Below are 57,671 nucleotides of genomic sequence, written 5' to 3'. Positions count from 1 at the left end.
ATTTTTATTTATATTATTTTGATTAAAATAAGATTTTAGAGTTATAGCAAATTGGTATACGCATATATCTGTGCAATCTCCTACCACTATTATATTTTTAGTATTTGGAAAATTTATATCTTTTAATGCGAAAAATGCATTAGTAGAGTTTTTAGGAATAACTTTGATGTTTTCTATAGATTTAAGTTCATCTACTATATCACTTTCTAAACTATCTACCATACAGTGTGTCGGATAACTTAAAAGTTCTATAGAATCAGTAGTATGACAATCTGTAAAAGCAGTTATATTAGACACTTTATTAGATAAATATTTTGTAAAATTATAAATAGGATCTATCAAAGCATTTATCCTAGGTGAATAAAGGGAACCACCTTTTGCAAATCCATTATTCATATCAACTATAAATAATTCGGTTTCATTTAAATTTAAATCATTAATATTTTTAGATTTAAGGTTATCAATATTGTTTTTAATAGATTTTAATTCATTTAATAGACTTTCCATAATACACCCCTTATATATATATACTAATTATAGTTATTTTACATATATATAATACAGGTGTCAAGACATAAAAGAGCTATCTTCAAACTTGAAGATAGCTCTTAAGAGGAATTAGTTATCTGCTAAAAGGTCAAATACATTCCTCTTAGTATATATTATGCACTTTATATATAAATTGATACTAATCTAGAATAATAGGTTAGCTATTAAAGTTATAATTGGCAGTGCTATAGCTGTACGTATTAAGAATATAACAAATAAATCTTTTAAGTTTAATGGTATATCCGACTTTAATATTACAGCTCCAGTTTCAGTTAAGAATATTAACTGACTTATAGATAAAGCTCCTATTATAAATTGAGTTATTTGGCTAACTCCATCTCCAGATACCATAATAGATGGTAAAAACATATCTGTAAATCCGACTAATACAGCAGGAGCTGCTATATGAGCATCAGGTATTTGTAATAAGTTTAATACATAAACTATAGGTAAAGATATTATATTAAATACTGGTGTAAACTCTGCAGTTATAAGTGCTAATGTTCCCCAAGCCATAACTAAAGGAAGTAATCCTAAGTACATATCTATAACAGTTTTTATTCCTTGTATTATAATAGTATTAAAAGAAGGTGCATTTTCTGCTCTATATAAAGCTTTTTCAAAAGCAAATTCAAAAATATTTTTACCACTAGGAACTAATTCTTCTTTTAAATGAGCAACTCCATTATAAGTAGAATCACTAAACTTATTTAATGGATATATACGAGGCATTACAAGTGCACAAACTAGGGATGCGATACAAACTGTTCCATAAAATGGTACAAACATTGACATAAGTCCAAGTTGATCTGCTATAACTGTAGAAAATGGCAGTGACACTAAAGAGAAACAAACAGATATTATAACAGCTTCTTTAGTAGTGTAATAGCCTTGTTTATACTGAGTACTAGTAATCATAACTCCTAAAGTACCATCTCCTAGCCAAGAAGAAACAGCATCTACAGCAGCACGACCAGGAACCTTAAATAATTTATACATAAACTTAGATATTAAAGTTCCAAGTAAATCCATAAGGCCAAAGTCAACTACTAAAGGTAAGAAAAAGCCTGATACTAAAAATATTGCAAGAAGACTTGGTAAAAGTCCTATTATTGTTTGACCAGTAACATCAGATGTTATAACTTTTGGACCTACATCAAATAAAGTCATAGTTATAAATATAGCACCAAGTATTCTACAAGCTAGCCAAAATGGAGACACATTTAAAACACTATTTAAAAATTTATTTTTTATATTTATAAATTTACTTAATATAGATAAAATAGCAGAAGTAATAATAACAACTAATGCTATGTTTAACATATAATCAGCAAAAACTATTTTTATAAGTTCGGCAATAAATCCTATTCCTATATTTATAGAAGATAACCCTTCTAAAGGAATCATGCTACCATAAGGTAGTGGAATAACAAATAATAATAAACCAAATAATGACGGTATTAAAAATTTAAAAAAACTACTTTTCGTTGTAGAGCCTGCTAAATTTCCTTGCATAATTGAAACCTCCCAAATTAAATTTAAATACTAAAAAAGTCCCTTGGTCAAAAGACCAAGAGACGAAAATTCCGCGTTACCACTCTTATTAATAATATATGCGCATATATTACTCACTCAAATCTCGTAAGGTGAGATAACCCGATTATCATACTTAGTTTCAGATAATCTTCTCCAAAGCTCTCTTCGATTAAACTTCAATGCCAAGCTTCCACCATCCTCGGCTCTCTATAAAATTCATTTAATGTACTCTCTTTTTCATTGAATTTATATTATTTATTTTCTATAATCTTAAAATAAATAATTTTAAATGTCAACAATTTTATTTTGTAAAATTAAAATATTTAGAAAATTTTTTATTAATAATTAGTTTTTGCTATTTTCTATTTCCTCGGCTAGATTATTTAAATATTCCCATCTCTCATATTTAAATTCTAGTTCCTTTTCAAGATTAGTTTTTTCATCAAGAACTTCTTGAAGTTTAACAAAGTCAGTTGCATATTTAGCAGAATCATTTTCTAATTGTTCGATTTTTTGTTCTAATTTTTCTATATCAGAATCTATAGTTTCAAACTCTCTTTGTTCGTTATATGAGAACTTAAGTTTTTTAGCTGATTTAGGTTTTTCTTTCTTAGGAGTAGAGTTTTCTTTAATAATTTTTTCTTCTTCAAATTCTATACCTTGTATTTCCTTATAAACCTGATAATCGCTATAGTTACCAGTGTATATATGAATATTTCCCATACCTTCATATGCAAATATTTTATTACAGATTCTATCTAAGAAGTATCTATCATGAGATACTGTTATAACAACACCTTTAAATTCATCTAAATAATCTTCTAATCTATTTAGTGTTTCTATATCTAAATCGTTTGTAGGTTCGTCTAATAATAGTACATTAGGTGCAGTCATTAGAGTCCTAAGTAGATGAAGTCTACGTCTTTCTCCACCAGATAATTTATTTATTAAACTATACTGAAGTGTTGAATTAAATAAAAATCTTTCACACATTTGAGACGCTGATATTTTACTTCCATCAGAAGTTTCTATATAATCACTTCCTTCTTTAACATAATCTATAGCTCTCATATCAGGATGCATGTGAGAATCATCTTGTGAGAAACATCCAATTTTAACGGTTTCACCAATTTCTATATGACCACTATCGGGGTTTAATTTACCATTTAATATATTAATTAACGTTGATTTACCCATACCATTTTTACCAACAATACCTATTCTATCAGTACGAGCTAGAGTATAGTCTAAGTTATTTATAAGACATTTTCCATCAAAAGACTTAGATATATTGTGTATTTCTATTATTTTATTACCAAGTCTAGTAGAACCAACAGATATATCCATTTGCTCATCTGGTTTTATAATGTCTTGATTAACTAAGTCATCAAAACGTTGAAGTCTAGCTTTTTGCTTAGTAGTACGAGCTTTAGCACCACGTCTAACCCATGCAAGTTCTTTTCTCATTAAATTTTGACGTTTTTCTTCCATACTAGCTTCAAGGGTAAGTCTTTCCATCTTTTTTTCTAAAAATAAAGAGTAGTTACCATCATAACTAAATAGTCTACCTTTATCTAATTCAATTATTCTATTAGAAACTCTATCTAAGAAATATCTATCATGAGTTATCATTACTAGTGAACCACGTCTAGAATTTAGATATTCTTCTAAATAATCGATAGTTTCATTATCTAAGTGGTTAGTAGGCTCATCAAGTATTAATAAGTCACAAGGGGTTATAAGTGCTGAAGCTAGTGATATTCTTTTTCTCTGACCACCAGATAGCTCTTTTACCTTTTGGCTAAAATTAGTTATGCCAAGTTTTGTTAAAATCATCTTAGCTTCACTTTCTAAATCCCAAAGACCAAGTGTATCTATTTTTTCTTGTAGAGATATTAGCTTATTGTTTATATCTTCATTGTAATTTTTATTAAGTTTATCAAGAGTTTCTTGATATTCTAATAAGAGTTTCATTTCACTAGATGTACCTTTAAATACTTGCTGTAATACAGTAAAGTCTTCATTATAGTCAGGACTTTGAGGTAGATACTCAACTCTAACTCTATTAGCTTTATTAACAGTACCACTATCTGGAACTTCGACTCCTGCTATTATTTTAAGTAATGTAGATTTACCAGTACCATTAACACCTATAATACCTATTTTTTCTCCTTCGTTAATACCAAAGGATATATTTTCTAACAATGTTTTTTCTGAATAACTTTTACATATATTTTCTAAAGTCATTAAATTCATAAAATCACCTAAATTCATATTAATTTTGATAATAGATTTTTTATTTAAATAAATCTATATAAGAGATTATATTTATGCATATCTAATAAACTATTAAATACAGACATTAAAATCAAAAATGATCTATATAAATTACATGATGAGGTAAATAGTACTTAACTAAATAAATTTTACATGTAAAGATAATAGAGTATAATTTATATAAAGAAGTAAAACTTAAAATGCATATAATATAATCTGAGAAAAACACAATTATATTATATCTTATAAGTGCTAAATATACTAAGGTATTTTAAATAGAAAATGGGGGATAGTCGATGGATATTTATATATCACAGTTGGATGAAACAAAAAAGATACTTCCAATTATTAAAAAATACAATGTAGGGTTAGAAGTTGTTCAATTTGCAAGTCCCTATATACTTGATGATAAAGAAAGATATTTGCAAACATATAAAGATGAAATAAAAGACATATATGGAAAAATTAATATATCAATACATGGACCTTATGCAGATCTATCTGTAGGAAGCAGAGATAAAGATATAGTAAAAGTAACTAAAAAAAGATTAAATGAAGGATATAATATAGCTAAAGAGTTAGGTGCTAAAAAAATAGTATATCATAATGGATATACACCAAATACATACACTAAAAAAGAATGGATTAATAATGCAACAATCTTTTGGAATGATTTTTTAGCAGATAAAGATGACAATATAGATATACATATAGAAAACACTGTGGAAAAAGATTACCTTTTTATAAAAGAATTAGTTGATAATGTAAATCATAAAAACTTTTCAGTATGTTTAGATATAGGACATGTAAATGTATTTTCTAATATAAGTGTTAATGAATGGTTAGAAGGTTTGGGAGATAGAATTAAACACTTTCATATACATAACAATTATGGGTCAAAAGATAGTCACAGTAGCATAGAAAGTGGTAATATAAATATAATAGAATTTATAAGATACATAAATAAAAATTTAAAAAATTCAAGTATATCTTTAGAAATAGTTGATACAAATGAATTAATAAATTCTTTAGAAATACTTAAAAAAAATGATTTATTGTAGTATTAATAAAACAAAACTAGTCAAGGTGATGAATATGAAAGCTGAAATAATAACAGTAGGAACAGAAATACTTCTTGGTGATATAGTAAACACTAATTCTCAATATTTAGCAAAGGAATTAGCAAGCATAGGAGTAGATGTATATCATCAAAGTAGTGTAGGAGACAATGAAGAAAGACTTTTAAAATCATTTGAAGAAAGTTTAAGTAGAAGTGATATTGTTATAACTACAGGAGGACTAGGTCCAACTAGTGACGATATAACTAAAGAAGTGGCTTGTAAATATTTTAATCAAACACCAATACTTCATAAGCAATCACTTCAAAATATAGAAAAATATTTTAAAAAGATGAATAAAGAAATAAGTGATAGTAATAAAAAACAAGCTTATTTCCCAGAAAATGCTATAGTACTAGAAAATAAAAATGGTACAGCACCAGGTGCAATACTTAAAAATAATAATAAAACTATAATAATACTTCCAGGACCACCAAAGGAAATGAAACCTATGTTTGAGGAGTTTGTTAAGCCTTATTTACAAGATAAAACTAAGAGTGTATTAATATCAAAAAAATTAAAAATACTTGGTATGGGAGAATCTTTTGTAGAAAAAAAACTAATAGATATTATAAAAGAACAAAATAATCCAACCATAGCTCCATATGTAAAAGAGGGAGAAGTTAGTCTTAGAATAACAGCAAAAGCTAAAACTAAAAATGAAGCAATTAGCTTAATAGAACCCATTGTAGACAAAATAAAAGAAAGGCTTGGAAATTGTATATATGCAGTAGGAGATATAAATTTAGAAGATGTTATAGCTAATATGTTAATAGATAAAAATATGACCATATCAGTAGCAGAATCTTGTACTGGTGGTATGGTAAGTTCAACTCTTATAAATTATCCAGGAATATCTAAAGTTTTCGTTGAAGGATGTGTTACATATTCAAATGAAGCTAAGATAGAAAGATTAGGTGTTAAAAAAGAAACTTTAGATAAATATGGAGCAGTAAGTGAAGAGACAGCAAAAGAGATGGCTTATGGCATAGCAAGTAAATTTAATACTAATATCGGAATATCAACAACAGGTATTGCAGGTCCTGATGGAGGAAGTGAAAAAAAACCGGTAGGACTTGTATATATGGGTATATATATAAATGGTAAAACATATGCTATAGGTCAAATTTTTAATGGTGATAGACAAATGATAAGGTTAAGGACTACTAAAACTATACTCAATGAATTAAGACTAAAATTATTAGAGTTATCTTAGGAGGACATATGATAAAGTATATATTTTGTGATTTAGATGGAACTTTATATAATGGACATATAGATGATAGAGATATTTATGAAATAAATAAAGTTCAAGAAGAAGGGATAGTATTTAACATAGCAACAGGTAGAATATTTCCACATGCATTAAATATTATAGATAATCAGATTGAAATAAAAGGTTACTATATATGCGAAAATGGATCTTATATTTATAATAAAGATAAAGAATTAGTATTTAAAGGTACCATAGATGATGAGATAGTTAGAAAAGTTATATCTAGATTTGAGTCAAATGATGCAAAATTATATTTTAAATATAATCAAACCGTAATATTATGCGAAGAATGTAATGTATTTAGCAAATATACTAATAATTATATCCTTGATAAAGAATTTATCCATAGGAAAAGTTTTGATAATTTAATCGGAAATATAGGTGTAGTATCAGACAATATAGAGGAACTAAGCAAAATAGAAATAGACTTAAAAGCAGAGTTTAATGAGATATTAGATATATATTTTTCATCAGAAAACACATTAAATATTACTCCTAAAAATGTATCTAAGAGAAAGGGCATAGAGTATATATGTAAATCTTTAGGAATAAAAGAAGATGAAATAGCTACTATAGGTGATTCTCCTAATGATATAAATATGTTAAGTGGAGTAAAATATAGCTTTGCAATGAAAAATGCTAGAGATAGTGTAAAAGAACATGCAAACTATATTGTAGATAGTGTAGCTGAAGCTATAAAAATAGTAAATGACATAAATTGTAAATAAAAAGGAGGACTACATAATGAAAAAAGTATTAGTTATGTTAGCAGATGGATTTGAAGAAATCGAGGCAATATCAGTGGTAGATGTATTAAGAAGAGCAAATGTTGTATGTGATATGTGTTCAATAAAAAAAGAATACGTAAAAGGAACTCATAATATAGTTTTAAAATCAGATTGTAGTATAGATGATATAAATGTTAGTGAATATGATGCTATAGTGCTTCCAGGAGGTCTACCAGGTGCTACAAACTTAAAGGACGAAAGAGTTAAAAACTTTGTAAAAGAATTAAATGAATCAGGTAAAATAGTAGCAGCAATATGTGCAGCACCAGAAACATTGGAAGAATTTGAAGTCTTAAAAAACAGAAAATGTACATCTTATCCAGGATTTATAAAGGATAAATCTAGTGTATCTTATGTAGAAGAAATAGTAGTAAGAGACGAAAATATAATAACTAGTAGAGGACCAGCAACAGCTATTGAATTTTCTTTAGAATTACTTAAAGCATTAGGATATGAAGAAAAAGCGAAAGAAATAAGAGAGGAAATGTTAGTTAACTTTTATAATAAAAAAGCTTAATAAAAATATTTTAAAAGGGATAGGTAAACTTGCGTAAAGTAAGTTTACCTATCCCTTTTTTAGTAAATAAATATCTACAATTTTATTTATTATTAAACTTAATACCTTGATAAGAGTCACGTCTTTTAAGTTCTGCATCTATATCATTTAGCACTTCCCATTTTTTCAAACTCCATAAAGGACCGACAAGTTCATCTCTTTTACCGTCACCTGTTAATCTATGAACTATCATAGTATCAGGAAGTATTTCTAGTTGGTCACATACAAGTTTTATATATTCATCTTTATCCATTAGATTAAGCATGCCATTTTGAAGCATTTTTTCCATAGGCGTATCTTTTATTACATGAAGAAGGTGTATTTTTATACCATCAACACCCATATTTGCAACTGCTTTAGCAGTTTCCATCATCATATCATAATCTTCTCCAGGAAGTCCATTTATTATATGAACGACAACTTTTATATTTCTAGCTTTTAACTTTTCAACACCTTTTATAAATTCTTCATAATCATGACCTCTATTTATAAGTTTAGATGTTTTATCATGAATAGTTTGAAGCCCTAACTCAACCCAAAGGTTAGTCCTTTGATTTAATTCATCTAAATAATCAACAACATCATCAGGAAGACAATCAGGTCTTGTAGATATAGAAAGACCTATGACATCATCAAGTTCTAATATTGTTTCATATTTTTCCTTTAAAACTTCCAAAGGAGCATAAGTATTAGTATATGCTTGGAAGTATCCTATATATTTAGCTGATGGCCATTTTTTATGCATCATTTCTTTTATATCATTAAATTGCTTTATAAGATTATCCTTTGGATTTCCAGCGAAATCTCCAGAACCTTCTTTACTACAATAAGTACACCCACCATAAGAAACTTTACCATCTATATTAGGACAAGTAAAACCTGCATTTATTGAAACTTTGAAAACTTTCTCACCAAATGTATTTCTAAGATAATAATTCCATGTATGGTATCTTTTGTTATCAAAAGCATATTTAAACTTCGTCAAATTTATCACCTTTTTCAATCAATATAATTTATATCTATTTATATTACCATAAATAAAGTATATGTACAAACTATAATAACTAGTCTAAAAATAAGAATTACAATACTGTTACATAAAATTTAGAATACAAATAACATCTCTTTAATAATATTTATTAACAAAGTATTAAGGGGGCAAAAATGAGTAGTGATAAAGAAGAAAAATCATATAAAGAAATAATAAAAGAATACTTAAACACTATAAAAAGCAAAATAAATGGTATAACTAAAAAACAATGTATAATAACCATAGTTTTTTTTGTTATATCATTATGTGTGTGGATAAATATAGTTGTAGCTAAGTATGACAAAAGAGTTTACCCAGGAGTTAGTATATACCAAGAAGACATATCTGGCATGACTAATAATGAACTAAGAGAAAAGTTAGAGGTATTAAAAAAAGAAATAAATGAAAAAGAGGTGAAAATAAAAATAAAAAAAAATACATATGTACTTAGTATGAATGACATTATATTAAATTATAATATAGATAAATTATATGAAGATATAGTTAATGAAAATAAAGATAAAAATATATTAGAAAAATTCATAACTATAATAAAAAATAAAGAAAAAAATTATAAATTTAACATAGATATAAATGAAGATAAGATAGTAAGGTGTGGATATATTATAGATAAAGAAAATTCTATAAAGCCATTAGAACCTAAAGTAATTATAGATAATGAAGTTGTAAAATTAAAAGAAGGTAAAACTGGCAAAAGGTTAGATTTAAGTAGACTTATTAAAAATATTTTATATAGCGTTAATAACAAAAACATATACAGAGAGGATATTGTTATAAATTGTAAAGAAATAAATGAACAACCTACAATAAAAATAGATAGTTTAAAAAATATTAATCATAAGATATCATCATACTCAACTTCATATGCATCAGGTGGAGGAAGAGGAGATAATATAGAAGTTGCAGCAAAAAAAATAGATGATTTATTATTAATGCCAGGAGAAGAGTTTTCATATGAAAAAGCTTTAGGACCAATAGATAGAGAACATGGATATAAAAATGCACCTGTAATAATAAATGGAGATTTGAAAGATGGAATTGGTGGTGGTGTATGTCAAGTTTCATCAACGTTATATAATACTCAATTAAAGTCTGGAATACTACCTACAGAGAGAAGAAATCATTCAAAGCCAGTTAATTATGTACCAAGAGGATTAGATGCTACATTAGCTACAGGGAGCATAGATTATAAGTTTAAAAATACTTTAGAATATCCAATAGTTATAAATACTAAAACAAGTAATAACTTATTAACTATAGAATTTTGGTCAAATGAAAAATCTTTAGATGGAATAGAATATGAAGCTGTAGGATATTCTAGTGGAAAAGTAGCTAATACGTATTTGTATGGGTATAATGAGAAAGGAAAAAAAGTATATGAAAAACATATAGATACTAGTGTATATAGATAAAAAGAGGAGAAATTCTCCTCTTTTTAATTATAAAATTTAATCAACTTTACTTATAATAACAGTAAATTTTTATATTATGTCAATATTTTTTAATTTATTACCTACTGATAATATACTAAAACCTATAAGTACCAATATTAATGATAATATAGAAACTATAAATCTAGATAAGAAAAATGGTGAAAATATTAAAACAAATCCAAATATAACTTTAATTAAGTTAAAAGCACCAAATCTATAGTATGGGTTATTTTTATTTCTAATTAAGTTTATTATTTGTGAATATATTATATATATTCCAAATATTGAGGATATAAAAATTTGAATTTTAGTAGGAAATACTATTAGTAATATGGCAGAAATTAAAAGTATATATTGTATACCAATAAAAGGTGCTATTTCCTCTTTAGGCGCATATCTTCTAAGTTCATTTATATTTTTTAAATTTAAGTATGCAAAAAATAAAAGTAATAAAGAAAAAGCAAAAGAAAGTAGTTTAATTCCGATTCCTTTATTTATAAAAGATAAAACACCAAAGCTTATAAGTAGTACTCCTATAATCATAAACTTAGTCGAGTTTTCTTTTTTATACATGTTACTAAAGTTTATATTAAACATTTGAAACATAGCTTGTCACCTCTAATATTATTTTATATAAATTTAAAGTAATTATAACAAAAAATAGATATTTATTAAATAGTGAAAAATAAATTGTAAGTAAGCATTAATAGACAAGCTATATCATAGATTAAATAGAGAACATTTAAAGGAGGGATATAGTGAGCAATTTAGGGGCAATTTTATTTGCTATATTAGCAGGAGTTTCTACAGCAATAGAAGCATTTGTAAATGGAGAACTTGGGAAAAATACAACTGCATTAATAGCTACATTTATAAGCTTAGTAGTAGGAGCACTATTTTTTTTGATAAGTATATTATTGGCTGGAGATTTTAAGGATTTGGCTAATATAAATAGTATAAATCCTAAATTATTAATTGGTGGTATACTTGGTGGGTTAATTATATATTTTACAGTAAAATCAGTTCCAAGTTTGGGTGTATCTAATACATTAACACTTATAGTAATATCTCAGATGCTAATAGGTTTTTTTATAGATGCTACTCTTTTAAAAGAGAGTATACATCTTTATAAATATATAGGAGCGATACTTCTTGTTATTGGTACTTTTTTTATATTAAGTTAATTTAAATATAAATTTTAAAATGAAAACTTAATTAAGACTAATAAAACTATAAGTATATAAAATTATATACTTATAGTTTTATTAGTTTATAGATAAAATTATTATTTAAAAAAATAATTTAGTATATATCTATTATTCTTTTTCCCAAGCTATAATAATAAAATCTTTTTTAGTTATATTTCTTAATTCTTCTTCTATCTTTTTTATTGCTTTTTCTTCATCCTTAGATACATTTGCTATTTTATAATTTGTATTGAGAGATTGATTATTCATAAATACCTCCATAGAAATTTATTCAATTATAGTATCTGCAAATAAAAAGGATATATTTTAATGACTTATTTACATCTTTGGATAAATTTTATATATGTTATTTACTTAATCCAAATAGGTGATGTTACAGATGTTTTTTTATTGTCTTGTATAATTTTTACATAATAAAAACTATTTTTATTAGACTTCATTGAAAATTCTAATCTAGCTATATTAGAATCAAAATTTTTACTTTTTACTATTTTACCTTTATTACTTATAACTTGTATCTCTTTTATCTTATCATTTTTATCATTATCAATAGCGCTTATATAAAAGTTTAGTCTTGAACATTTAGTTATTTTACTTCCCATAGGAAGATTATTTATTGTGTAATCTATTTTTAAATTTTTATCTTCAGATGCATATACTCTCATATTTTTTAAAGCGTCGTATAAAGAATCCTTAGTAAGTTCGCTACATAATACTACTGTTCTAAATTCATTTGCTATACCAAAATTAACTCTATGGTTATCTTGGTTGCATGTAGGAGCGACATGCCAGCCTTTATCTAATGCTAACTGATACATATCATAAGACTCTATATTTTTACTGATATCAGAATTATATCCATTTCTTACTTCTAGTAATGAGATAATAGCATCTCCTTTAGGTGAATACTCAAAATTATTGAAATCTCCAAATTTCTTACCAGGATGGTTAAATTGACCTATTAAATTTTCTTGGTTATATATAAAATTATAAAAATTATCTAAATTCATCATATCACCATGTTTTTCAGTTATAAATCCTTTAGAATTAAATATGTTAATATGTCCTATAGGATTATCTATATTATAAGGGTAGGTCATTTCAAAGCCATATAGACCTAAAAATTTTTTTTCACATGTAAATTTATCACTAACTTTTACAAGTTCAGACCATTCACTGCTTTTAGAAGCATTGTTTATATCGCACTTTGAGTTATTATCTAGCATATTAGAATGCTCCGTTATGAAGAAAAAATCTAAATTAGATTTGTCGCGAGCTAAATAATAAGCATCACTATAACTACCATGACCATCACTTGCGCTAGTATGAGAATGTAAAAGTCCTCTATAATGCTTATAAACAGGTGTACCAACTGTAAAATACCACTCAATATTAGAAGTATTTTTATTTGGGGATAAATCTTTTATTTCAAGACTTACTACTTGGTTTCCTCTTTTAAATTTTTTATCTGGTATATAAGTTATACTAGAATCTGAAATAGTGGCTTTATTAGTTACATCTTCATAATTAACGAGTAATTTAATTGAAGATTTATCTATTTTACTTTCATCAAAGTATTTAATTTTTATAGTAGGCTTTGACACTATATATTCAGAACACTTACCAGGAGATATAGATTTTATAGTAGGAGGAGTATTATCAAAAGAACTAACATGTATAGAATCATTATTTGAATAATTAACATGTAATATATTACTATTAAAGCCAAAAACAGAAAATGTAAAAGATATAAATAAAATTAAAATTGTTAATAGAAGGTTTAATCTCATAAATAATCAGTTCCTTTACCTTATATTGTGTTATTTATCATATGTATTTTTTATATATACATACATGAAAATATAGGTAGTATTAATATAATTTATTAATATCAAATACTATAGGAGGATAGTATGAGAATAGAGGCAATGGAAGTTAATACAAATAAAAAAGATATACTAAAATATATATTAAAAAAGATGCCTTTAATGAGCAGAGTTTTACAATTTAATATATTAATAAAAGATATACATTTAGAATATGTAGAAATTAAAGTTCTTAACTATGAAATAATAAGTAAAGAAAGAAGTATTGGCATATTTAGAAACAAAATAAGTACATATAAAATAACTATGTTAGTTAATACCTATAATGGATACTCAGAGTCTGTTAATATTATACCAAGTACAATAAGTAAGTATGTAGATAAGAGTTATATAAAAAGATCAAAAATATCGGAAGAGTATATGGTTGAAAATGTTAAATGTGAGATAATGGGATTTTTAAAAAACAAAAAAAGTAAACTTGAAATAGGAAAAGTTAATCTTCAAGACATTAATATAAAAGAAGTTAAGAGTATTTATAAACCTTATTGGGTAGCAAATTTTAGGGGTAAAAATATATTAATAGATGCTTAAGATAAAGGATACAGAGATATCTGTATCCTTATAAACTATTTATTTTTAACTAGAGTATCAAGTGTTTCTAACTTATAGCCTTCTTCTTTCCAGTGAGTTATAACCTCATCTAATATTTGAGTATTAGTAGTAGAGTTTGGATGAAGTAAGACTATAGCACCAGGATGAGTTCTTGAGTAGATTTTTTCCTTTGCATATTCAGGAGTAGGTTGATTATCATTATACCAATCTACATAAGCAAAGCTCCAAAATATAGAACTATACCCTAAGTCTTGTGTATATTTTAATGATTGTTCACTAAATTTTCCCATAGGTGGTCTGAAAAACTTAGGCATATCTTTACCAGTAACATCTTTATAAGCATCCTCTACACTTGCTATTTCATATTTGAATTTTTCAAAATCTGTTATTTTAGCCATTGAAGGATGATTTTTAGAATGATTACAAACTAAATGACCTTCCTTTTCCATTCTTTTTATAAGCTCTGGGTTATTTCTTATATAGCTTTCTACAACGAAAAAGTGGGCTTTTACATTATGCTTTTTCAACGTGTTTAGTATACTTTCAGTTGTTCCGTTTTCATACCCTGCATCAAATGTTAAGTATATTACTTTCTTATCTTTATCACCTACATAATAAGAATTATACTTTTTAAAGAAATTAGCTTCTTTAATAGGTTCAGGTTGCTTTCCATCATTTCTTGGATTGAAGTACCAGTTATACTCTGTATTTATAGGATTTAATATTTGAGTTTTAGATTTATTTACTATATTAAAATTCGTAGTAAATATTAATGTAAATATAAGTAAGAAAAATCCTATTAGTAGATAGTTTGTTGTATTTTTTTTATTCATAAAGTCACCTCTAGTAGTGTAGTAAATTTATATATAGTTTTAATAATTAAGTTAAAAATATACTAATAAAAGTAAATGTAAATTATATTTTTACTTTTTGGATAAACTTATCATATAATTATGTATACAAGACAATGAAATAAATATGTTTAATTAAAGGCATATTTGATGGAAGGTAAATGAAATGGAGAAATTTATACATAAATTAACGAGTAAGTTATATAGTGTTTTAGATAATATAACTTATTTAAATGTAGAGGTTAGCAAAAATTCAAATAAAATAAAGCTAACAGGAGTGAAGTTTTTTAATAATAAAGTATACACTTTTGAAGAAACAATAAATTATGATAATAAAGATTATAAGGTAAATAATTTAAATGATTTTATAGGAGACAGCTATATAGCAATGTTTGATTTATCATCTAAAAAAAAGTTTATAGAAGGGTATATAAACGAAAAGATATTAGATGTAAAAGAGTTAGTGCATGTAATTAAACCTTATTATAGTGATTATAATATTAAGGATTTAAACGATATATTAACAAATGATAAATATATAAGTGATTTAATAAGTATCGTAAATATTGTAAACAATATAATAATAAGTATAAAAAAAGAAGACAAATTAACATTAGAGCCTTTAACATTTAAAATAAATTCTTACCTAAATAAATTTTCACTACCTAATTGGGAGTGGAGTGAATTAATAGATAGTGTAGATGATATTAAAGAATTAGAAAGTTTAGAAAAAAAAGCAGAAGAAAAATTAAAAGATAATAAAAAAGAAAAACTAGTAATAAGAAAACTAAATGAAAATGAAAGACATTATGAAGAATTATTAAAAGACGAAAGTATATGGGCTAAAAAAGAAGGGTTTATATATGAATACAGGCAAGGTCAGTATGAATTAACTAAAACTATAAGAGAAACTATAAGTAGTGCTACCACTTATAAAATAGCATGTATAGAGGCTCCAACAGGAATAGGTAAAAGTGTAGGATATTTAATCCCAGCTATATTAGAAGCAAGGTTAAACAAAAAGAGAATGATAATATCTACAGACACTAAAGAGCTTCAAATACAATTGATAAATAAAGATATACCTAACGTATTAAACTCATTAGGTCTTATGGGAAAGATAAAGTATGGATACATAAAAGGAAAAAACAACTATATATGTGTAGAAAAGTTAGAACAGTATAAACATGAATATACATCTAAAAAACCAACTAAAAAAGAAATATTAGGGATATTACTACTAGAACAAATAGTTAAGGAAGGAAAGCATGGTGATATAGAGGAGATAAGTCCTTCTATATTAAATGAATTTAAGGAAATAAGTGATCATATAAGGTATGTTAGTTGTGATCCAAATTTATGTAGACCTAAAAAGTGTAATAAAGAATGTCTATATAAAAATAGGGTAGAAGAATTAAAAGAAGAAGATATAACTGTCATAAATCACTCTTTATTAGCAAAGTGGCCTTATAAAGAAGAGAAACCACTAGAAAATATTATAGTTGATGAGGGTCACAATTTAGCTGAAAAGGGATATGATTTTTTCTCAAGTACTATAGAATACAAAGCACTAAAATATTTTTTAAGAGAAATATATCCATATGAATATATAGGAAATAGCCCTTTTATATATGAAAAATATAAAACATCTAGAAAGATAAAGTATTTTGATAAGTTTTATCATCATGTTCACTTTGGAAGAGATATAAAAGAAAAAATAAGTAGGAATATAAATTTAATTTTAGAAGAACTTAATTCTGTTCTAAGATTTGGTATAGAATCAGATTATAATTGTTTAAGTAAATATAACTTGAGGTGGGAATTTAATCTACAGCAAAGTGAAGTATTAGGAAAGATAAAAAAAGAAGATGGATATATAGAATTAACATATTTAAATTATAGTAATAAGATTAGAGACAGTTTTGACAAAATACTAAGAAATTTAATATCTATATTAGTTATAATTGATAGAAATATAGATGACGATAGTATAGATAAGGAATCTGATATATATAAATTTGGTAAAGTAAGAATAAAAGAACTAGAAGATATAAAAACTACATTTGAACTATTTATGGAATTTACTGAAGAAGATGATTTTGCAAGAATTATTGAAATAGATAAAAATTATACTAACTTTGAAGCTAAAGTTGTTCCTTTAAAGTTAGCCAAATTGTTTGAAGAAAACATATTAAATCAAGTAGAAAGTGGTATATTTATATCTGCTACTTTGAGTGTAGAAAACAATATGAATTATTTTAAAAATACCCTAGGAATAAATAGAGTTGAAAATATCGAAAAAGTGATAGAACCTTTATATAATTATAAAAACAAAGTATTGACATTAGGGTTAAGCGATTTATCAAATTATAATAATAAAAACTTTACAACAGACATATCAAATACTATATACAAAATATGTGAGGTAACACATGGACACTTATTATCATTATTTAACAGCACAGATAGATTGGATAAAACATACGAAGGTCTAATTCACATATTAAATGGAAAAAACATAAACATATACAAAAACAAAAAAGGAATTAGAAATTTAAAGAATATGAATCAAAATTGTGTGGTATTAGGATCGAAAGGATGCTTTGAAGGTGTAGATGTTCCAGGGGATGGACTTGTGTGTGTAACATTAGATAAAATTCCAAATCTAAATCCAAAGGATCCTTTATACTCAACTATTATGAAAAAATATAGCTTGACCTATCAATCTATAAACTACCCTCAGATGGCTATAAAGGTAAAACAAGCTATGGGTAGAATCTTAAGAAGTAAATATGATTACGGATGTTTTATAATATTTGACATAGGAACTAATGAGCATACTTTAAAAAAATTAGAGAGAGATCTTCATGGTTGTAAAATAAATATAGTTAGTAAAAATAATATACAAAACTATACTAATAATCATTTAAACATATGTAGAAAGCAGGTTATGAGAGAGGTATTAGTAGATGTTAGGAACTTATTAACAATTACAGATATAGACGATATAAAAGATATAGAACAATTTGTAGTTGATCAAATGAACCAAAGGTATATAAAGTGCAGAGTTACTTCAAATGGGTATGATAAATTAAACATAAGATACTTTAATCATAGATACACTATACCAAAAGAAAAAATTAAATTAAAATCTAAAGCATAAGATTATAAAAAGACTTTATCTATATTTTAATTACTGAATAAGATTAGATATTTAAGAAAAAATAAATCTTATAAATGTAATTAAAAGAAAGGATGTAAATATGAGTTATATATTACTTATAATAGGTTTTTTAATTCTTATAAAAGGAGCTGACATATTTGTAGCTGGCTCATCATCAATAGCAAAAACATTAAAAGTCCCAACGCTTATAATTGGGCTTACAATAGTTGCTTTTGGTACTAGTGCACCAGAGGCTGCAGTAAGTATAACAGCAGCATTTAAAGGAAATAATGATATGGCTATAGCCAATGTAGTAGGTTCTAATATATTCAATTTTTTAGGAGTTTTAGGTGTAGTAGCAATAATAAATCCTATAAAAGTACAAAAGAGTACTATAATTAAAGAATTTCCATTTGCAGTACTAGCAACTATAGTACTGTCTATATTATCTCATGATATAAAGTTTCAAGGGTATACTCAAAATGCTTTAACAAGAGCAGATGGACTAATGCTACTAACTTTATTTGGCATATTTATGTATTATTTAGTAGAGATGGCCATAACATCTAAAGAAGAAATGGAAATAGATCAAGCTGATGAAAATATACCAATGAGTAAAAGTATATTAATGAGTATACTTGGTATAATTGGGATAATAGTGGGTGGTCAGTTTGTTGTAGATAGCGCAAGTAATATAGCTTTAACTTGGGGTATGAGTGAAAATCTAGTAGGTCTAACTATAGTATCTATAGGAACATCGCTTCCAGAGTTTGTAACAAGTATAGTTGCAGCTAGAAAAGGAGAAAGCGATATAGCTATAGGAAATGTAGTAGGTTCAAATTTGTTTAATATATTATTTGTTTTAGGTATCTCCTCATTTATAAGCAACATACAAGTTCATAGTATAGTGTTTGTTGATATGATGATTATGATAATAATAACAATATTAACTTATATATTTGCAGCAACTAAGCAACGAATAAATAAGAAAGAAGGTACATTATTAGTTGTAATGTATATATTATATATGACATTTGTAATAATAAGAAAATAAAAAGAGTCTTTAAAGACTCTTTTTTTAAGCTATTCCATTTTCAAATTCTTCTATTAAATCTTCATCAGAAAGTTTTTCTATTGTTAATCCTGTTAATCCATAGAATAATGATATTAAAGGACAAATTAAGTTAAAGAATGCAAATGGTAAAAATACGAAAGATCCAATTCCAAGTGTTGCTGACATATATGCTCCACAAGTATTCCAAGGAATAAGTGGAGAAGTTATAGTAGCACTATCTTCTAATGCACGAGAAAGATTCTTAGGAGATAAACCTTGTCTTATAAATGCATCTTTATACATACTTCCTGGTATAACTATAGCTAAATATTGGTCAGCAACTGCTAAGTTAGTACCGATACAAGTAAATATTGTAGCAGCTATAAGTCCAAAAGTACCTTTTGCAAATTTTAGTATAGACTCTGCTATAACTTGTAACATACCAGTTTTTTCTAATACCCCACCTACAGTTAAAGCACAAAGTATTAATGATACTGTCCCTAACATACTGTCAAGTCCACCTCTAGTAAGAAGATCATCAACAAACTTCATTCCAGTAGATGAAACATAGCCAGACTTAGCAACTACAAGTATATCAGCGACAGAGGCACCTTGAAATACTACAGCACAAACGCCACCTAATATAACACCACCTATAAGTGCTGGTATTGTAGGAACTTTAAATATAACCATTGCTATAACTGCAACAGGAACTAAAAGTAAAAATGGAGATAATGTATTGTAATTACTCAATAAAGCACTTTGTATTTGGTTTATTTGAGATATATCCATTTGTGAACCAGAATATTTCATTCCTATTATACCGTATAATACAAGTGATATTAAAAGAGCAGGACCAGCTGTATATACCATATGTTTTATGTGATCAAATAAAGTAGAACCAGCCATAGCAGGAGCTAAGTTTGTTGTATCAGATAAAGGAGACATCTTATCCCCAAAATAAGCTCCAGATATTATGGCACCTGCAACTATTTTACCAGGTATACCTAAGGCACTACCAATTCCCAAAAGAGCTATACCTACAGTACCAGCTGTTGTCCAAGATGAACCAGTAGAAATAGATACTATAGCACAGATTAAAGTAGTTGCCACTAAGAATATTCCAGGTGATAATATTTTAAGACCCCAATATATCATAGCAGGAACTATACCACCAGCTATCCAAGTACCTATTATCATACCAACTACTAAAAGTATAAGTATTGATTGCATTGTCGTATTTATAGTAGATAGTATACCTTCTTCTAATTCTTTCCAAGTAAAACCTAATCTAAAAACTGCAATACCACTTGCAAAAGTAGCTCCTATTATAAGTGGTATATGAGCAGATATTTCATATTTTCTTAAAAATACTAAACATGTCACCAAAACTGCAACTAAAACAGAAACACATAGAAGTGCATCAAACAAAGTTGCTTGTTTTTTAATTCTTTTTGTCATAAAAGTCCTCCTAAAATTTATACCGAATATAACATTAAGGAGAAAAGAGATAATAAAAAAAGCCTAGGTGTAAAGATATTATCCTAGACTTAAGCATTTAACCGTATAATTAAAAATACGCCTAATCTAAAGATAGCACTCCACATATAAATGTGACAGTGTTATACATATTTTGCATAACCCCAATATATAAGTTTAAAGCTTCCCTTATATATTTCGGCATAGTTACCTTTTATTTTGCTTCTTCGTGCTTACCTCCACAAAACTACTATTTAACAATGCGACCTCTACCAATAGTTATATTCGATTTATTTGATAATAAAGATTATACCATAAATTCAAAAAAAATAAAGTATGAAATATTTAGGAATGCAAAAATTAAGGAAATTTTCATAAGAATATGTAAAATAATAAATCTTTTAAAAGTATTAATTTTAATATAGAATAGTTATTAAATGTATAATTTAAGAAGAAAATAAATTTTATATAAATAGTTATATTAAAGGAAGTGATGAATTTGGCTAAAGTTAAGTTTTATGCAGTAAGAAAAGGAAGAAACAATGGAATATACAATACATGGAATGATTGTAAGGAACAAATAAATGGTTTTTCAGGTGCTGAGTATAAAAGCTTTACTACAATAGAGGAAGCAAAAGTATATATAGATGGTGAAAGTGGTGTAAAAATACAAGAGGGAAAAGAAATTGTAAAAGCTTATGTTGATGGTAGTTATGAACATTCAATAAGAGAATATGGTTCAGGGGTAGTTATAATAAAAAATGAAGAAGTTGTAAAAACTTATAGTAAAAAAGGAAATGATAAAGATTTAGTTGGAATGAGAAATGTTGCAGGGGAAATCGAGGCTGCAAAAATTGCAATGAATTATTGCATAGACAATAACATAAATAATTTAATTTTATATTTTGATTATGAGGGAATAGAAAAATGGTGTATAGGCTCATGGAAAACTAATAAAGAAGGAACTATTAAATATAAGAAATTTTATGATGATATAAAAGATAAGTTAAATGTTGAGTTTGTAAAAGTAAAAGCACATAGTGGTAATAAATATAACGATGAAGCTGATAAATTAGCAAAAAAAGCTATAGGAATATAAAAGTCTTGCAAAATATTTTGCAAGACTTTATTTTTAACTTAATCCAAACTCCTCTAATTCATCTAAAACAAAAGAAGGTCTATTTATACCGTCGTACATAGCTTTTGCCAAAATATTTGCCTGGTCGTATGTCGATGTCCAAGAAAAAATGCCGCCAAGACAATTATCTAGTACGTATAGAGCTTTTATATAAATAGAAAGAGTATCCTCATAAGACATTGAGAACTCTCCATCTTTTACTAGATAAGGTACCTTAGCATCTCTATCAAACATTACTGTATTCCCATTTTTATTTATATAATCTCTTCTAAGTTGATCATATGATCTTGTAATTGTAGCTCCAAGCCTACCATAAAAAGGAACACCGAGTAGTATTTTTTCACGAGGCATACCGGCATTTATTAAATTTTGTACCATAGAATCTACACTATATCCTCTTAAAGATAAATCAGAAGGATATAAATTAGCATGATGTTTCTTAGCATTTTCACCTGTTTCTCCAGCTGTAAAATCATAACTCATTAGATTAAAATAGTTTATTAAAGGAGCTATTTTAGATATTTCAGCACTTCTATTTATATAACCAATATCTCCAGTACCAGCAACACTTAACCACTTATTATCTCCTATAACATCCCTTAGAGCAGTTAGTAAAAGTGTAAAGTTTTCTTTATCTTCAGGTCTAGATTTTATACCCGCACCACTACTTCCTGGATATTCCCAGTCAATATCAATACCATCTAAATTATATTGTTTTATGAGCTTATTTGCTTCTCTAGCAAAGGCATATCTAGATGCAGGCGTTAAAGCAGCATCAGAAAAACCTTCAACTCCCCATCCGCCAATGGCAGCAATAACTTTTAAGGTAGGCTTAACATTTTTAAGACGTAGAAGTTGATTTAAATAATTAGGAGTAGGAACTCGTAGTGTTCCATTTTCATTTATTTCTACGAATGCATAGATTACAGCATCAAGTAAATTAGGATCTACGTTTCCAGGATTACCAAATACATACGACATAACTATTGGACTAACATCAGGACAACTTATAGCAGGCTGTTTATCTGGGTCTGTTATTTCGGGTCTTTGGCACTTTTTAGTATTTTTAGGTTTTATAAATAAATCTTTATTATGTTTTGCATTAATAGTTGGTCTATCTTTATCTGGCATAAAGCAGAGGTACCAATCCATGTATGCATATTCTTTTTCACAGTTTTTTATTTTGCTTTTTAACTCTTTATAAGTTTTAGGAGATGGTGCTATGACTGGCATACCAGGAAACCAGTTAGCAGGAGTTACTACTTTATCTTTATCACTAGTTTGAAGTGCTTCTATAATTCTTAAAATCTCAGGAATATTTCTACCAGTTGTGAGAGGATAGTAAAGTATAGTTCTAAGTACTTGTTTATCATCTATTATAAAAACAGATCTCACTGTAGAAGTATTACTCATTTGTTCTGAAATCATACCATATAGCTTAGCTACATATTTATCATTATCATCTATAACGGGAAACGGAATATCAATACCTGTCATAGTAAATATATTATACATCCAAGCTAGATGAGACGCATTACTATCAACGCTTAGACCTATTAATTCTGTGTTTCTTTTTTTAAATTCATTATGGTATTTAGCAAAGCATAGAAATTCTGTAGTACATACTGGAGTAAAATCTCCAGGATGGGAAAATAAAACTACCCATTTACCATTATAATCAGATAATTTTATAGGCCCAAATGTTGTATTAGCCTTAAAATCAGGAGCTTTTGATCCTAAACTTGGAAGGCATGGCATACATATCACCCCTTAATTAATAAAATATAACCTAATTATATTTTATTAATTAAGGGGTGATATTGTTACGAAGAAAATATAGTTGTAAATACTTTTAGAAAAATAACTAATAATAATTGATATTTATGTATATATTTGATATATTTAAAGATAGATAAATGTAAAGATTTGTTATTATACGGGGTGAGAATGTTGAAATCTATCCTAAGAAAGATAGAAAGTATATTTAAAGTTTTAGTTCTATCATCTATTGTATCTTTTGTTATAACATTTGGACTTATAATACTAAATGCTATCATGGGAGTGTTTATAGGATTAGAATATTACTTTATGTTATTTGTAGGATTAACTTTATGTTTAACAGTTATGTTAGTAGTTGTAGACTACAATAGAATATTTAAAAATAAAAAACATATACAAAAGACTAAAGTTATAAAGAATAAAAATATTAAAAGAGGAAATACAAGAGAAGTTGTTAAAGCAAAAAGAAAAATATCTTAATATTAAAATGATTTAAAAAGGCACAATAAAATAAACTATGGTGTCTTTTTTGCTTATTAATTATTATATCTATTTATAAATTATGCATAATATATTGAAGTAATAGCGACATATTAAAAAATAATGATTCCCCTTTATAAAGTAGCCAAAAAAGAACTTTTGAGTAACGGATGAAGTTGCTTAAATGAAGTGAATTTTTTATTTAAGAAAATAAAATTTTAGTTATAAATATATAAAACCTATAATAAAAGATAATTAAGAACAATTATAGGAGAGGTTGCTTATGGAATACAACATATTTTCAGAAATGGTAACTGGTTATAAAAATATATTAAAAAAATCGAAATCTCAAGATTATTTAGATTTCGATTTTTTTGATAAAGGAATAGTTTTTGCTGTGTCTGATGGTCATAGTAGTGATTTTTTCAAATATAGTGATAGAGGGGCTAAAATAGCTTGTAATATTGCAATAGCTATGCTTAAAGATTTGGCATATTTAGACTTAAAAGAGTTAATTAATATGCTAGAAGAAAAAAAGATACAAATGGAAATTCAATCAAAATGGATGGATTTAGTTAAGGCAGATTTTGAAAAATTTCATCCATTAGTTTTTAAAACAGAATATATAAAATATTCTACAACATTAATAGCTGTGTTGGTAACTAATAGATTTAGACTATATCTAAAAATAGGAGATGGAAATATTATAATAAAAGATAATACTGGGTTTAAAGAAATACTAGAAACTAGAAAAGGCGATACAGTTGATTCTTTAGGAAGAGTAGATTCATATAAAAACATTATGTATTATGTAGATGATGAAAATAATAAATTCAAAGAAAATATTATTATATTTACAGATGGATATGAACAATCTTTTGTAAATAAAAATGAATTATATAAAAGCCTTGAAGATACAATATATATGTACAATAAGAGTGTATTTTCTAGAGAAATTCTAAAAAGAACTTACAAACAGCAACTAAGTAAGTTAAGCAAGCAAAAAAGTCAGGATGATATAAGTATTGTGTTTTTAATATAAATAAATAAAAATAAGTCAATATTGTGTATTTAAAAAATTTTATAGACATTATATTGACTTATTTTTTTATAAACAATTAAAATACATATATTTACTAATAATATAAAATATGGTTAAAGATATACATATATGATATAATAAATAGTGATATTTGCATAAAAACTAAATAGGAAAGGGAACGATAATGAATTTTAAAGAATTATTTTATAAATGTGTAGATTTTATAGATATATATAAAAAAAATATAATCACAGTTTCATTATCAGTATTAGGTGTAATAGTATTAGCTATAGTATTTTTCATAAGTAGTGATGAATTAAGTGTACAAAAGGAAGTTAATACGTTATTGGAAAATATAGAAAACCGTAGATATAATATAGCTATTGACAATTACTCTAACTACGAAAAGAAATTTTCTGACTCTAAAATGAAAAGAATTGATAAATCATTATCTAAAAAGATAAATAAATTACTTCTTGAAAGTGGAGATAAATACATAAATAAAGAAATTACAAAGGAACAATATGTAGGTATGATAAATACCATAAATGCGATAGAAAATATTGAAGTAGATGTAGGTCGTATAATAGAACAATCTCAAAGAGTCTCAGATATGTATAAGGAAGAAAATACAGATTATGATACAGCATTATCTTATATAAGTATGGCATCTACACTAAATGGAATTTCAAATGAATTAGATGTATATAAAAGTAATATAGAGCAAATACATGAATCTAGATTGGTGTATGAAAAAGCAAATGAAAACAAAGAAAATCATATGTATTATGAAGCAATACAAGATTATGATAAAGTATTAGAAAAAGATGAAAAATACTACAATAAAGCACAAAAAGAAAAAGATGAATGTATAGAGCTTATATATGATGATTATATAGAAAAAGCTGATGAAAGTAACAAAGATGGAGATTATGAAAGTGCATTAAGATACATAGAGTATGTAAAAAAATATTATCCAGATGATGAAAGTATACTAAATTTAGAAAAAAAGTATAAGGAAAAATTATCAATATACACATTATCAGCTGATGATATTATTAATTTAATATCTAAAAAAGGAAACATATCTAAAAATAGCCTATCTATAAATTCTTACTACCAAATGATAGATGGTGAAAAATATTATTGTGTTGAAGTTTTAGAGTATGGAATGTTAACAGATGAAATACTAGTAAATGCCAAAACAAAGGAAATATATTCATATAGAGATAGTAATAAAGATTACAAAAATACTTACTGTAATGGGTATTTTAGATATGATAATTCAGGAAAAGTACAATTTGCAATAAGTGAAGAAAAAGCTAAATTTATACTTCAAAAAAAATTAGAAAAAAATGACGAAAAGTACAAAGAAATATATGAAGTATCTAAAAATAAAGCGGATAGATATGTAGAAGATGAAAAAGGATTAGAAAATATATTAAAGGGAAATGAAGACTTATACTACTATGAAATTGTAAATAAAGGATTCTTTAGACCTAAAGAAGCTTTTATGATAAATATGTATAGTGAAAAAGTTTATATAATTTCTCAAAAAGAGATTAAAGAATATTAAAAGTGTGTTTTTTAACACACTTTTTTTAAAATATTGAAATATAAAAGAGGATATATGAATCTTATAGCCAAGTAATAATATGTGAGAAAAATGGGAGATTGAGGAGAGTAAGACATGAAAGATGTAAAAAAATATGTATATCCTATAACAGGTGTAATATTATTGGGAATAATTGTTTTTATAGGTTTTATAAGTTTCCAAATAAACGGAAATAAAATACTTAAAAACACATATGTTAACAACATATCAATAGGAAATATGACAAGAGAAGAAGCTAAAGATGTACTAAATAAAAAATACGACATAAAACAAATAGATATTTCATATTCAGATAAGTTATGGAAAATAAATAGCAAAGATATAGACTTAAAATATAGTCTAGATAAAACTATTAATGAAGCACTATCTATAAATAGAGAAGGTTCTATGATAGATAATATTAAAAAAACTATAAAATCAAATTTTGGAGTAAAAAATAACCTTGAGCTTAAAGTAGATTATAATAAAGAGAAATTAATAAAATGTGTCCAAGATATATCTAAGGATATAAATATTGATATGGAAGATGCAAAAATAGATATAAATAATTCTGAAGTAGAGGTATTACCAGGACATAAAGGGCAAGAAGTTGATGTAAATAAGAGTGTAGAAAATATAATCAGTCAACTTAAAAAAGGAAATAAAAAAGAAGAGTTAGTAGTAAAAGTTACTAATCAGAATGTAAAAAAAGATGATATACAACATATAGATACATTACTAGCTAGTTATTCTACAAAATTTGATTCATCAGTAGCTGGTAGAACAACTAATATAAGATTAGCAGCAAGTAGAACTAGTGATAAACTGCTAATGCCTGGTGAGACATTTTCATATAATGAAAATACTTTAATGAGAACTGTATCAAATGGTTATAAAAATGCTCCAGTTATAGTACAAGGAGTAGTACAAGAAGGTGTAGGAGGTGGAGTTTGTCAGGTATCATCTACACTATATAATACGGTGTTATATTCAGGGTTAGAAATCGTAGAACTTAAAAATCATTCTATACCATCTACATATGTAGCAAAAGGGAGAGATGCAACTGTAACCGATGGAGGGATAGATTTTGTATTTAAAAATAATTTAAAGCAGCCTATATATTTAAAAAATTATGTATCAGGAAATAGAGTTATATGTCAAATATATGGTAGTAAATCAGATAAGCAAAATGTAGATATAGTAACTAATATAGATGGAGTATCACAAGCTCCTATAAAAAGAGTGGATGATCCAACTCTTCCAAAAGGGAAAGAAAAACAATTAGAAAAAGCAAGAAATGCATATACAGTATCAACTTACAGAGTATATAAGGATAGTAATGGAAAAGTGCTAAAAAAAGAAAAAGTATACACATCATATTATCCTAAAAAGCAAGGAGTTATAGCTGTAGGAACTATGGAGGTTAAAACACCAGAACAAAAACCTGTACAACCAGTAAAACCAAATCAACCAGAACAAAAACCTGTACAACCAGAGGCACCAACGCCACAACCAGAACAAAATCCTAATCCAGACACACCAAGTGTATCTTAAGAAGGGGTATAATATTAGTTATAAAAAGATAGCCTATGATGTAGGTTATCTTTTTTTATAACAATTTGCCTAAAAATATGAAAATATGTATATCTTTGACTTGGAGTGTTAAATGTGTTATCTTAGAATATATATTTAAATTAGGAGGAGAATATGATTTTAGGTAAAATTATCAAAAAAGATATAAAGCAAATGCCTAGAAAAATTTTAGATATATCTTTAGTTGAAGATAACAAAAGTGATTTGACATTTTTTAATATAGATGAAGAAGAAACTAACGAAACATTAAAGGCATTAAAGCAAAGTTATGTAACTAATAACTATAAAGAAGAAACAATATTAAATTTACAAAATACACTTAAGAGTAACTCAGAAGATACTTCAAAAGAACTGAAGTTAGAATCATATAAAAGGTACAATAATGCGCTGGATTTATCTATAAAGGGATATTTAACTAGTGCATATGAATTAATAGAAAAAGCTATAGAGATAAACCCAAAAGATGTAGACATACTTAATTTAAAGGGGTTACTTACTCTATTAAAATGTGATTTTGCTAAGGCTTTTGAAAGTTTTTACACTGCTATGTGTTATGGTAACAATGAACTATCTAGAAAGTATGTAGATATGCTATCATCTGATGAATTTAAAGTATTCTTAGGTAGATATAATCACTCTATAAGATTTATTAATGAGGAGATGAACCAAGAATCAATACACATACTTGAAAATATGATAGATGATGATCCAGATTTAATAGAACCATATATAATACTTTCTTTAATATATGATAAGATAGGTAATGTTAAAAAAAGAGAACATTATCTAAGTAGATTAAGAGAAGTAGATAAGGATAATCCTTTGCTTGAAAAAAAGAAGGAAGAAAAAGAAGAAAAAAAAGAAGATGTTAAGCCTAAGAAAAAATCTAAAAATAGTAAGCCATTTTTAATATTTGGAGTATGTTTACTTTTAGCATTAGGTGCATATCATATGTATAGTAAAAATAAAATTGATAAATTAAATGAGCAATTAAGTAACCATGAACAAGAATTAAACAAAGCGGGTAAAGAACTAAATGAAAAAGATAAAGAAATAAAAGAGAAAGAAAAAGAATTAAATAATGCAAAAAATGAAGGTAAAAAAGAAGATACACAAGTTATAGTTTCTGATGAAGAGACTTTATACCATAAGGCTGTTGATGAATCTAAAGATAAAAATTATAAAGAGGCTATAAAAAACTTTGAATATATTGTATCTCAAGGAAAAAGTAAGAAATATATATCAGAGGCTGTATACCAGCTAGCACTATTAAATGAAAAGACAGGTAATGATGAAGAAGCTATAAAATATTATAAAAGATACATAAATACTTATACGAAGAATGATCAATATTATGATGATGCATTTTATCAACTAGGAATGCTTTATTATGATAAAGGTGACTTAGAAGATGCAAAAAATACATTTTATGGATTAAGAAGTGAAGTACCAGATAGTATGTACAATAATTCAAAAGTTAATGATATATTAAAAGAAAAATAAAACTACCAATAGGTAGTTTTATTTTTTGTTATCTTACAAATCACAATCATATATAATACTACATTTAAATAAACTTATAGAAGGATGTATTAAGTTTTAGCGAGGAGGATAAGTATGAATAATAAGGAACTTTTTCTTCCGATACTTAGGGATGGAAAATATGGGTTTGTAGATAAAGAAGGAAACATCGTTGTAAGACCTAAATTTAAGTATGTATCAGAGCGATTAAAAGATGGCTATAGTGTCATTACATATATAAAAAAAATAAGAGGAATTAACAGGTGGATATTTGGTTATATAGATAAATTAGGAAATACTAAAGTCTATTTACACCTAGATAGTATATCTGATTTTAATGAAGGACTATCTAGAGCTAAAGCCTACAATAAATATGGATATTTAGATAAAAATTTAAATTTAGCTATAGATTTTAAGTATGAATGTGCGGGAGATTTTAGTGAAGGTTTAGCTAATATAAAAATAAATAAGAGGTGGGGGTATATAAATTCTAATGGAGAATTAGTAATACCTCCAAAATATACTTATGCAAATCAATTTAAAGAAAGCACTTCATTAGTAGAATATAAAAATAAGTATGGATATATAAATAGGAAAGGTGAATTTATAATAAAACCTACATATGAAATAGCAACAGATTTTAGTGAAGGATTAGCAGCTGTTAGAAATAATAACAAATGGGGATATATAGATAGAAATGGTAAATTAAAGATTGATTTTAAGTTTGATAAAGCAAAGCCATTTAGCGAAGGATTAGCAGCTGTATGTATAAATGAAAAATGGGGATATATAAACAATAATGGTGATGTAGTTATAGATGTTATATTTGATTATGCTTGCAGCTTTAAAGAAGGATTAGGTAGGTTTAATATAAATACTAATTCACTTATAAGAGGAATTAATAATAGTAAATGTGGAAAATGGGGATTTATAAACAAAAGTGGTAATGTAGAAGTACTTCCAATATATGAATCTCTATCTGATTTTAAAGATGGATATTCTGAAATAATAAATGGAAAAAATAACAATTATATAGATAAGTATGGAAAATTACTACTATAAATTTGAAAATATCTAAAAATATGATAAAGTATTATACGGGGGAGTGTTATAACTCCCTTTACAATTTCATTAAAGATTTAGTCAGAATTAAAGGAGGCAAAAATGAAATTATTTAATCAATTAGTATTAATACTAGGTGTATGGGCTTTAGGTGAATACATAAGCTCATTCATACAAAATATAGTAATTGTACCGGGTAGTATAGTTGGTATGATATTACTATTTATACTTTTAAAGGCAAACATAGTAAAGGTGGACAAGCTTGAAGATATAGGTAATTTATTGTTAGATAATATGGCTATATTTTTCATACCAGCAGGAGTTTCACTTATAAGATCATTAGGTCTTATTGAAAAAAATGTATTTGTATTGTTAATAACTATATTTTTTAGTACTATTTTAGTTATGTACATAACTGGAATAGTAGTAGAAAAGATGATTAAAAATAAAGTTAAGGAGAACTAGTCATGTATAATGTTTTAAACACACCTATATTTGGGATAGTAGTAACTATAATATTTTTTAACATAGGACTTTATATACAAAAGAAAACTAAAAGTGCTTTAATGAACCCACTTTTAATTGCAATAGTTGGAATTATATTATTTTTAAATATAACTAAGATACCATATGAAAGTTATAAAAAAGGTGCAGATAGTATAAACTTCTTTTTAGGTCCTGTAACGGTTATATTAGCATTACCATTATATAAGCAATTTGATTTATTTAAAAAGCATATATTAGAAATATTAGTAGGTATAACTACAGGTGTAGTAGTATCATTTATTTCTATAAAGATAATAGCTGGATTTACAGATGCAGATGTTAGTATAATAAATTCATTAATACCTAAATCTATAACAACTCCTATGGGGTTATCTCTTACTAATACTATAAATGGTATAGAGTCTATAACTGTAGTGGCAATAATATTTACAGGTATATTGGGCGCTATAATGGCAGAGCTTGTATTTAAGCTTGGAAGAATAAAACATCCTGTAGCAAAAGGAATAGCACTTGGAACATCGGCACATGCACTTGGAACATCAAAGGCTTTAGAATTAGGAGAAATTGAAGGGGCCATGAGTGGATTATCTATAGGTATATCTGGTATAATTACAGTCATATTAATACCTATAATAATTAATATGATATAAAAAGTTTTTTCTTATAAATGAAAATATATATAATAAAATATCAAAAAATGAAGGTTTAAATAAAATATTTTCAAATTTAAAAGTATATATTACACAATAAAAGGTAAGGAACAAAATATATTTCTTGCCTTTTATTGTGAATTAAATTATTCAGTATTTATATATTATGCAAGAAATTATTCGTTTAAATCTTTTACTGCTAAATAATTTAATAATTATTCAAAAGTTAAAAAAAAGTAAAATAGGTAAAAAAAAATTAACTAGACATATTAAAAAAAAATAATATAATATATCATGTGTAATGAATAAGAAAAAGCATAATTTAAATTACCTATTAATTTATTAGGTGATTTGTTTAGGTTGAATTGAAGGGAGAACAAAATGAGCAAAGTTAACACCACTTTAGAAGATAATGCTTTTTTAAGATATTTAGTGGTAATAGGTGGAATGATTATAGCATGTATAGGTGTCAATGGTTTTTTAAGACCAGCACATCTATTAAGTGGGGGAGTACCAGGTGCCTCTACAGCTATAAATTACTTAACAGGAATAAATATAGGTCTTTTAACATTTTTAATAAATATACCTATATTTATATTAGGGTTTATATACTTAGAAAAAGAATTTTGTATATCTAGTTTAATAAACATGATGATATTTTCTTTTTTACTAGGTATAACTCAAGATATAGCTCAATATATACCTATAAATGATATATTACTTCAAAGTGTTTATGGAGGGATATTATCAGGAATTGGAAGTGGTATTGTATTTAGAACAAAATCATCACAAGGTGGTACAGATATATTAGCTGCAATATTAAAATTTAAGAAAAATATTCCTATGAAAGATACAACATTATCTATAAATATACTAATTGTATCTATAGGCGGAGTATTATTTGGTATGGATTTAGCATTATACACATTAATAGGTATGTTTATAAGTGCATACTGTATGAACTTTGTGAAAGATGCTATGAATTATCAAAAGTCAGTTATGGTTGTATCTAGAGAAAGTGATAGTATAGCAAGAGAGATAATGAGTGAACTTCATAGAGGTGTAACCTTCTTAGAAGCTGAAGGTGCATATACTCATGAGAAGAAAAAGCTTATATACTGTATAGTATCATCAAATGAGATACCTAAGATAAAGGAAATTGCTTTAAAATATGATAAAAAATCATTTATATCTGTAAATGATGTAAGTGAGGTTAAGGGTAGAGGATTTAAAGAAAAGTACTTATAAAGTTAAAAATAAATATGAGTAAAAAAATATATATGGGAATGATTAAATATATTTAACTCTATAGTTAAATATATAAAAGTATTTGGATTTGTCAAATTATAGGTAGATTAAAAGGGTTTTGATCACTAGGATTATACAAATTGGTTATAAAAAGGGTATATCAAATAGATATACCCTTTTTTAGCAATATAAATTTATTAACATATCTTATTTTATGTAAATCTATTATATTTAAAAATATATAGAAAAGTATATAATTTATAATATATAATAAGTTTAGACTATAATAAATTTAGATTTGATAGGAGAAGCATAATATGAGTTTATCTAATGAATATTTTGATATATATAATCAGTATGTAAAGTTTATAAATAATATAAAAAGAGAAGTAAAATTTATACAAAAGCTAAAAACAAAGAAAAAAGAAGTTGCTACTGAAGAAGAAGTTAAAGCGATAGAAGAAGAGAATACAATTGAAAGTGATATAAAACCAAGAAGACCAGTTAGTAAAGTATACAATTTTTCAAATGGAGATGTATATATAGGAACAGTTATAGATGGAAAGATGAACGGAAAAGGAATATATACATTTTTAGAAGGAATAGAATATAGTGGTGAGTTTAAAGATAATATGAAAGATGGAAATGGAGAATGTATATTTACAAATGGCAATGTATATATAGGCGAGTTTAAAGAAGATTTAATGAACGGAATAGGGAAAATGGTATATAGTAATGGTAATGAATATATAGGTGAGTGGTGTAGTGGAAAAAGACATGGTGTAGGAGTATATACATGGAGTGATGGATGTATATACTTTGGAGAATTTAAATATAATAAAATGGAGGGTATTGGAGAGTGCTATGATCATGAAAAAGAGCTTATATATAAAGGAGAATGGAAAAATAATTTAGCTCATGGTAAAGGAACCTATATATGGCCAAATGGAAAAAGATATGAAGGTGAATTTGCACATGGGAAAAAGCATGGTGTTGGAATATTTTATATAAATGATGAATTGGTATATGAAGGTACTTGGAAGTTTGATAAACCATCAATATGTAATAGAACACTGGATGAAATATTTTCTTACATAAAATAACCTGCGTTATTTAACGTTAGGTTATTTTTTTATTAAGATTATCACATATAGTATATATATTATGTATGATAATTTTAAAGATGTCTATCATCATAATATAAACTGTATGGGAGAGTGATAAATTGAAAAGTATATTATTAATAGGAGGAGTAATAACAGGCTTATTACTTTTTAATATAAATATAGATAATAGCAAAAAAGAGATAGATATAAATAATAATGTTAATAATACGTCTATAAATGTTAGTAATACAAAAGACATTTATAATATAAAAATCGGAGAACATAAAGAAAAATTACTATCATTGTTTGGACAACCAGATAGAATAGATGAAAGTGAATATGGATTTGATTGGTATATATATAATAATGATTATAATAATTTTTTTATGGTAGGCATTGAAGATGAAGTTGTCAAAGGAATATATAGCAATTCATTAAATTCATGTGAAACAGAAAATATAAATATAGGTGATAAAAGAGATGATGTGAGGAAGTTGTATACACCTATAGAATATAAGAAAAAAGGAAATACTAAATATATTATTAGTTCAGAAGGGCAATATGACATAGTAGAGATAAATAATAAATATATAACATTCTTTTATGATATACATGATGGATATAAAATATGTTCATATCAGGTTATAGATTCTAAAAATGAAAGTGATATGAGATCTATATATGCAAGCCCAAGTGAAAATTTAAAAAAGAGTTTTGAAATGCAAGTTATAGATTTAACTAATAGCGTGAGAGTAAAAAATGGATTAAATAAGTTAAAATATAGCGAAAAGGCTACTATAAGTTCAAAAAAGCATAGCTTAGATATGGTAGATAAAAATTACTTTGATCATATTAATAAAGAAAATGAAACTCCTTTTGATAGGATGAATGAAGAAGGTATTAAATATATAAGTGCAGGAGAAAATATTGCAGCAGGTCAAACTAGTGCAATATATGCTCATGAAGCATTAATGAATTCTAAAGGACATAGAAAAAATATTTTAGGTAACTATAATAATATAGGAGTTGGAGTTGAATTTGGAGGAGATTATAATATTTATTACACTCAAAACTTTTATAGATAATCTAATCTGAAAGGAAGACATAATATGAAGCATAGTATAGTAAAGATTATGACAATAGCAATGGGTATAATACTAATAGTTAGCTTAAAAAATTCAGTAAGTTGTAATGATAAAATATTTATAAAAAATGGGTCAAGAGATAAAAAATTAATAGCTCTTACTTTTGATGATGGTCCACATCCAAAAGAAACAGATGAAGTATTAGATATATTAAAAAAACATGATGTTAAAGCAACTTTTTTTGTAGCAGGAAAGCATGTAAATTGGTATCCAAAACCTATTATTAGAGCTAAAGAAGAAGGACATGAAATAGGAAATCATACATTTAATCATCCAGATATAAGTAATTTAAGTCAACAACAACTAGAAGAGGAAATTGAAAAATGTGAAAAAATAATTAAAGAGGTTACAGGAGTAAAGCCAACTTTATTTAGACCACCATATGGAAGCTATAATCAAAAAACTTTAGGTGAAATAGCAAGTAAATATAAATATAAAATAGTACTTTGGACAACTGTTGACGCGAGAGATTGGCAAAATCCTAAAGCTAATAAAATAGCAGATACAATAGTAAATAATGTAAAGAATGGAGATATAGTATTACTACATGATTATGCAACAAATAACACTGTAGAAGCATTAGATATATTAATTCCTAAGATGATAGAAAAAGGATATAAATTTGTAACCGTATCAGAAATGATAGAAAATAGCTAATATATAACAATAATTTATAATATATGCACGTTACCATTAAAATATATCTAAAAAATAATTTAAAAATAATGTAAAAATAATAAAAAAATGAAACAATTGACTAAAGAGATAATATACATATATTAAAGACTATCTTGAAAAGGATTGATTTAATATATGTATAATAAAATATATGAAAAAAAAGGTTTTATAATATTTCAAGTAAAAGAAGGATATGTTGTATATAACACCAAAAAGGATTTTCAAGAAGGTCACACGCATTTAAAACATTTTGAAGCAGCAAAAACTGCAATAGATTTAGTTATAAATAAAAAAATACCTAAAAGTACAGATGTATATTATTTATCTAGCCTTGTTAGAATTTCAGATGACAATGATTATATAAATCATATTGAAGAATTAATAGAGGCAAGAAAACAAAAAGGTAAAAAAGAAAAATATTATAATAGTGGATATAAGATAGTAAAGAGAAGTTTATAGCTTCTCTTTTTTATATAAATAAATATAAAAAATTAGACCCAAAGATGACTATATTGACATAGATTTCTATAAAAATATATAATTAATATTGTATATAGGAGATACTTAAAGAGAAAAAACATAATAAAAAAGTAGTATTTAGGGGAGGGCAATAGATATGATTCTTATGATTGATAATTATGATTCTTTTGTATATAACTTAGTTCAATATATAGGCGAACTAGGTGAAGAAATCATAATAAAAAGAAATGATGAAGTAACGATAGAAGAGATAGAAAAAATAAATCCAGAGATTATAGTTTTATCACCAGGACCATGCTCACCAAATGAAGCAGGAGTATGTATTGATGTTGTAAATTATTTTAAAGGTAAAAAACCAATATTAGGTATTTGTTTAGGTCATCAAACTATAGGACATGCATTTGGTGCCAATGTTGTAAAAGCTATAAAGCCAGTGCATGGGAAAGTACATAGCATAAATCATATAAATAAAGGAGTATTTAAAGGTCTTAATAATCCTTTAAATGTAACTAGATATCATTCTTTAGTAGTTGATACAGAAAATCTTCCAGAAGAACTAGAAATAACTGCAATTACAAATGAAAATGAGATAATGGGGATTAGACATAAAAAATACTTAATAGAGGGTGTACAGTTTCATCCAGAAGCTATTTTATCAGAACAAGGGCATGACATACTTAAGAACTTTATAAATGTAGCTAGATTAGGGGGACAAGCATAATGATAAAATTAATAGATACTAATTTAAATTCATTTGAAATATTTACTATATTTAAAGATGATAGTAATAGTTTTATATTAGATAGTGCAATGGATCCTAAAAAGCTAGGTAGGTATTCATTTATAAGTAGTAACCCATTTAAGGTTATTAAATACAAAAATACAGTGAATAATCCATTAGATAATCTAGAAGAAGAACTAAATAAATATAAAGTTAAAAATAATACACATCTTCCATTTATAGGTGGTGCAGTTGGGTATTTATCTTATGATTTAGGAAATTATATGGAAAAATTACCTAGAACTGCAAAAGATGATACAAATGTTTATGATTTATATTTTGGCTTATACAATTGGGTTATAGTCATAGATCACTTAGAAGAAAAGACATATATAGCCACACCAAATTTAAATGAAAAAGAAGAGGAGAAAATAGCCCTTAATATAGAAAGAAGAATTGTTGAAGCTACTAAAGAGGGAATAGATCCTATATGTTATGAAAAAACAGAAGTTAATCCTATAAAACTTAAATCAAACTTTACTAAAGAAGAATTTATGGATTCAGTTAGAAAAGTACAAGAGTATATAAAACAAGGTGATATATACCAAGCAAACCTTACTCAAAGATTTGAAGGAGAAACAGCACTTTCTAGTTATGAACTTTATAGAGACTTAAGAAACATAAGTCCAGCACCATTTGGAGCTTTTTTAAACTTTGAAGATACTAATGTATTATCTAACTCACCAGAAAGATTTATAAAATGTATAGATAAAAAAGTGGAAACTAGACCTATAAAGGGAACTAGACCAAGAGGAACAACAAAAGAAGAAGATTTAAAATTACAAGAAGAACTTAGAAATAGTGAAAAAGATAGAGCAGAGCTACTTATGATAGTAGATTTAGAAAGAAATGATATAGGAAGAATATCTAAAATAGGAACGGTAAAGGTACCTGAATTATTTATAATAGAACCATATGCAAATGTAAATCATTTAGTTTCAACAGTAGTTGGAGAATTAGATGATAACAAAAGTTGTGTAGATGTTATAAAAGCAACATTCCCTGGTGGATCTATAACAGGAGCACCTAAAATCAGATCTATGGAAATTATAGATGAATTAGAACCTACTCAAAGAAATATATATACAGGTTCTATAGGATATATAGGATTTAATGGTGATATGGATTTAAATATAGCAATAAGAACTATTATAAAACAGAATAAAAAAGTATACTTCCAAGTTGGAGGAGGTATGACTTGGGATTCAAATCCAGAAGATGAATACCAAGAAACACTAGATAAAGCAAAATCTATAATGAAAGCATTAAGAGGCTATTATGAAGAATAATGTGAATTTTTCTAGTAATTTAGCTAAATTTGGAATAGGAGTTTTTGAAACTATAAAGGTAGATAAAATACCAATAGATATTGATATACATATAGATAGAATGTTTAATTCACTTAGTGAGTTAAACATTTTAATTAATAATAATAAAGAGTTTTACAAAGAAGAAATATTAAAATATATTAAAGAGAATAATATTGAAAATAAAGCCCTAAGATTAACAGTATTTGATGAAGGATATAATATATCAATTAGAAACATACTATACAATAAAGAAATGTATGAAATTGGATTTAGATTAAATATATCTCCTATAAGAAGAGGAGATAGTATAATACATAGGCATAAAACTACTAACTATTTTGAAAATATATATACTAAAAATTATGCTACTGAAAATGGATATGATGATGGTATATTTTTAGACGCAGAAAATAATATACTAGAATGTTCTATGAGCAACATATTTTTCATTAAAGATAAACAGATATTTACTATAAGTGATAAATTTCCTATACTTAGTGGAACTGTAAAAAGAAGGATTATAGAAATTTGTGGCGAATTGAATATACAAATAGTAGAAACTAATATAAATATAGATGAAATTAAAGAATTTGACTTTGTATTTATAACAAATAGCATAATGGAGATGATGAAAGTTATTGAAATAGAAGGCATTAAATTCAATAATAAAAATGAGTTATTTGATAAAATAACAAAAGCATATAAAGATAAAATATATAAATAGAAATTAGGAGAAATAAATGGGAAATAGGATTTATGACATATATACTAAAGAAATAGAAAAAATAATAAGTTATGAAAATACAGAAAGTGTATTTTTAGTAGGTTCTTCTAAGAGTATAGATATAGAAAATAGTAGTATGATTATAAATGATTTTGATATATTTGTAATAGTTAGAGAGGGTAATGCTCAAACTAGAATTATAAAAACTATAGATAATTTAGAATTTGATATAAATATTTTTTCAAAAGAAGGTATTTACAAGTTGATAGATTCAAGAGAGTATTTTTTCTTAAAAGAAATGTCAAATCCCAAAATATTATATGATTTAAATGATGAAGCAAAAGGCTTAATAAGTATTTGTAAAGAAAAGCTAAGTGAAGGTCCTAAAAAGCTTTCACAAAGCGAAAGAGAGTTTTTAAAATCCCAAATAAAAGGAAATCTAGATAGAATAAATAATAATAGTAAAATGGATTTTTTCGAATTTGAGTTTTTGACGAATTTATATTTAAAAGATATAATAGTTGGGTATTTTACTATAAATAATAAGTGGGTACCTAAAGATAAAAAACTACTTAGTACACTAAAAAAAGAAGATATAAATCTATATAATTTAGTTGAGAAAACATTAAAAACAAAAAGATATGAAGACTTACTAAATGTGTATAATTATACATTTAAAAATATAAAAGTAAGCAAAAACATAAAAATAACTTACTAATCAAGGGGGCTAAACCAATGAGCAAGGTAGATAAAGATAAAATAAAAAAAGCTGTAAGAGACATATTAGAAGCTATAGGAGAAGATCCAGATAGAGAAGGTCTAATAGGGACTCCAGATAGAGTAGCTAGAATGTATGAAGAAATATTTGCAGGTCTTCATCAAGACCCAAGTGAGCACTTAAAGGTGATTTTCCAAGACGAAAGTCATGAAGAATTAGTGTTAGTTAGAGACATACCTTTTTATTCATGCTGTGAACACCATATAGTTCCTTTCTTTGGAAAGGCTCATATAGCGTATATACCTAAAGATGGTAAATTAACAGGTCTTTCAAAATTGGCAAGAGTAGTTGAAACATTCGCTAAAAGACCCCAATTACAAGAAAGAATAACTAAGGGAATAGCGGATATAATAATGCAAGAATTAGAGCCTTATGGAGTTATAGTTGTTGTTGAAGCTGAACATATGTGTATGACTATGAGAGGTGTTAAAAAACCAGGTTCAAAAACTATAACATCAGCAGTAAGAGGTATATTTGAAAAAGACATAGCAGCTAGGGCAGAAGCTATGAGTTTAATAACTATGAAGTAATAGGAGATTAAAGATGTTTGATTATTCAAAGAGAACTTATATAATGGGAATATTAAATGTTACACCAGATAGTTTTTCTGATGGTGGCGACTTTAATAATATAGATAAAGCTATAAATCATGCTAAAGAAATGGTAAAAGAAGGTGTAGATATAATAGACTTAGGTGGAGAATCAACAAGACCAGGTCATAAATATGTCGAAGCTGACGAAGAAATAAAAAGAGTTATCCCAGTTATAAAGGAATTAAAAAAAGAAGTAAATGTTCCTATATCAGTAGACACATATAAAGCTAAGGTAGCCGAAGAAGCTTTAAAATTAGGTGTTGAAATGATAAATGATATATGGGGACTAAAAAAAGATAAGGATATGGCAAGTACTATTTCAAAATATGATGCACACGTTTGTATAATGCACAACCAAGATGGTACACATTATGATGGTGATATTATAGAAGAAATGAAAAAATCCTTACTAGAAAGTATAGAAATAGGACTTAATGCAGGTATTAAAAAAGAAAAAATAGTACTAGATCCAGGTATAGGGTTTGGAAAGACTGTTGAACAAAATTTAGAAGTCTTAAAAAGATTAGATGAATTAAATTCATTAGGGTATCCTATACTTTTAGGAACATCTAGAAAGTCAGTAATAGGACATGTATTAAATGTAGAGCCGAAAGAAAGATTAGAAGGGACTATAGCAACTACAGTTTTAGGTATTAGAGATGGTGTCTCTATAGTAAGAGTACATGATGTTAAGGAAAATTTAATGGCAGCTAAAATGGCTGATGCTATATATAGAAGGTAGGGTATTAAAGTGGATAAAATATTAATGAATAACCTAGGTTTTTATGGATATCATGGTGTTTTAAAAGAAGAAAGTGTATTAGGTCAAAAGTTTTTTATAGATATAGAATTAAATGTAGATACAAAAAAAGCAGGAATAAGTGATAATATGAATGAATCAGTAAGTTATGCTGATGTATATGTTGTAGTAAAAGAAATTGCAGAAAACAAGAGATTTAATTTAATAGAAGCAGTAGCAGAAAATATAGCTAAAGAAGTACTTGAAAAGTTTGATTTAGTTAAAGGCATAATGGTTAGAGTTAAAAAGCCAGAAGCTCCAGTAAATGGAATATATGATTATTTCGGTGTTGAAATAAGGAGAAATAAAGATGAATAAAGTATATCTGGGTCTTGGAACCAATATGGGGGATAGACTTAATTATCTAGATTCTGCTTGTGAATTAATACAAAATAATAGCAAAATAAAAATTTTAAAAAAGTCTAAGATATATGAAACAAAAGCTTGGGGATATACTGATCAAGCAGATTTTTTAAATATGTGCTTAGAAATAAAAACAGATTTAAATGAATATGATTTACTTGAGTTTTGTCATGAGGTAGAACAAAAATTAAATAGAGAAAGAATTATAAGATGGGGACCAAGAACTATAGATATTGATATATTATTTTTCAATGATATAATATTGAAAGATGAAAATCTACACATACCTCATCCAAGAATAAGTGAGAGAGCATTTGTGCTTATCCCTCTTATGGATTTAAATAAAAAATTAAAAATTAAAAATAAAACTATAGAGGAATACTTAAATTCGCTAACTTGTGAGGAGAGAGAACAAGTAAAGGAGTACGTAGGCGATGAAGAAAAATTTGTTTGATGACAACATAAGGATTGATATAAATACGGATGAAAACTCAAAGCTAATAGTAAAGGAAAATAAACTTGTAATGGCAGGGCCTTGTGCTATTGAAAGCTATGAACAACTCTTAGAAACAGCTAAATTTGTAAAATCAAAAGGAGCAAATATTTTAAGAGGAGGAGCATATAAGCCTAGAACATCTCCTAATTCATTCCAAGGATTAAAAGAAGAAGGATTGGAAATATTAAAAGCAGTTAAGAAAGAAACAGGAATGCCTGTTATAACTGAACTTATGGATGCAAGAGAATTAGATAAACTATATGAAGTAGCTGATATAATTCAAATTGGATCTAGAAACATGCAAAATTTTAGTTTACTTACTGAAGTGGGTAAACAAGATAAGCCTGTTATGTTAAAAAGAGGTTTATCATCTACTATAAGTGAGTGGATAGGAGCAGCAGAATATATTGCCATAGGTGGAAATCAAAAGATAATAATGTGTGAAAGAGGAATTAGAACATATAATGATTATACTAGAAATACATTAGACTTAGCAGCTGTACCTATAATACAAAAGGAAACTGGTCTTCCTGTTGTAGTTGATCCATCTCATGCAACTGGAGTAAGATATTTAGTTAAACCAATGTCTATAGCATCTCTTGCAGCAGGTGCTGATGGTATAATGGTAGAAGTTCACCCAGATCCTATAAATGCACTATCAGATGGTATGCAGTCACTTCACTTTAATGAATTTGAAGATTTAATGAATTCAATCAACTTATAAAAAAAGAGGTAATTACCTCTTTTTTATTTTGCTAAAATTAATTTAATTAATATTAAAAAATAAGGGTATTTATATTAAAATAGGAAAAATTATATAAGAATAGATTTAAGCTATAAAAAACATATTAAATTCAAAAAATATGAGCTATTTTAAAATTGTAGATAAATAACGTATAATAAATATATAAATAGAATTAAATAATAAAAATATAAAAAAATAAGAAGGATATCAACAAAAAAAGTCGAATTGTGTATAATGAGGATTTGACAAATTTAAAATATAATGTAAAATAGTAATGTTAGAAAAAATTACACCAGAAGGTGATAATATGAATGATATAAAAGATATAATAGAAGAAGTTAAAAGTAGATGTGATATAGTAAGCACAATATCTCAGTATATAGAACTTAAATCATCTGGGATAAACTATAAGGGACTTTGTCCTTTTCATGGCGAGAAAACACCATCATTTTATGTAAATGAATCTAAGCAAATTTATAAATGCTTTGGATGCGGAGAGGGTGGAGATGTAATTAACTTCGTCATGAAAATGGAAAATTTAGACTTTATTGATGCAGTAAAAGTTTTAGCTCAAAAGTATGGAATTGAAATTAATACTAATATGGACGAAGAATCTAAGAAAAAATTAGAAAAAATAAAAAAGTTCCAAGATATACATACAGAGGCGGCTAGATTTTATTTTTCTAACCTACACACTAAGAAAAATAGTGGATATGCATACCTAAGAAGTAGAGGATTAGATGACAAAATCATAAAAAAATTTGGACTTGGGTATTCACTAGCATCTTGGAATTCACTTATGGAGTATTTAACATCAAAAGGTTATAGCAATAAAGATCTTATAGAATGTGGGCTATTAGCACATAAAAAAGAAAGTAACAAAATTTATGATAAATTTAGAAATAGAGTTATGTTTCCCATATTTGATTATAGAGGAAATGTTATAGGGTTTGGTGGTAGGGTACTTGATGATTCATTACCTAAATACTTAAATTCCCCAGATACGATAACATTTAATAAAAGATATAATTTGTATGGACTTAATTTCTCAAGGAAAGAAATAAAAAATAAGACTTTAATATTAGTTGAAGGATATATGGATTTAATATCTCTTTATCAATATGGTATAAAAAATGTAGTAGCTACGTTAGGTACAGCACTTACTAAAGAACAAGGTATGTTAATTAAAAGATATGCTGATAATGTTATTATATCATATGATTCGGACGAAGCAGGTATAAAAGCTACATTAAGGGCTATAGAAATATTAAGTGATATAGATATAAATGTTAAAGTATTAAATTTAAAGGATTGCAAAGATCCAGATGAATTTATAAGAAAGTATGGAGTTAAAGGATACCAAGAGGCAATAGATGAGTCGATAAATCAAATAATATTTAGAATAAATAACCTAAGAAAACAATTTAATTTAAATAAAGATGAAGACAAAGTTAAATTTGCAAAAGAAGCATCTAAAATAATAAAAAAAGTAAAAAGTCCTGTGGAAATTGACTATTATACTAAATATTTAAGTAATTTAATACAAATAAGTACAGATTCCATAAAAAGAGAAATATATGGAAAAAATTATAATAAAACTGAAAATAATAAATACAAAAAAAGTAAATATATAAAAAAAGACGAAGTTGTAATAGAAAAACCTAAGATTATAACAAATGGAGAAAAGTTTGTTGAAAAAAATCTTATAAAACTAATGATAGAAGATAAAAAATTAAGAGATATAATCGTACTAAAAGTAAATGATAGTGATTTTTTATTAGATGAAAGCAAAGAAATTTTAAATTGGATAATTAAAAATCAAGAATTGGACAAAATAACTATTGACAAAATTAAAAGTTTAAACATATCCGAAGAATACATTAAAGATATAGAAAATATATCATTGAGTAATATGAGTTTGACCAATGTCAAGGGTGTAGATGACATTATTAAGAATGTAAAGAAAAATACTCTTAATGAAAAAATGAATAGATTATTAAAAGAACAAAAAGAAATTGAACAAAATAAAAATAATAGTGACACGAAAGAGGTAGATGGTAAGATTATGGAAATTGCTTTAAAAATCGTGGAAATAAGAAGAATGCTACAAAAGCTTTAATGAAGGGAGGTCTGAGTGTGGAAAATAAAACAAATAAAAAAGAATCAAAAAGAATAACAGCTAAGGGATTAATTGAAAAAGGTAAAAAGCAAGGATCTCTTACTTTAGGGGAAATAATGGAAGCTTTCTCTGAAACTGAACTTGATAAAGATCAAATAGAAAATTTATATGAAACTTTAGGAAACTTAGGTATAGAGGTTATAGAAAGTAAACCTCAAAATGCCGATATTAATTTCTCATCAGATGATGATTTAGATATAGATGTACTAGAAGATGGTGTAGATGAAGAATTATCAAAAGAAGATACACCTATGGAATTAGAAGCTATAGATTTATCATTACCTAAAGGTATAAGTATAGACGACCCTGTTAGAATGTATCTAAAAGAAATTGGTAAGATACCTTTACTTAAGCCACATGAAGAAGTAGAATTAGCTAGAAGAATGAATGAAGGGGACGAAATGGCTAAACAAAGACTAGTTGAGGCAAACTTAAGACTAGTTGTAAGTATAGCTAAAAGATATGTAGGAAGAGGTATGCTTTTCCTTGACTTAATACAAGAAGGTAACTTAGGTCTTATAAAAGCTGTTGAAAAATTTGACTATGAAAAAGGGTTCAAATTTAGTACCTATGCAACATGGTGGATAAGACAAGCTATAACTCGTGCTATAGCTGATCAAGCAAGAACTATAAGAATACCAGTACATATGGTAGAGACTATAAATAAATTAATAAGAGTATCTAGACAGCTTCTTCAAGAATTAGGTAGAGATCCAAAGCCTGAAGAAATAGCTAAAGAAATGGATATGACAGAAGAAAAAGTAAGAGAAATAATGAAAATAGCTCAAGATCCAGTATCTCTTGAAACTCCAATAGGAGAAGAAGAAGATAGCCATTTAGGTGATTTTATAGAAGATGATGCAGCACCAGCACCAGCAGAAGCAGCAGCATACTCACTACTTAAAGAACAAATAGAAGAAGTTTTAGGATCTTTAAATGAAAGAGAACAAAAAGTATTAAAATTAAGATTTGGTCTTGAAGATGGAAGAGCAAGAACTCTTGAAGAAGTTGGTAAAGAGTTTGATGTAACAAGAGAAAGAATAAGACAAATAGAAGCTAAGGCTTTAAGAAAATTAAGACACCCAAGTAGATCTAAAAAATTAAAAGACTACTTAGACTAGACTATACAAAAACTCGCCTTTATATAAGGCGTTTTTTTGCATATAAGAAATAAGGAAAGGACTACATAAATGAAGTTAACAGATAGATTATTAAAAATAGCATCTTTAGTTACTAAAGGTAAAAAAATAGCTGATATAGGAACAGATCATGGATATATACCAGTACATTTATTAAATGAAGGATACATAGATTTTGCAATACTTGCAGATGTTAATAAAGGACCCCTTGAAAATGCAAGAAAAGAAGTTAGACATAATAATTTGAGTGATAAAGTTGATTTAAGATTAGGATCAGGTATAGAAGTATTAAAAAAAGGTGAAGTTGATGAAGTTATAATAGCAGGTATGGGTGGAATACTTATAAGTGAATTACTAGAAGCTAATATAGAAGTGGCACAAAGTACTGAAAAATTTATACTTCAACCAATGCAAGCACACAAAGAGCTTAGAAAATATCTATTAAACAATGGATATGAAATATTAGATGAGGTTTTAGTTAGAGAAGATTTCAGAATATATGAAATAATAGTAGCTAAATATACTGGAAAAAATACTAATGTAGAAGATGAAATATTTTATGAAGTAGGAAATAAGCTTATAGAAAACAAAGATGAGTTACTAAATGAATTTATAGATAAAAGAATACATGCATACACTTCGATACTTAATAAATTAGAAGGAAAAAGTGGAAAAGGAATAGATGAGAAGATAGAAGAAAGTAGAATTAATATATCTAAATTAGAAAAATTAAAAACTTTATAAGGGGAATGATATTATGTTACTTAAAAGTCTTATAAAAAATATAGAAGCTAAATACCCATTAAGTTTAGCATATGATTGGGACAATGTAGGTCTTTTAGTTGGTGATTTTAATAGTGATATTAAAAAAGTATTAGTAGTTTTAGAAGCTAATGAAAGAGTTATAGATGAAGCTATAGAAAATAATATCGACTTAATAATAACTCATCATCCGTTTATATTTAAAAAGATGAATAAAGTAAATACATCGGATTTAAAAGGAAGGCTTATACATAAATTAATAAAAAATGATATAGCACTTTATTCTATGCATACAAACTTTGATATAGCATTTGATGGTTTAAATGATTACTTCATGGAATTAATGGGATTTGAAGATTGCAAGGTATTAGAAGTCACAAATAATGAAGTATTATATAAGTTAGCAGTTTATGTACCAGAAACTCATATAGATAAAGTTAAAAATGCCCTAGGAAAAGCAGGAGCAGGTCATATAGGGAATTATAGTCACTGTAGCTTTACATCAAGAGGAGAAGGGAATTTTATGCCTTTAGAGGGTACTAATCCATTTATAGGAACAAAAGGAGAGATAGAATGTGTCAAAGAGGTAAAAATAGAAACTATTGTACCTCAAAAAATATTAGGTGGGGCTTTAAGCTCCATGATAAATGCTCATCCTTATGAAGAAGTAGCCTATGATTTATATAAACTAGAGAACAAAGGAAATTCAGTTGGCTTAGGTAGGGTTACTAAATTAAAAGAAAAGATTAGTTTAAAAGATTTAAGTAACTTTATAAAAGAAAAGTTAAATATGAAACATATTAGAGTAGTAGGCAGTTTAGATACTACTATAAGTAAAATAGCTTTAGTTACAGGTTCTGGTGCTGATATGGTTAAGAAAGCTCAAAGAAGTGGTTGCGAAGTTATAATAACTGGAGATATTAAATATCATGATGCACAAGATGCAATAGACATGGGGATGTGTATAATAGATTGTGGCCACTTTGAAACTGAAGACATATTTAAGGATGTTATGAAGCGATTTTTAGATGATATAAATGATATAGAAGTTTTAAAAAGTAATATAGATTTAAATCCATTTAAAATTATATAAGACACAAAAAATAATGACATATTTTTATGTCATTATTTTTTTACTTACTAAGGGAATATTTATTAAAAACACATCTATATATTAAATACAAGCTTATAGAATACTTGCTAATATGAATAATATACTTTCATTATAGCAAATACTATACATAAATATATGTATGAGGAGAAGTTAATGAAAGATAAACAAAGTGTATTTTTAAATTCAGATATAAATAAGTTATTTTATAAGTATTTAATTAATAGTGTGTTGGGTATGCTAGCAGTATCATTTTGTATATTAGCAGATACTATGTTTATAGGACAAGGTATAGGCAGTGATGGATTAGCTGCTTTAAATATATGTATACCTATATTTAATCTATTTAATGGATTAGGGCTTTTGTTTGGTATGGGAGGGGCTACAGCTTTAAGTATAAGTAGAGGAAAAGGAGAAATAGTTGAATCACAAAGGATATTTACAAAATCTATTATAATAGCTATTTTAGTAGGAATTACACTATCTACTTTAGGAAAAATATTTACTGAGAAAATAGGATATATACTAGGGGCTAATATAAGTAATATATATATGGTAAAAGAGTATTTAAGTGGTGTTTTAATATTTTCATTTAGTTATATCTTAGCTCATACTACATCATCCTTTATAAGAAATGATCACAATCCAAGACTTGCTATGATAGCGACTGTAACTAGTGGTTTATCTAATGTTATTTTGGATTATTTACTAATATTTATCTTTAATATGGGTATAAAAGGTGCTGGTTTAGCTACATCAATAGCATCACTTATAAACCTATTAATACTTTTAACTCACTTTATATCTAAAAAATGTAGCTTAAGATTTATAAAATTTAAAATCAATGTCAAAGATATATCAAGAATACTATTTAATGGGTTACCAAGCTTTATTGTTGAAATATCATCTGGAATAGTAATATTTATATTTAACTTAAAATTACTAAATATAGTAGGTAATATAGGCGTTAGTGCATATAGTATAATAGCAAATGTATCTTTAGTAGCTGCAGCTATATTTACAGGGATATCACAAGCTATGCAACCTATAATAAGTGTAAATTATGGTGCAAATAAGATAGATAGAGTAAAGAGAGTAAGAAAAAAAGGTATGAAGACTTCTATAATGGTTGGATTAAGTTTTTATATTATAGGTATATTATTTCCACAATTTATAGTAGGAATGTTTACAAGTGAAAAAGGTCAGATTGTAGATATAACTGTAAATGCCATAAGATATTATTTCCTAGCGTTTATATTTATGGGAATAAATATAGTTAATGGAGCATATTATCAATCCATGGAACATAGAATATTATCTAATTCAATATCACTTTCAAGAGGGATTATACTAATTATAATAGGTATAACTATACTTCCTGTATTCTTAGGTGTAAATGGAGTATGGTTAAGTGCTGTGTTTGCTGAAGTATTAACTTTAATTATAACTTATATATATGTATATAAAAAAAAATGACCCTAATTTAAGGGTTATTTTTTTATTTTTAATAGAAGAATTTTTTATTAGATAATACAAATACTATTAATATAGTATATGACATTTAAGGAGGAAAAAGTTCTATGGTAAAGTACTTAGTTAAACGTAAAATGAAAAATGGAGTCAACATAAAAAGTAAAAAAGCCTTAGTATATACAGGAGGAGTTTTAGTTGGAGTAGGGGGCTATTTTGCATATAAGGCTATTAAGAATAAAAGAATGAATAAAAATTTCAATTGTTGTAATGATTATGAAAATGAATCATATTATTATGATGATTATGATAGCAGAGCTTATTGTTGTGATGAAGACATAGATAGTTTTGATGATGATTTAAAATGCAAAGTAGATGAATTTAATTCAAATAGAATAATAGAAGAAAATTGTACAAATGTAAGTAAAGAAGAGTTAGAAGGATATGTAAATAAAGCAATAGAAGAAAGAGAACATGAAGAACGAGAAGAGAATAAACATAGACCTGGAGTTGGTATACATTACGACGACATAAAACATTAATATAGTAAAAAGTCTTCCTAAAGATTTTAGGAAGACTTTTTTTGATTGATATATATTTTTTTATATATTAACCTTTTATATTAAATTTTAATGTCCAGTTAAGTCACTTTCATTAAATTTATCAGTTATAGGTTTTGTATATTTGTTAATAATACCTTTAAATAGTATAGTTAATATTATAGGTATTATTAAAAATACTATTAATACATATATATCTTTTATCAATACTGGTTTGTAAATACCACCTACAGTCTCTCTAAGAGCAGATATAGCATAAGTAAATGGTAAAAATGGGTTTACGTATTGGAAAAATGGAGGAGTAACTTGTATAGGGAAAGTACCTCCTGATGCAGCAACTTGTATAACTAATAGTATTACACCTATTGCTTTTCCTACATTTCCAAATATAGATACCAATGAGTATACAATAGCTGTAAATACAATACTTGTAAACATTGATAATAATACAAATGATAAAGGATCAATAACTTTAACATTTAGAATATATAAATCACCAGCACTTACGATAAAAGCTTGTATTATAGCTATAGTTAAGAAAGTAAGTCCTCTACCAAAATATATCTCAAATGGTCTGTAATCTCCATGTACATTAGCAGACAGTAATGACATTAATAAAAGAACACCAACCCATAAAGATAATACTGTATAAAATGGAGTCATACCAGCTCCGTAGTTAGCTACTGGATATAATTTATCTGTAACTAGCTCTACCGGTTGCTTTAAGAATTCAGCACGCTTTATAGCATCGCTTTTTAGTAATGATATTAACTCATTAACATCATCACTTGAGTTTATTTTTTTCATAGCATTAACTAATTCATCAATCGTTGATTTAGCTATAGGTAGTTTTTTTCTTATAAATGATATATTATCTTTTGCACTATCTGATAATGATATTGTAGTATTTAGTATATCTTCAACTTGAGGTAGTTTTGCTTGAGCTTTATCTAAAACACTAATAACTTCATTAGCAGTATTAAAACTTTCCTCAAATATATTATTTATAGGATTTACTATTTTTGAATCAAAATTATTTAAAATTGATGTAGAAATTTGGTTTACATCATTTACAACCTTTAATATACTATTTAACTTATCTAAAGATGGTTTTTCTCCATTTGCAATCTGTCCTTTTATAGCATTTAAAGCGTTAGTAGCATTATTTAAACTATTATTTATAGACTGTAAAGATGATATAGCATTTTCTAGAGGTCCACCTGGTTTAATAGCATTTAGTTTATTTAAAAAGTCTAGTACTGTATTACTTGTACTTGATAAAGTAGAAAGTTTTGATGATAAGCTATCTACAAGTTGAGGTATATTATCAGCACCGTTATTTATAGCATCTATTATAGATGATATATTTGATGAAGCACTTGATGAAACTTTAGATACTATTTGTAAATCTTCTTTTATTACAGGAGCAACTTTATCTAAGCTACCTTTGCTATCTTGTAAAAATACTTTTACATCTGATGCTAACTTTTTAGTATTAGATATAGTAGAAGTTATTAAAGGAACATCCTTTTTTAATTCCTTAGCAAGATCTTGTACTTTATCTGTAGCATCTGAAGCAAGATTTACAGTTTTATATATATCTTTAAATTTACTTTGAACATCTATAAGTTCACTTTCTAAATTAGATAGCTTTGGAAGTTGATTTTCAAGTTCTATACCTAAATTATTAGATACTTCAAATATAATTTGACTAACAGTTTTTACTACTGTTTGATTAACTTCATTTTGTATAGTTGAAGCACCTTTATCTGTGATTTTAGGGGCTATCGCATTTATTTTTTCATTAACTGTGTATATTATCTTACCTTTTTTTACTTCATCAGAAGTTAATGAAGTTAAATCTTTAGAAAAGCTTTCTGGAATTTCAACTGAGGCATAATATGTACCCTTTTTAACTCCATTTATCGCGTCAGCTTTATCTACAAATTTCCAACCTAAATTATCATTTTCTTTAAGTTTTTTTACTAATTCATCACCAACATTTATATCTTTTCCTCTTATTTCAGTACCTTTATCATTATTAACTACAGCAACTGATATATTTTTAGTACTACCATAAGGATCCCAAGATGCCTTTATATTAAACCAGGCATACAATGATGGCAAGACAGTTAGTCCTAGTATTATTACTAACAATACTTTGTTTGTAAAAATATCCTTTATGTCTTTTTTATATATTTTAAAAATATTTTTCACGTCTTTACACCTCCATGTTGATTAAATAAGGTTAGATTTAGAACTATTTTATATTATATTATTTATACAATAAAAAGTAAAGTTAAAAAATTGTAATATATATTAAAATAGTAAATTTATAATACCTGTATGATCATTGAATATGTTTAAACCTATTAAAATAAGTAATACTCCACCTATTATCTGAGCAGATGATTTGAATAAATTACCAATTTTTTTTCCTAATAAAACACCTAAAAAACATACTATAAATGTAACTAAAGATATAGTAAGAGATATAGGAATTATATTTACACTTAAAAAAGAAAAACTAACTCCAATGGCAAGTGCATCTATGCTAGTTGCAATTGCTAATATAATGAGATCTTTATTAGTTAGGTAATATAAAGTAGTATCTTCAGTTTTATTTTTTGTATCTAAAATCATTTTTAAACCTAGGAAGCTTAGTAAAATCAGAGCAATCCAGTGATCAAATGCTTTTATATATCTTTCAAAGTTTACACCTAATAAATAACCAATTAAAGGCATACCTCCTTGAAATAAACCAAATATAAATGCTATTTTAGAAGCTAACCAAAAGTTTATATTCTTTAGAGTCATGCCTTTTGTAAGAGATACTGCAAATGCATCCATTGAAAGTGCAAATGCTGTAAAAAATATAGTTAAAAATCCCATAATATCCTCCTTATTTAAAGTTATAGCTAATCTTATTTTATAGAAACTATGATAAAAATATTCGTAATTTAGCAATAAGCAGGTTAGGCAAAATAAAAACAGCTTAAATATATTAAGCTGTTAGTAGTTAAAATAAAAATTATTATTTAAAATTTATATAAGATTTTATAGTTAAATAGAAAATTAAAGCATCTTTAAAATTTTTCAAATCAAGATTTAGTATTTCTTTAATTTTATCTAATCTATATATAAGTGTGTTTCTATGTAAAAATAATGATGATGAAGTTTTAGAAATATTTTGACCATTTTCTATAAAGCATATTCCCGTATTTAATAAGTTTATATCCATTGTTTTTATAGATTCAAAATCGATCAAATCGTAAAAAGATCTATCATGTTTTATAAAATATATAGATTTATATATTATTAAATCTTTTAAAGTTATGTAGTTTTTAAAAAAAGTGTTATTTATAAGGAAGTCTTTAGGTATTTCATTAAAAATAGATACCCTAGACTTAAATATATCTATATCATATATTTCACCTAAATTCACAATATAAGTATTTCTATAAGTTTCTGATTCTATTATTTCTGGTGTATGAAAATTAATGTCTAATTCATAATCTGAATTTAATATTAATAGATTTTCATATAAAAATAATTTTATATTATCATATAAGTTATATAATATTCCTTTTAAATTATCTACTTCACAGTCTTGCTGATAGATAATATAAAAATAACCTTTTATATTATCTATAGTTATATCATCTATAAATTCTATAACATAAGCTTTATCATTAAATGTTACTATATTTTGGTTTTTGCTAATATTTTGATAATTATACTCAAAAATATTAATTTTTTTATTTGTTTTTCCCTCTATAAATTGTATCAAACTTTGCATGAAGACCACCCCTGAAGTTTTCAATTAAAAAAGTAAGATGATTAATCATCCTACTTAAAATATATAATTAATTTAGAAGTATTTATATATAAGCTAGAGATTTATTTATAGCTTCTTGTGTTTCTTTATCAAATATGTGTATTTTATGCTTATCCATAGCAAGCTTTAATTTATCTCCAGATTTAACTTTATACCTACCATCAAATCTTGCAGTTATATTTTGATTACCTGTTTTTAAGTAAGCATATATTTCAGCACCCATAAGTTCTCCAAGTTCAACAGTAGCTTCAAAAGTACTATCTAAGCTATTATCCACAAATACATCTTCCATATGTATATCTTCAGGTCTTATACCTAGAACAACTTCTTTACCTATATACCCATTTTCTATTAAGCTAGATGATTCACCTTTATTTAATGCTATATCAAAACCATCAGCCTTTGCATGTATTTCTCCATTTACTTCAGTTAAAACAACATGTATAAAGTTCATTTGTGGAGCACCTATAAATCCAGCAACAAACATATTGTTTGGTTTATCGTATATTTCTTGTGGAGTATCTATTTGCTGAACTACACCATCTTTCATAACAACTATTCTATCGGCCATAGTCATAGCTTCAACTTGGTCATGTGTTACATATATAAATGTAGTACCTAAAGACTTATGAAGTTTAGTTATTTCTGTTCTCATTGATGTTCTAAGTTTTGCATCTAAGTTTGACAAAGGTTCATCCATTAAGAATACCTTTGGATTTCGAACTATAGCACGCCCTAGCGCAACTCTTTGTCTTTGACCACCTGACAGTGCTTTTGGTTTTCTATCTAATAATTTATCTAAGTCTAATATTTTAGCTGCATCCCTAACCTTTTTATCTATTTCATCCTTAGGCATTTTTCTAAGTTTAAGAGCAAATGCCATATTTTCGTATACTGTTAGATGAGGATAAAGTGCATAGTTTTGGAAAACCATAGCTATATCTCTATCTTTAGGGTCTACATCATTTACTAATTTTTCTCCTATATAAAGCTCACCATTACTTATTTCTTCAAGTCCTGCTATCATTCTTAGTGTAGTAGATTTACCACAGCCAGATGGCCCAACTAACACTACAAATTCCTTATCTTGTATATCTATATTTACATTTTTTACTGCATTAAATCCATTTGAATATGATTTACATATATTTTTTAAAATTACATTGGCCATTGTTATTTTCCCCCTTTTAACAATTAAATTTTAATTTCCTTTTATATCTTAATAATAACAAAAAAATGTTTTCTTAGTAATGTAAAAAATAACTAAAACTATTTAGATAAAATATACAGCTTGGATAAAAAACATAAAAATTTTAAATAAGTGTTTAAATAAAAAAACAAAAGGTATATATATAGTATGTTAATAAGATATTAAATAAGATTTATATAAATTAGAAGGAGATTAGAATATGAAAAAATTTGTTTGTACAGTATGTGGATATATACATGAAGGAGAAACTGCACCAGAAAAATGTCCAGTATGTGGAGTTGGAGCTGAAAAGTTTGAAGAAATGAAAGGTGAAATGGTTTGGGCTGATGAGCATAGAATAGGGGTTGCTAAAGGTATAGATGAAGAAATATTAGAAGGGCTTAGAGCAAACTTTGTTGGAGAATGTACAGAAGTAGGAATGTATTTAGCAATGAGTAGACAAGCTGATAGAGAAGGGTATCCAGAAGTTGCAGAAGCTTACAAGAGAATAGCATTTGAAGAAGCAGAACATGCTGCTAAATTTGCAGAATTATTAGGAGAAGTTGTTGTAGCTGATACAAAAGCTAACTTAAAAGCAAGAGTAGATGCAGAGTATGGAGCAACAGAAGGAAAATTAAAAATAGCTAAAAGAGCTAAAGAATTAGGTCTTGATGCTATACATGATACAGTACATGAAATGTGTAAAGATGAAGCAAGACATGGTAAAGCATTCTTAGGCTTATTAGAAAGACATTTTGATGCTAAGTAATATATAATAAAAAGGCTGCCTTATACAGGTAGTCTTTTTATATATTAATCACCGTTACTATATAAATATAAAGAGGTGAAGTTATTGGAACTTAAAAATATAATAGAACATTTTATGATGAATTATGGACTTATAAGTATATTTATAATAGTAGCACTAGAGTATGCTAATGTACCTCTTCCTAGTGAAGTAGTACTTCCAATTGCAGGTATGTTTGCATATAAATATAACTTTGGATTTGTAAATGTAATCGTAGTATCTACTTTAGGAGGGGTTATAGGTTCCTTGTTAAATTATTTCCTAGGATTTAAATTTGGAAAGGCTTTAATAGATACTATAGGTGAAAAGTATCCAAAGACCAAGCCAACTATAAATTCATCTTATATGTGGTTAAAAAAGTATGAAAAATTATCAGTAATTTTAACTAGAGTGATACCTTATGCTAGAACATTTGTGTCAATAATAGCAGGGTCTATAAAAATGAATATATTTACATTTATGGTGTGTTCTGCTGTAGGAATAGGAATTTGGAATACTTCACTAATAGGTGTAGGTTATTTTTTAGGAGATAACTTAAAATTTGCAATTTCGATAGTTTTAAAATATTCATATATAATAGTTATTTTATTATTAATAATAACTATAGTATATAGATTTATAAAGTATAGATTAAAAAATAAAAAAATATACAAATAAATGTTTAAAACAATGTATATGAGGTATATATATAGTATGTTAAAAAGAAATTAAATAAGATTTATATAAATTGGGAGGAATAAAATTATGAAAAAATTTGTTTGTACAGTATGTGGATATATACATGAAGGAGAAACTGCACCAGAAAAATGTCCAGTATGTGGAGTTGGAGCTGAAAAGTTTGAAGAAATGAAAGGTGAAATGGTTTGGGCTGATGAGCATAGAATAGGGGTTGCTAAAGGTATAGATGAAGAGATATTAGAAGGGCTTAGAGCAAACTTCGTTGGAGAATGTACAGAAGTAGGAATGTATTTAGCAATGAGTAGACAAGCTGATAGAGAAGGATATCCAGAAGTTGCAGAAGCTTACAAGAGAATAGCATTTGAAGAAGCAGAACATGCTGCTAAATTTGCAGAATTATTAGGAGAAGTTGTTGTAGCTGATACAAAAGCTAACTTAAAAGCAAGAGTAGATGCAGAGTATGGAGCAACAGAAGGAAAATTAAAAATAGCTAAAAGAGCTAAAGAATTAGGTCTTGATGCTATACATGATACAGTACATGAAATGTG

The 57,671-nt window shown here is 26.3% G+C and carries 55 protein-coding genes, 1 riboswitch and 1 other annotated feature (1 of these 57 running past the window's edge); of the genes, 41 read left to right on the top strand and 14 right to left on the bottom strand.

The genetic code is table 11. The features are described 5' to 3' along the window. The 3 genes from I4U89_RS06505 to I4U89_RS06495 all read right to left on the bottom strand — a co-directional run. Positions 1-507, bottom strand: partial view of an isochorismatase family cysteine hydrolase gene (locus tag I4U89_RS06505; RefSeq protein ID WP_195939570.1) — the 5' portion only. It extends 129 nt beyond the left edge of the window; 507 of the gene's 636 nt are visible here — the first part of the coding sequence; its start codon is at positions 505-507; its stop codon lies off the left edge, out of view. Positions 508-693: 186 nt separating this feature from the next. Beyond that, positions 694-2,064 (bottom strand): YjiH family protein, encoded by a 1,371-nt coding sequence (locus I4U89_RS06500; protein WP_243279170.1) that lies wholly within the window; start codon positions 2,062-2,064, stop codon positions 694-696. Positions 2,065-2,119: 55 nt separating this feature from the next. Then, positions 2,120-2,335 (bottom strand) — a binding site (T-box leader). A gap of 95 nt (positions 2,336-2,430) precedes the next feature. After that, positions 2,431-4,341, bottom strand: coding sequence for an ABC-F family ATP-binding cassette domain-containing protein (locus I4U89_RS06495; protein ID WP_195939569.1), 1,911 nt, complete (start codon positions 4,339-4,341; stop codon positions 2,431-2,433). A gap of 317 nt (positions 4,342-4,658) precedes the next feature. Here I4U89_RS06495 and I4U89_RS06490 point away from each other — a divergent pair, with 317 nt between their 5' ends. From I4U89_RS06490 to I4U89_RS06475, 4 genes are read left to right on the top strand one after another with little or no spacing between them, the layout of a single operon-like run. Further along, positions 4,659-5,423, top strand: coding sequence for a sugar phosphate isomerase/epimerase family protein (locus I4U89_RS06490; protein WP_195939567.1), 765 nt, complete (start codon positions 4,659-4,661; stop codon positions 5,421-5,423). A 34-nt stretch (positions 5,424-5,457) separates the two neighbouring features. Next, on the top strand, positions 5,458-6,696 hold the full coding sequence (locus tag I4U89_RS06485) for a competence/damage-inducible protein A (protein ID WP_195939565.1): 1,239 nt from the start codon (positions 5,458-5,460) through the stop codon (positions 6,694-6,696). 8 nt (positions 6,697-6,704) lie between these two features. Next, positions 6,705-7,484: an HAD family hydrolase gene (locus tag I4U89_RS06480; protein ID WP_195939563.1), complete on the top strand. Its 780-nt coding sequence runs from the start codon at positions 6,705-6,707 to the stop codon at positions 7,482-7,484. Positions 7,485-7,500: 16 nt separating this feature from the next. Next, positions 7,501-8,061 carry a DJ-1 family glyoxalase III gene (locus I4U89_RS06475; RefSeq protein ID WP_195939561.1) on the top strand — a complete coding sequence of 187 codons (561 nt, stop codon included), beginning with the start codon at positions 7,501-7,503 and terminating at the stop codon, positions 8,059-8,061. Between the two features lie 82 nt (positions 8,062-8,143). On the opposite strand, the gene I4U89_RS06470 is transcribed toward I4U89_RS06475, so the two are convergent. Next, the gene (locus I4U89_RS06470; RefSeq protein ID WP_195939559.1) at positions 8,144-9,085 is read right to left on the bottom strand and encodes a TIGR01212 family radical SAM protein; all 942 of its coding nucleotides are present in this window, start codon (positions 9,083-9,085) and stop codon (positions 8,144-8,146) included. A 179-nt stretch (positions 9,086-9,264) separates the two neighbouring features. On the opposite strand from I4U89_RS06470, the gene I4U89_RS06465 reads away from it, so the two are divergent. Beyond that, entirely contained in the window at positions 9,265-10,563 is a 1,299-nt protein-coding gene (locus I4U89_RS06465) for a VanW family protein (RefSeq protein WP_195939557.1), read from the top strand. A 69-nt stretch (positions 10,564-10,632) separates the two neighbouring features. On the opposite strand, the gene I4U89_RS06460 is transcribed toward I4U89_RS06465, so the two are convergent. Beyond that, positions 10,633-11,190 (bottom strand): DUF308 domain-containing protein, encoded by a 558-nt coding sequence (locus I4U89_RS06460; RefSeq protein WP_195939556.1) that lies wholly within the window; start codon positions 11,188-11,190, stop codon positions 10,633-10,635. A gap of 152 nt (positions 11,191-11,342) precedes the next feature. Between I4U89_RS06460 and I4U89_RS06455 the strand changes: the two genes are divergently transcribed. Beyond that, the gene (locus I4U89_RS06455) at positions 11,343-11,768 is read left to right on the top strand and encodes a DMT family transporter (protein ID WP_195939554.1); all 426 of its coding nucleotides are present in this window, start codon (positions 11,343-11,345) and stop codon (positions 11,766-11,768) included. A 132-nt stretch (positions 11,769-11,900) separates the two neighbouring features. Here I4U89_RS06455 and I4U89_RS06450 read toward each other — a convergent pair whose 3' ends face one another. Both I4U89_RS06450 and I4U89_RS06445 read right to left on the bottom strand, forming a co-directional pair. Then, on the bottom strand, positions 11,901-12,041 hold the full coding sequence (locus tag I4U89_RS06450) for a hypothetical protein (RefSeq protein WP_195939552.1): 141 nt from the start codon (positions 12,039-12,041) through the stop codon (positions 11,901-11,903). Between the two features lie 101 nt (positions 12,042-12,142). Next, positions 12,143-13,582: a CehA/McbA family metallohydrolase gene (locus I4U89_RS06445; RefSeq protein WP_195939550.1), complete on the bottom strand. Its 1,440-nt coding sequence runs from the start codon at positions 13,580-13,582 to the stop codon at positions 12,143-12,145. Positions 13,583-13,705: 123 nt separating this feature from the next. Between I4U89_RS06445 and I4U89_RS06440 the strand changes: the two genes are divergently transcribed. Next, a complete protein-coding gene (locus I4U89_RS06440) occupies positions 13,706-14,209 on the top strand; it encodes a hypothetical protein (RefSeq protein ID WP_195939548.1) in 504 nt (167 codons plus the stop codon). A 35-nt stretch (positions 14,210-14,244) separates the two neighbouring features. On the opposite strand, the gene pdaA is transcribed toward I4U89_RS06440, so the two are convergent. Further along, positions 14,245-15,063 (bottom strand): delta-lactam-biosynthetic de-N-acetylase, encoded by an 819-nt coding sequence (pdaA, locus tag I4U89_RS06435; protein ID WP_195939546.1) that lies wholly within the window; start codon positions 15,061-15,063, stop codon positions 14,245-14,247. Between the two features lie 184 nt (positions 15,064-15,247). Here pdaA and I4U89_RS06430 point away from each other — a divergent pair, with 184 nt between their 5' ends. Then, the gene (locus I4U89_RS06430; RefSeq protein WP_195939544.1) at positions 15,248-18,244 is read left to right on the top strand and encodes an ATP-dependent DNA helicase; all 2,997 of its coding nucleotides are present in this window, start codon (positions 15,248-15,250) and stop codon (positions 18,242-18,244) included. A gap of 100 nt (positions 18,245-18,344) precedes the next feature. Continuing rightward, on the top strand, positions 18,345-19,298 hold the full coding sequence (locus I4U89_RS06425; protein ID WP_195939542.1) for a calcium/sodium antiporter: 954 nt from the start codon (positions 18,345-18,347) through the stop codon (positions 19,296-19,298). 24 nt (positions 19,299-19,322) lie between these two features. Here I4U89_RS06425 and nhaC read toward each other — a convergent pair whose 3' ends face one another. Further along, positions 19,323-20,759, bottom strand: a complete 1,437-nt coding sequence (gene nhaC, locus I4U89_RS06420) for a Na+/H+ antiporter NhaC (RefSeq protein ID WP_195939540.1) — start codon at positions 20,757-20,759, stop codon at positions 19,323-19,325. Positions 20,760-20,884: 125 nt separating this feature from the next. Next, positions 20,885-21,057, bottom strand: a riboswitch (Lysine riboswitch). A gap of 219 nt (positions 21,058-21,276) precedes the next feature. On the opposite strand from nhaC, the gene I4U89_RS06415 reads away from it, so the two are divergent. After that, on the top strand, positions 21,277-21,876 hold the full coding sequence (locus I4U89_RS06415; protein ID WP_195939538.1) for a ribonuclease H family protein: 600 nt from the start codon (positions 21,277-21,279) through the stop codon (positions 21,874-21,876). Between the two features lie 33 nt (positions 21,877-21,909). On the opposite strand, the gene I4U89_RS06410 is transcribed toward I4U89_RS06415, so the two are convergent. Next, positions 21,910-23,673: a peroxiredoxin gene (locus I4U89_RS06410; protein ID WP_195939536.1), complete on the bottom strand. Its 1,764-nt coding sequence runs from the start codon at positions 23,671-23,673 to the stop codon at positions 21,910-21,912. A 189-nt stretch (positions 23,674-23,862) separates the two neighbouring features. Here I4U89_RS06410 and I4U89_RS06405 point away from each other — a divergent pair, with 189 nt between their 5' ends. From I4U89_RS06405 to I4U89_RS06270, 28 genes are all read left to right on the top strand, one after another. Next, positions 23,863-24,174 (top strand): hypothetical protein, encoded by a 312-nt coding sequence (locus I4U89_RS06405; protein ID WP_195939534.1) that lies wholly within the window; start codon positions 23,863-23,865, stop codon positions 24,172-24,174. Between the two features lie 283 nt (positions 24,175-24,457). Then, positions 24,458-25,216 (top strand): protein phosphatase 2C domain-containing protein, encoded by a 759-nt coding sequence (locus tag I4U89_RS06400; protein WP_195939532.1) that lies wholly within the window; start codon positions 24,458-24,460, stop codon positions 25,214-25,216. 184 nt (positions 25,217-25,400) lie between these two features. Further along, a complete protein-coding gene (locus I4U89_RS06395) occupies positions 25,401-26,792 on the top strand; it encodes a UbiD family decarboxylase (RefSeq protein ID WP_195939530.1) in 1,392 nt (463 codons plus the stop codon). A 114-nt stretch (positions 26,793-26,906) separates the two neighbouring features. Next, entirely contained in the window at positions 26,907-28,364 is a 1,458-nt protein-coding gene (locus tag I4U89_RS06390; protein ID WP_195939528.1) for a VanW family protein, read from the top strand. A gap of 153 nt (positions 28,365-28,517) precedes the next feature. Beyond that, positions 28,518-29,906 (top strand): tetratricopeptide repeat protein, encoded by a 1,389-nt coding sequence (locus tag I4U89_RS06385; protein WP_243279169.1) that lies wholly within the window; start codon positions 28,518-28,520, stop codon positions 29,904-29,906. 114 nt (positions 29,907-30,020) lie between these two features. Beyond that, positions 30,021-30,986, top strand: coding sequence for a WG repeat-containing protein (locus I4U89_RS06380; RefSeq protein ID WP_195939526.1), 966 nt, complete (start codon positions 30,021-30,023; stop codon positions 30,984-30,986). Positions 30,987-31,088: 102 nt separating this feature from the next. Next, the gene (locus I4U89_RS06375) at positions 31,089-31,451 is read left to right on the top strand and encodes a CidA/LrgA family protein (RefSeq protein ID WP_195939524.1); all 363 of its coding nucleotides are present in this window, start codon (positions 31,089-31,091) and stop codon (positions 31,449-31,451) included. A gap of 2 nt (positions 31,452-31,453) precedes the next feature. After that, entirely contained in the window at positions 31,454-32,143 is a 690-nt protein-coding gene (locus I4U89_RS06370) for an LrgB family protein (protein WP_195939523.1), read from the top strand. Positions 32,144-32,524: 381 nt separating this feature from the next. Continuing rightward, positions 32,525-33,391 carry a YitT family protein gene (locus I4U89_RS06365; RefSeq protein WP_195939520.1) on the top strand — a complete coding sequence of 289 codons (867 nt, stop codon included), beginning with the start codon at positions 32,525-32,527 and terminating at the stop codon, positions 33,389-33,391. Positions 33,392-33,708: 317 nt separating this feature from the next. Beyond that, positions 33,709-34,494, top strand: a complete 786-nt coding sequence (locus tag I4U89_RS06360; RefSeq protein WP_195939518.1) for an MORN repeat-containing protein — start codon at positions 33,709-33,711, stop codon at positions 34,492-34,494. Positions 34,495-34,616: 122 nt separating this feature from the next. Continuing rightward, positions 34,617-35,582, top strand: a complete 966-nt coding sequence (locus tag I4U89_RS06355; protein WP_195939516.1) for a CAP domain-containing protein — start codon at positions 34,617-34,619, stop codon at positions 35,580-35,582. 24 nt (positions 35,583-35,606) lie between these two features. Further along, complete coding sequence (locus I4U89_RS06350; RefSeq protein WP_195939514.1) at positions 35,607-36,299, top strand: polysaccharide deacetylase family protein; 693 nt, start codon at positions 35,607-35,609, stop codon at positions 36,297-36,299. Between the two features lie 156 nt (positions 36,300-36,455). Beyond that, positions 36,456-36,779 (top strand): hypothetical protein, encoded by a 324-nt coding sequence (locus I4U89_RS06345; RefSeq protein ID WP_195939512.1) that lies wholly within the window; start codon positions 36,456-36,458, stop codon positions 36,777-36,779. Between the two features lie 157 nt (positions 36,780-36,936). Next, the gene (locus I4U89_RS06340) at positions 36,937-37,521 is read left to right on the top strand and encodes an anthranilate synthase component II (protein WP_195939510.1); all 585 of its coding nucleotides are present in this window, start codon (positions 36,937-36,939) and stop codon (positions 37,519-37,521) included. Then, positions 37,521-38,870 (top strand): aminodeoxychorismate synthase component I, encoded by a 1,350-nt coding sequence (gene pabB / locus I4U89_RS06335; RefSeq protein WP_195939508.1) that lies wholly within the window; start codon positions 37,521-37,523, stop codon positions 38,868-38,870. Before I4U89_RS06340 ends, pabB begins: the two co-directional genes overlap by 1 nt. Further along, positions 38,860-39,615 carry an aminotransferase class IV gene (locus tag I4U89_RS06330; protein ID WP_195939506.1) on the top strand — a complete coding sequence of 252 codons (756 nt, stop codon included), beginning with the start codon at positions 38,860-38,862 and terminating at the stop codon, positions 39,613-39,615. The genes pabB and I4U89_RS06330 overlap by 11 nt, the downstream gene beginning before the upstream one ends. Before the next feature lie 16 nt (positions 39,616-39,631). Next, entirely contained in the window at positions 39,632-40,333 is a 702-nt protein-coding gene (locus tag I4U89_RS06325; protein ID WP_195939504.1) for a hypothetical protein, read from the top strand. 17 nt (positions 40,334-40,350) lie between these two features. Further along, entirely contained in the window at positions 40,351-40,923 is a 573-nt protein-coding gene (gene folE / locus I4U89_RS06320) for a GTP cyclohydrolase I FolE (RefSeq protein WP_195939502.1), read from the top strand. A 13-nt stretch (positions 40,924-40,936) separates the two neighbouring features. Next, positions 40,937-41,728: a dihydropteroate synthase gene (gene folP / locus I4U89_RS06315; protein ID WP_195939500.1), complete on the top strand. Its 792-nt coding sequence runs from the start codon at positions 40,937-40,939 to the stop codon at positions 41,726-41,728. A gap of 9 nt (positions 41,729-41,737) precedes the next feature. Beyond that, positions 41,738-42,103, top strand: coding sequence for a dihydroneopterin aldolase (gene folB, locus I4U89_RS06310; protein WP_195939498.1), 366 nt, complete (start codon positions 41,738-41,740; stop codon positions 42,101-42,103). Continuing rightward, positions 42,096-42,602 (top strand): 2-amino-4-hydroxy-6-hydroxymethyldihydropteridine diphosphokinase, encoded by a 507-nt coding sequence (folK, locus tag I4U89_RS06305; RefSeq protein WP_195939496.1) that lies wholly within the window; start codon positions 42,096-42,098, stop codon positions 42,600-42,602. Before folB ends, folK begins: the two co-directional genes overlap by 8 nt. Further along, the gene (gene aroF, locus I4U89_RS06300) at positions 42,583-43,368 is read left to right on the top strand and encodes a 3-deoxy-7-phosphoheptulonate synthase (RefSeq protein WP_195939494.1); all 786 of its coding nucleotides are present in this window, start codon (positions 42,583-42,585) and stop codon (positions 43,366-43,368) included. Before folK ends, aroF begins: the two co-directional genes overlap by 20 nt. A 328-nt stretch (positions 43,369-43,696) precedes the next feature. Beyond that, positions 43,697-45,508 carry a DNA primase gene (gene dnaG / locus I4U89_RS06295; protein WP_195939492.1) on the top strand — a complete coding sequence of 604 codons (1,812 nt, stop codon included), beginning with the start codon at positions 43,697-43,699 and terminating at the stop codon, positions 45,506-45,508. A gap of 17 nt (positions 45,509-45,525) precedes the next feature. Next, positions 45,526-46,689, top strand: coding sequence for an RNA polymerase sigma factor RpoD (gene rpoD, locus I4U89_RS06290; protein ID WP_240275679.1), 1,164 nt, complete (start codon positions 45,526-45,528; stop codon positions 46,687-46,689). A 69-nt stretch (positions 46,690-46,758) separates the two neighbouring features. Continuing rightward, positions 46,759-47,451 (top strand): tRNA (adenine(22)-N(1))-methyltransferase, encoded by a 693-nt coding sequence (locus tag I4U89_RS06285; RefSeq protein WP_195939490.1) that lies wholly within the window; start codon positions 46,759-46,761, stop codon positions 47,449-47,451. 13 nt (positions 47,452-47,464) lie between these two features. Further along, a complete protein-coding gene (locus tag I4U89_RS06280) occupies positions 47,465-48,562 on the top strand; it encodes a Nif3-like dinuclear metal center hexameric protein (protein WP_195939488.1) in 1,098 nt (365 codons plus the stop codon). 174 nt (positions 48,563-48,736) lie between these two features. After that, positions 48,737-50,056 (top strand): MATE family efflux transporter, encoded by a 1,320-nt coding sequence (locus I4U89_RS06275; RefSeq protein WP_195939486.1) that lies wholly within the window; start codon positions 48,737-48,739, stop codon positions 50,054-50,056. 104 nt (positions 50,057-50,160) lie between these two features. Continuing rightward, positions 50,161-50,592 carry a hypothetical protein gene (locus I4U89_RS06270; protein ID WP_195939484.1) on the top strand — a complete coding sequence of 144 codons (432 nt, stop codon included), beginning with the start codon at positions 50,161-50,163 and terminating at the stop codon, positions 50,590-50,592. Between the two features lie 87 nt (positions 50,593-50,679). Here I4U89_RS06270 and I4U89_RS06265 read toward each other — a convergent pair whose 3' ends face one another. The 4 genes from I4U89_RS06265 to I4U89_RS06250 form a co-directional block, all read right to left on the bottom strand. Further along, a complete protein-coding gene (locus I4U89_RS06265) occupies positions 50,680-52,827 on the bottom strand; it encodes a YhgE/Pip domain-containing protein (protein WP_195939482.1) in 2,148 nt (715 codons plus the stop codon). 102 nt (positions 52,828-52,929) lie between these two features. Continuing rightward, positions 52,930-53,502, bottom strand: a complete 573-nt coding sequence (locus I4U89_RS06260; protein WP_195939480.1) for a manganese efflux pump MntP — start codon at positions 53,500-53,502, stop codon at positions 52,930-52,932. A 142-nt stretch (positions 53,503-53,644) separates the two neighbouring features. After that, complete coding sequence (locus tag I4U89_RS06255) at positions 53,645-54,409, bottom strand: PucR family transcriptional regulator (RefSeq protein ID WP_195939478.1); 765 nt, start codon at positions 54,407-54,409, stop codon at positions 53,645-53,647. Positions 54,410-54,491: 82 nt separating this feature from the next. Beyond that, entirely contained in the window at positions 54,492-55,619 is a 1,128-nt protein-coding gene (locus I4U89_RS06250) for an ABC transporter ATP-binding protein (protein WP_195939476.1), read from the bottom strand. 238 nt (positions 55,620-55,857) lie between these two features. Here I4U89_RS06250 and I4U89_RS06245 point away from each other — a divergent pair, with 238 nt between their 5' ends. From I4U89_RS06245 to I4U89_RS06235, 3 genes are all read left to right on the top strand, one after another. Further along, positions 55,858-56,406, top strand: a complete 549-nt coding sequence (locus I4U89_RS06245; protein WP_195939474.1) for an NADH peroxidase — start codon at positions 55,858-55,860, stop codon at positions 56,404-56,406. A gap of 84 nt (positions 56,407-56,490) precedes the next feature. Further along, entirely contained in the window at positions 56,491-57,102 is a 612-nt protein-coding gene (locus I4U89_RS06240; RefSeq protein ID WP_195939472.1) for a DedA family protein, read from the top strand. 87 nt (positions 57,103-57,189) lie between these two features. Continuing rightward, positions 57,190-57,671 (top strand): NADH peroxidase (locus I4U89_RS06235; protein ID WP_195939470.1); only part of this gene is annotated, 482 nt, incomplete at its 3' end.

Source organism: Romboutsia sp. 1001713B170131_170501_G6 (assembly GCF_015668195.1).
Classification (GTDB): Bacteria; Bacillota; Clostridia; order Peptostreptococcales; family Peptostreptococcaceae; genus Romboutsia_C.
Note: the sequence above shows the minus strand (reverse complement) of the source record. Positions and strands in the feature narration are given on the sequence as shown.

Excerpts from the sequence above, each read along its gene's own strand:
- I4U89_RS06330 (WP_195939506.1), top strand. The coding sequence starts at position 38,860 with ATGAAGAATAATGTGAATTTTTCTAGTAATTTAGCTAAATTTGGAATA.
- I4U89_RS06395 (WP_195939530.1), top strand. The coding sequence starts at position 25,401 with ATGAATTTTAAAGAATTATTTTATAAATGTGTAGATTTTATAGATATA.
- I4U89_RS06380 (WP_195939526.1), top strand. The coding sequence starts at position 30,021 with ATGAATAATAAGGAACTTTTTCTTCCGATACTTAGGGATGGAAAATAT.
- I4U89_RS06365 (WP_195939520.1), top strand. The coding sequence starts at position 32,525 with ATGAGCAAAGTTAACACCACTTTAGAAGATAATGCTTTTTTAAGATAT.
- folK (WP_195939496.1), top strand. The coding sequence starts at position 42,096 with ATGAATAAAGTATATCTGGGTCTTGGAACCAATATGGGGGATAGACTT.
- dnaG (WP_195939492.1), top strand. The coding sequence starts at position 43,697 with ATGAATGATATAAAAGATATAATAGAAGAAGTTAAAAGTAGATGTGAT.
- I4U89_RS06440 (WP_195939548.1), top strand. The coding sequence starts at position 13,706 with ATGAGAATAGAGGCAATGGAAGTTAATACAAATAAAAAAGATATACTA.
- I4U89_RS06445 (WP_195939550.1), bottom strand. The coding sequence starts at position 13,582 with ATGAGATTAAACCTTCTATTAACAATTTTAATTTTATTTATATCTTTT.
- I4U89_RS06270 (WP_195939484.1), top strand. The coding sequence starts at position 50,161 with ATGGTAAAGTACTTAGTTAAACGTAAAATGAAAAATGGAGTCAACATA.
- I4U89_RS06430 (WP_195939544.1), top strand. The coding sequence starts at position 15,248 with ATGGAGAAATTTATACATAAATTAACGAGTAAGTTATATAGTGTTTTA.
- I4U89_RS06450 (WP_195939552.1), bottom strand. The coding sequence starts at position 12,041 with ATGAATAATCAATCTCTCAATACAAATTATAAAATAGCAAATGTATCT.
- I4U89_RS06325 (WP_195939504.1), top strand. The coding sequence starts at position 39,632 with ATGGGAAATAGGATTTATGACATATATACTAAAGAAATAGAAAAAATA.
- I4U89_RS06275 (WP_195939486.1), top strand. The coding sequence starts at position 48,737 with ATGAAAGATAAACAAAGTGTATTTTTAAATTCAGATATAAATAAGTTA.
- I4U89_RS06245 (WP_195939474.1), top strand. The coding sequence starts at position 55,858 with ATGAAAAAATTTGTTTGTACAGTATGTGGATATATACATGAAGGAGAA.
- aroF (WP_195939494.1), top strand. The coding sequence starts at position 42,583 with ATGAAGAAAAATTTGTTTGATGACAACATAAGGATTGATATAAATACG.
- I4U89_RS06500 (WP_243279170.1), bottom strand. The coding sequence starts at position 2,064 with ATGCAAGGAAATTTAGCAGGCTCTACAACGAAAAGTAGTTTTTTTAAA.
- I4U89_RS06385 (WP_243279169.1), top strand. The coding sequence starts at position 28,518 with ATGATTTTAGGTAAAATTATCAAAAAAGATATAAAGCAAATGCCTAGA.
- pdaA (WP_195939546.1), bottom strand. The coding sequence starts at position 15,063 with ATGAATAAAAAAAATACAACAAACTATCTACTAATAGGATTTTTCTTA.
- I4U89_RS06285 (WP_195939490.1), top strand. The coding sequence starts at position 46,759 with ATGAAGTTAACAGATAGATTATTAAAAATAGCATCTTTAGTTACTAAA.
- I4U89_RS06465 (WP_195939557.1), top strand. The coding sequence starts at position 9,265 with ATGAGTAGTGATAAAGAAGAAAAATCATATAAAGAAATAATAAAAGAA.
- I4U89_RS06400 (WP_195939532.1), top strand. The coding sequence starts at position 24,458 with ATGGAATACAACATATTTTCAGAAATGGTAACTGGTTATAAAAATATA.
- nhaC (WP_195939540.1), bottom strand. The coding sequence starts at position 20,759 with ATGACAAAAAGAATTAAAAAACAAGCAACTTTGTTTGATGCACTTCTA.
- I4U89_RS06345 (WP_195939512.1), top strand. The coding sequence starts at position 36,456 with ATGTATAATAAAATATATGAAAAAAAAGGTTTTATAATATTTCAAGTA.
- I4U89_RS06475 (WP_195939561.1), top strand. The coding sequence starts at position 7,501 with ATGAAAAAAGTATTAGTTATGTTAGCAGATGGATTTGAAGAAATCGAG.
- I4U89_RS06250 (WP_195939476.1), bottom strand. The coding sequence starts at position 55,619 with ATGGCCAATGTAATTTTAAAAAATATATGTAAATCATATTCAAATGGA.
- I4U89_RS06375 (WP_195939524.1), top strand. The coding sequence starts at position 31,089 with ATGAAATTATTTAATCAATTAGTATTAATACTAGGTGTATGGGCTTTA.
- I4U89_RS06490 (WP_195939567.1), top strand. The coding sequence starts at position 4,659 with ATGGATATTTATATATCACAGTTGGATGAAACAAAAAAGATACTTCCA.
- I4U89_RS06340 (WP_195939510.1), top strand. The coding sequence starts at position 36,937 with ATGATTCTTATGATTGATAATTATGATTCTTTTGTATATAACTTAGTT.
- I4U89_RS06495 (WP_195939569.1), bottom strand. The coding sequence starts at position 4,341 with ATGAATTTAATGACTTTAGAAAATATATGTAAAAGTTATTCAGAAAAA.
- I4U89_RS06405 (WP_195939534.1), top strand. The coding sequence starts at position 23,863 with ATGTTGAAATCTATCCTAAGAAAGATAGAAAGTATATTTAAAGTTTTA.
- I4U89_RS06390 (WP_195939528.1), top strand. The coding sequence starts at position 26,907 with ATGAAAGATGTAAAAAAATATGTATATCCTATAACAGGTGTAATATTA.
- I4U89_RS06260 (WP_195939480.1), bottom strand. The coding sequence starts at position 53,502 with ATGGGATTTTTAACTATATTTTTTACAGCATTTGCACTTTCAATGGAT.
- I4U89_RS06370 (WP_195939523.1), top strand. The coding sequence starts at position 31,454 with ATGTATAATGTTTTAAACACACCTATATTTGGGATAGTAGTAACTATA.
- I4U89_RS06480 (WP_195939563.1), top strand. The coding sequence starts at position 6,705 with ATGATAAAGTATATATTTTGTGATTTAGATGGAACTTTATATAATGGA.
- I4U89_RS06410 (WP_195939536.1), bottom strand. The coding sequence starts at position 23,673 with ATGCCATGCCTTCCAAGTTTAGGATCAAAAGCTCCTGATTTTAAGGCT.
- I4U89_RS06425 (WP_195939542.1), top strand. The coding sequence starts at position 18,345 with ATGAGTTATATATTACTTATAATAGGTTTTTTAATTCTTATAAAAGGA.
- I4U89_RS06485 (WP_195939565.1), top strand. The coding sequence starts at position 5,458 with ATGAAAGCTGAAATAATAACAGTAGGAACAGAAATACTTCTTGGTGAT.
- pabB (WP_195939508.1), top strand. The coding sequence starts at position 37,521 with ATGATAAAATTAATAGATACTAATTTAAATTCATTTGAAATATTTACT.
- I4U89_RS06255 (WP_195939478.1), bottom strand. The coding sequence starts at position 54,409 with ATGCAAAGTTTGATACAATTTATAGAGGGAAAAACAAATAAAAAAATT.
- I4U89_RS06350 (WP_195939514.1), top strand. The coding sequence starts at position 35,607 with ATGAAGCATAGTATAGTAAAGATTATGACAATAGCAATGGGTATAATA.
- I4U89_RS06360 (WP_195939518.1), top strand. The coding sequence starts at position 33,709 with ATGAGTTTATCTAATGAATATTTTGATATATATAATCAGTATGTAAAG.
- folE (WP_195939502.1), top strand. The coding sequence starts at position 40,351 with ATGAGCAAGGTAGATAAAGATAAAATAAAAAAAGCTGTAAGAGACATA.
- I4U89_RS06280 (WP_195939488.1), top strand. The coding sequence starts at position 47,465 with ATGTTACTTAAAAGTCTTATAAAAAATATAGAAGCTAAATACCCATTA.
- I4U89_RS06460 (WP_195939556.1), bottom strand. The coding sequence starts at position 11,190 with ATGTTTCAAATGTTTAATATAAACTTTAGTAACATGTATAAAAAAGAA.
- folP (WP_195939500.1), top strand. The coding sequence starts at position 40,937 with ATGTTTGATTATTCAAAGAGAACTTATATAATGGGAATATTAAATGTT.